Below are 53809 nucleotides of genomic sequence, written 5' to 3'. Positions count from 1 at the left end.
CCAGCGGCCCCTTGCGGAACTCAAGCCAGGTCATGCCGCCGTCCTGAATGAGAACGCGCGCCTCCGGCCCACCGGCCGAGACCTTCACATCATCCAACCCATAGCGCAGCGCACGCCACACTTCGGCATCTGATGCCCCGCCCAAGGTGCCTAACTGGCCCGCCATACCGGCCGCGTCATCCGCGTTGCCCGTGGCGTTGCGGCGGAAACTGTCGTCAATCTGCTCGCCGCGCTGCCGGGCCAGAATATCGTCTAGCGTCTGTGCCCCGCCCGTGGCGGACCGGTCAGGCCCAGTGGCCGTTGGCGTGTCCTGCGCCATGGCAGGCAGTGCGAGCAGAAAACACAAAGCCAAGCTGAGAATTGCGCGCATGATGTCCTCGATCCAAGTCTTGATGTTACGATTTCTTCAAAAGAAATCGAACCGGAAACCTTTAAGGTTTCCGATTGCTTTCGCACCAATGCCGGAGGTCTCGGTGACCTCCGGCATTGGCATCAGCGCCTTCAGCCGCCGCTTTGCTGGCCGTAGGCAGAACCCCAGCCCCAAGCGCCCGAGCCGAAACCACGGGCCACAACGCGTTCGCGGTAAATGGCCGACACGACGTCGCCATCCCCCGCCAACAGCGCCTTGGTCGAGCACATCTCGGCGCAGATGGGCAATTTGCCCTCGGCGATCCGGTTGCGCCCATACTTCTGGAACTCAGCCTCGGAGTGGTTCTCTTCCGGGCCACCGGCGCAGAAGGTGCACTTGTCCATCTTGCCCCGGCTGCCGAAATTGCCCGCCTGCGGGAATTGCGGCGCACCGAACGGGCACGCATAGAAGCAATAGCCGCAGCCGATGCACAGATCCTTGGAGTGCAACACGATGCCCTCCTCGTTCTGATAGAAGCAATCCACCGGGCAGACCGCCATACAGGGCGCATCCGAACAGTGCATACAAGCCACCGAGATCGAGCGTTCGCCGGGGCTGCCGTCGTTGATCGTCACCACCTTGCGGCGGTTGATCCCCCACGGCACCTCGTGCTCGTTCTTACAGGCCGTGACACAGGCGTTGCATTCGATGCAGCGCTCGGCGTCGCAGAGAAACTTTGCTCTTGCCATTCTCTTTCCTCCTTACGCTGGCATGATTTTGCAGAGAGTCGCCTTGGTCTCCTGCATCTGCGTGACCGAGTCATAGCCATAGGTCTGAGCCGTGTTCGTGCTCTCGCCCAAGACATAGGGATCGGCACCGGCGGGGTAATTCCCCCTCAGGTCCTTGCCCTCGAAATGGCCTCCAAAGTGGAACGGCATAAAGACAACGCCTTCCGCCACCCGCTCTGTCACCATTGCCATGACCTTGACCTTGGCGCCTTCAGCCCCTTCAACCCAGACCTGTGCGCCGTCCCGCACGCCGATGTTATTGGCATCGCGCGGGTTGATCTCGACGAACATATCCTGCTGAAGCTCGGCCAGCCACGGGTTTGACCGTGTCTCGTCGCCGCCGCCCTCATATTCGACCAGACGGCCAGAGGTGAGGATGATCGGATACTCTTGCGAGAAATCCTTTTGCTGGATCGAGGCATACATGGTCGGCAAACGCCAAGCCTTGCGGTCCTCATAGGTCGGATAATCCGCCACCAGATCACGACGGTTGGTGTAGAGCGGTTCACGATGCAACGGCACTGGGTCGGGGAAGGTCCACACGACCGCCCGCGCCTTGGCATTACCGAAGGGCGCGCATTCGTGCTTGATCGCCACCCGCTGGATACCGCCCGACAGGTCGGTCTTCCAGTTGGCCGTAGGTCCGCCCACTGCGTCGATTGCGGCGCGCTCGTCTGCGGTCAGATCGCCGTCCCAGCCCAGATCCATCAGCATCTGCATGGTGAATTCCGGATACCCATCCTGAATCTCAGACCCTGCCGAATAGACACCCTCGGCCAAGAGGTTGTCGCCATCCCGTTCTACGCCAAACCGGGCACGGAAGGTCAAGCCACCTTTGGAAACCGGTATCGACATATCATAGAGATTGGCTGTGCCGGGATGGTTCATCTCGGCCGTTCCCCAGCAGGGCCAGGGCAGGCCGTAGTAATCGCCATCGGCCGGGCCGCCCTTGGCGCGCAACGTGGTGCGGTCAAAGGTGTGCTGGTTGGCCATATGCAGCTTAAGCCGCTCTGGGCTCTGGCCGGTATAGCCGATCGTCCACATACCCTTGTTGAACTCGCGGGTGATGTCTTCGACGTTGGGCTCTCCGGCTTCGTCAATCGCGATGTTGCGGAACATCCGGTCATGGAAACCAAACTTTTGGGCGAACAGCGCGAGGATTTCGTGGTCAACCTTGGACTCAAACAGCGGGTCCATGATCTTGTCACGCCACTGCAACGACCGGTTCGAGGCGGTGACAGAGCCGCGCGTCTCGAATTGCGTGGTAGCCGGCAGCAGATACACGCCATCGGTACGGTCGTTCATGACAGCAGAGACTGTCGGGAACGGATCGACCACAACCAGCATGTCCAGCTTTTCCATCGCGGTTTTCATTTCCTTACCGCGTGTCTGGCTGTTGGGCGCATGACCCCAGAGAACCATGGCCCGGACATTGTTGGGCTGATCCATATTCTCCTTGTCTTCGAGAACACCGTCGATCCACCGCGACACGGTGATGCCGCTGAGGTTCATCATCTTGGTGTCCGCATAGGTGGCATCCGAGAACCGGCTCTTGAGCCAATCCATATCCTCGCCCCAGACACGCGCCCAATGCGCCCAAGATCCTTCCGCCAGACCGTAATAGCCGGGCAGCGTGTCGGCCAGAACACCAAGGTCCGTGGCCCCCTGCACGTTGTCATGTCCGCGGAAGATGTTGGTGCCGCCACCGGCCACACCCATGTTGCCCAGCGCCAGCTGCAGGATGCAGTACGCGCGGGTGTTGTTGTTGCCGTTGGTGTGCTGGGTGCCACCCATACACCAGATAACAGTACCGGGGCGGCTATTGGCCAGCGTCCGCGCCACGCGGCGCAGCTGCTCGCCCGGCACGCCGGTAACGCGCTCGGTTTCTTCTGGGGTCCACTTGTTCACCTCGTCCTTGATCTGGTCCATGCCCCAGACGCGGGTGCGGATGAATTCCTTGTCTTCCCAGCCATTCTCAAAGATGTGCCACAGGATACCCCAGACCAGCGCCACGTCCGAACCGGGACGGAAACGCACATATTCATCAGCATGCGCCGCTGTGCGGGTAAAGCGCGGGTCGCAGACGATGAGCGGCGCGTTGTTTTCTTCCTTGGCCTTCAGCACGTGCAACAGGCTGACAGGATGCGCCTCGGCAGGGTTGCCACCGATGATGAAAATGGCCTTGGAATTGTGGATGTCGTTGTAGCTGTTGGTCATGGCGCCGTAGCCCCATGTATTCGCAACGCCCGCAACGGTGGTCGAGTGACAGATCCGCGCCTGATGGTCGACGTTGTTCGTGCCCCAATAGGCGGCGAATTTGCGGAAGAGATAGGCCTGTTCGTTATTGTGCTTGGCAGAGCCCAGCCAATAGACGGAATCCGGCCCGCTTTCTTCGCGGATCTTCATCATGCCGTCGCCGATCTCGTTGATCGCCTGCTCCCAGCTGATGCGCTTCCACTCTCCACCCTCTTTCTTCATCGGGTATTTCAGGCGGCGCTCGCCATGGGCATGCTCGCGCACGGCGGCACCCTTGGCGCAATGCGCGCCCAGATTGAACGGGCTGTCCCAGCCGGGTTCCTGCCCCGTCCAGACACCATTTTGCACCTCGGCCACAACCGTGCAACCGACCGAGCAATGGGTGCAGACCGATTTGACCGTCTGAACCGCCGCCGTCGCAGCGCTCTGCGCATTGGCGCGGGTCACGGTGCCCCCCATGGCACCGATTGCGGCAAGGCCACCGATGGCCAAACCGCTGCCACGCAGGAATGCGCGGCGGTCCACCGATGTTCCGGCGACCTCGGACAGGATACTGGTCCGCTGGGGGCGGCGTGCAACCCCGTTGGTCTTTTTCCTCAACATGTTTCTCTCTCCTCCCTGGGCCTCTTGGGCTGGGTACTGCGATTGTCCCTGACGCTCTGGCCACTTGGCCGCGCACCAGCGTTGACGGGCGTCCGATCCTAGAAGCGGGCGCTCTCGAAATAGGCGCGGGTATGCGCGGTGTCCTGCATCCGATCCGATGTCAGGTCTGGCTCTGCGGCTTGGGCCTCGCCCGTCGTGACCATCGTTGCGACCGCGACAGCGGGCGCGCCGGTGGCGGCCAGTTTCAGGAAATCACGGCGGCTGCTGCCAGCCTCGGTCTTCCGGGTCATGAAGGTCTCCCTCCCCTCGTTGTGACGGATCGCTCCGCCGGTTGCGATACGGGCTTACGCCCCGCTCATTCGAAAGCCCTGCGCCTCGATCTCCATGAACACCCGACCGACCGCGCCGACCGAGGCATAGAGAACCGAACTCTGCGCAGCCTCCAAATCCGTGAAAAAATGCCCGGCCCAAGGGCCGATATGCTTGGCAAAGAACGCCTGTTGATCGGCCAGCGTCGCAGGCTTGCCAAAGCGCCCTCTGATAAGTCCCGCCATCATCTCCATGAGCGAGGCGATATTGTCCTCCGGCTCATAGACATTTTGCGCACGGGTCATGCCGCGCGCGGCCATGTCGCGGCGCAGCCCCGCCAGCGGCTTCTCATTGAGAAAGCCGGTTAGATAATAGCTGGCATAGGGCAGCAATTCGCCCCGTCCCAGCCCGATAAAGAGCGCGTTGAACTCGCGCTCGACCCCGGCAGGCTTGCTCACCCCAGCCACACGCGCCAACGCGCTCACGGCTTGGCCCATTGGCGTTGCATCCCCGTTCAGCGCGGCGGTCTGTGCCAACAGCGCCTCACCCGGCGGGCGGGCCAGAATGGCGGCCAGAAAATCATAAAGATCGGCACGCAGCGCATCCTCTGCGGCGATCTCCGGCTCTTGGGCTTTCAGCGCCTCGGCTTGGCTCATGCGGATACTCCAGCCTGTTCATCAAATTGAAATCGCATCCTGCGGCGCGGCGGCAGGGGGGTGTCATCCTGTGCCGTCACTGTCTCGGCCTCCGCAAATGCACCGCTTGTCTCAGAACCTGCATCCGGGTCGGGCGCGGCCTCGACCTCTGCGACTTCTACCAGTTCGGGCTCATCGGCTAGGGCCACAACCTCAGCCTCTGCTGGCCCTCGGGCCAATGCCTCGGCTTGGCGTGCCATTTCCTGAACATGCGCCAGCATGCCCTTACCCACCTGATAGGTGGTCTTCATACCCGGCACCACCATCGCGGCATCGGTGTAATCGTCGGCATAGTCGTTCAGACCGTCCAGGTTGGCCAGCACCGGATTGCTGACCCATAGCCGCCGCAGCGCCCGCCGCCGAAGCCGCTCTGGCACCGCCTTATCCATAAAGACGCGGAAATCGTCGCCCATTTTCAATGCGTCAGGATCGGGCAGACCCAATTCCTCGCACAGCTCTGCGTCGGTCTTCTCCTCAAGCTCTGCCTCGCGGGCGGCTGCCGCAAGCTGCTCTGCTGCACGCGCCTCGTCTTGCGCCTCAGCTTCAACCCGCGCCTTGCGCCGGGACCAGAAATCAGACGCGCGGCTCAATTCAGCCTCCCACGGCGCATCCGCTCTGGCGTGGCAAAGACATCGCGCGGCTGCACGATCCGTGCATCCCCGATGCCGTCCTGCGCGCGACCATCGGCCTGCTTGTCACGGCGACGCTTCTGAAACGCCTCTTCCTGATGATGTGCTTCGACAAAATCGCGGACCAACGCCACCAGCCCCTCGGGCATCGGCACCTTTTCCACAATATCATCGCCATTGTCGGCATAATCCTGCGCCTCAAAGGGCGAGGCTGTGACCAGCACAACCTCATAAGGCGCGCGCTCTAGATCAGCATTGGGCCGGTTTCGCATGATTACAAAGACCGACGGCACCCGTGCGGACAGCCCCTGCAAATAGGCCTCGGTCTGGGTGTGATGCAGATCAAGCAACACGGTCGCGGCGTGGAAGTCCACCGCCTCGCCCTCGCGCCGCAACTCGCGCCAATCCGCCTGCGGCGCCCCCGGCAGAACCGACACCGCCCGCCATGCCCACGCAGCCCACCGGGTAACACCCGGCGTACGTCGCATGACAATGCCCAAGGGCACCATCATCTGTTTCTCAAGCATCTGTGTTTCGTGGCGATAGGTCACGCGGTCGTGCATCCTTTGCTGCGTGGTTCCAGATTGGTTTGGTTTCCGGACCACGCAAAGCCCTTTTTGTGTGCAACCGTCCACATCGAGTCCGATCCGGACATTTTGAACCACCCATCGGCACGTCAGCGGCCTCAAAGGACAGAATGTCCAGTTGGCCCTTTTCAATGCTGCACTGCCGCATGACAAGATATTGAAAACAAACAGAATCAATCGGGTTTAAAACAGCGCCTGAACCGGCCCTCTCCCAAGGCCGAACGATTCGAAAAGCGGTTTACGAGGGCTTCGAATCATGCCTAATCTCTGCGCAAAGTGACCGATCCGGTCCGCTTCCCAGACGTGTCAAACACCGGGGTAAACATGCCTAAACACCTGATTTTATGCGATTGTTCCGCCAGCCAGACGCTCGACCCCGAGGGGCTCTCCAAGGCCACCGGCCTGAGCTGTTCACGCCTACACAGTGCGCTCTGCACCGATGAAATCGAGGCCGCGACCAAGGCCATCACCACCGGCGAGGCAATTATTTGTTGCGCCCAAGAGGCCCGCTTGTTCGAGGATCTGGCAGCCGATCTCGAGGTCGACAGCCCCCCCCTGATCGACCTGCGCGACCGGGCCGGTTGGTCGGATGATTCAGCCTCAAAACTACCCAAAATGGCCGCCCTTCTGGCCGAAGCCAGCCTGCCAACCCCACCACAAAAGACCGTAGACGTCATATCCGAGGGGCTGTGCCTTATCCTTGGTGCTTCGGATGTGGCCCTGCCCGCCGCTGAAAAACTCGCCCCCCTCCTTGGCGTCACCGTGCTCTTGACCGACGAGACGGACCCGCCCGAGAACCGCGATTTCGATGCCATTCGGGGCCGGATCACACAGGCCAGCGGTGCGCTTGGCCAGTTCGAGCTGCGCATCGACGCGCTGCAACAGATCAACCCCGCCGGACGCGGTGCCCTGCGCTGGACCGCACCGCGCGACGGCGGGCAGACGCACTGCGATGTGCTCTTGGACCTGCGCGGCGGCACGCCCCTCTTTCCCGCCCCCCAGAAACGCGAAGGCTATTTGCGCGCTGATCCCGGCAGCCTGCATGCCGTCTCGGATGCGGTCTTTCAGGCCGCCCAGATGATCGGCACCTTTGAAAAGCCGCTTTACGTGGCGCTTGAGCCGCTCATCTGCGCCCATTCCCGCGCCGAACAGACCGGATGCAGCAAATGCCTTGATATCTGCCCCACCGGCGCGATCAGCCCGGATGGCGACCACGTCAGCATTGATCCGATGATCTGCGCGGGCTGCGGGGCCTGCGCCGCGCGCTGCCCCTCGGGGGCCATTACCTATGATGCGCCCCCCCCTGATATGACCTTCCGCCGCATTCAGACGCTGGCGCAGGCCTATCGCAAGGCTGGCGGCACCGCCCCGCGCCTGCTTGTCCATGACACCCCCCATGGGGCCGAGATGATCCGCCTTGCCGCCCGCCACGGGCGCGGGCTGCCCGCCGATGTGATCCCGCTAGAGGTTTCGGCGCTTGCAGGCTTTGGCCATGCTGAGATCCTCGCTGCCCTCGCCTCGGGCTTTGCCGAGGTGGCGATCCTGCTCGCCCCCACAACCGAACGCGACGCGCTGGATCAAGAGGTGCCGCTGGCGCAGGCCATGGCCGGCGCAGGCACCGTCCACCTGCTTGACCTCACCGACCCGGGCGCGCTCTGCGACGCGCTCTATGGCGCGGCCCCGCCCGCGCCCCTTGCCAGCCCGGTCCTGCCGATGGGCAGCCGCCGTCAGGTCGCGCGCCTTGCCGCCAAATCCCTCAACCCATCGGGTGGCACCCTGCCTTTGCCCACCTCCGCCCCATACGGCGCGGTGCTGGTCAATACCGAGTCCTGTACGCTGTGTCTCTCCTGCGTCTCGCTGTGCCCCTCGGGCGCGCTGATGGACAATGAGGACAAGCCGCAATTGCGCTTTCAAGAGGATGCCTGCCTGCAATGCGGCATCTGCGCCACGATCTGCCCGGAAAAGGCCATCACGCTTGAACCGCGCATGAACCTTGACGACACCGCCCTAACCCAAGTGGTGCTGAACGAAGAAGAGCCATTTGCCTGCGTCGAATGCGGCACGCTTTTTGGCTCCAAGGCCACAATCAACCGCATCACCGAGAAACTCGCGGGCAAGCACGCGATGTTCGCCACCTCGGATGCCGCGCGCATGATCCAGATGTGCGAAGGCTGCCGCATCAACGCGCAGTTCAACTCTGCGAACAACCCCTTTGCCATGGGGGATCGTCCGCGCGTCCGCCGCACCGAAGATTACCTGACCAAACGCAAGGATCACTGAACTTGGATCGGCGCGCCCAGATCGGCGGGGGCCAGCCCCGCCACATAGGCGATGATCGCCTCCAACTCATCGAGCGTGACCTCGATGGGCGAAATCGGCGAGGGCAGATGGCTGGCAAAGGGCTGGGTGACACCGGCCACTTGGGTAAAGGCGGGATGCGGCTTCAACGCGAAAAAGCTCTGAAACCGGGCATCCCAATCGGCAAAGGTGCGCAGCACGGCAAACGACGGTGTCGAGCCGATCGCCCCCATCCGGTTCTCGGGCGCCACAACGTGACAGCGCCCGCATTGCAGCAAGGACACCTCTTTGCCAAGGGCGGGATCGCCGTCGAACACCGCCGCCGCCTCGGCCTCTTCCACAACCTGCGGCAGGCCAAAGGGGGCCACACCGGCCACCTCATAGCTTGTCACCGTGCGCTGACCTATCTCGGATGTCAGCCAATCGGCAAACAGGGCCGCCCCCGGATGCGTGCCCGAAACGCCCATGCGCCAGACCGCGCCCACGCCCTCGAACACCGCGCGGCCCTCTTCTTGACCCAAAATGATCTCGGCCTCGCTTGCCTCTGCCACCACCTCGACCCGCACCCCGGTCTTGAGCGCAAAGCGCGGCACGAGATAGCCCAGCAACCCGGACTCGACCAGAACCACCGGCGCGCTCAGCCGAAACCGCTTGTCATCGGCCCGCGCCAGATCAGGCATAAGCCACAGCAGCGCTGCGAGCCACAGCATCGCAATCCGGGACAGTCGCGTGTAAGGGGTCACCAACAGGCACATACCCAAGCCTAGAAAACCGCCTATATCGGCGTCAAGCATTCAGATCAGCAAAGGGAGAGACCAATGAGCGACGATTTCAACATGTCGATGCGCAAATTCCTCAAACAAGTGGGCGTCACCTCGCAACAGGCCATCGAAGACGGCCTGCGCAAAAAGGGCGCGACCGCCGGACAGGAATTCACCGCCAAGGTGGTGCTGACTGTCGATGGGCTCGATATCGAACACACCGTGACCGGCATTATCAAAGGGCAGGACTGACGTGGCATTGACCAGAGAGAGCGTCCTTGAGGCGCTCAAGAAGATCACCGATCCGGTCAGCGGCTCGGACATCGTCGCCGCAGGCGTGATGCGCGCCCTCACCATCGACGGCGGCACCGTGCGCTTCGTGCTGGAAATCGACCCGGCCAAGGCGCAGGCCTATACCCCGGTGCGCGACGCCGCCGAGGCGGCGGTCAAGGCTCTAGCGGGGGCCGAAAGCGTCTCGGTCGTGCTCACGGGTCATTCGACCAAGGCTCCGCCCGATCTCAAACCTTCCCGCAAGGCAGAGCCGAAAGGCCCCGAAAAAGTTCCCGGCGTCAATCACCTGATCGCCATCGCAAGCGGCAAGGGCGGCGTGGGCAAATCCACCGTTTCCGCCAACCTCGCCTGTGCGCTGGCCGCCGAAGGGCGGCGCGTCGGCCTCTTGGATGCCGATGTTTACGGCCCCAGCCAGCCGCGCATGCTGGGCGTCTCTGGTCGCCCCGCCAGCCCCGATGGCAAGACCATCCTGCCGATGCGCAATCACGGCGTGACGATGATGTCTATCGGCCTCATGACCAACGAAGGTCAGGCTGTGGTCTGGCGCGGCCCGATGCTGATGGGCGCGTTGCAACAGATGCTGATGCAGGTGCAATGGGGCGCTTTGGATGTGCTCTTGGTGGATCTGCCGCCCGGCACCGGCGATGTGCAAATGACACTGGCGCAAAAGGCGCAGGTGGATGGCGCGATCATCGTCTCAACGCCGCAGGATGTGGCGCTTCTGGATGCCCGCAAAGGGATCGACATGTTCAACCAGCTGCATGTGCCGGTGCTGGGCATGATCGAGAACATGAGCACGCATATCTGCACCAACTGCGGCCATGAAGAGCATGTGTTCGGCCATGGCGGCGTGCGGGCAGAGGCCGAGAAACTGGGCGTGCCGCTCTTGGCGGAAATTCCCCTGCATCTCGACATTCGCGTGGCCTCGGACGGCGGCGCGCCGATCGTTGTCTCGAAACCCGACAGCCCACAGGCGCAGGCCTTCCGCGAGGTGGCCCGCCACCTCATCAACGCAGGGCTGGCATGACCACGCCCAGCTTTCCACCTTTGATGTCAGGGCGCGCCGTCACCGGCGCGACCCACCCTTTTGATATGGCCTGCACCCTTGCCGCAGAGGGCTGCGATGCAGGCCTCATCGTGCATAACCTCACGGCCAATCACCTGATGGCCGCCATCGTCCTCGCCCCCGAGGTGCCTCTGGCCGACGCAATGCTGATGCTGCCCACCTGCGGCGTCGGCTTTCAGAATGCCTTTGGCGCGCTCGCCCCACCCGAGGTGGCCGTGCATCTCGAATGGTCGGGCGGCCTCCGCCTCAACGGGGCCTCTTGCGGGCGGCTGCGCGTGGCCGCAGGCGGCACCGACCCCGAGGTCGAACCCGACTGGCTGGTGATCGGCCTTGATCTGCCGCTGATGCAAATCGCAGAGCGCCCCGGCGACCAGCCCGACCAGACCTCGCTCTATGACGAAGGCTGCGCCGAACTCGACCCCGTGGAATTGTTAGAGGCTTGGGCGCGCCATAGCCTCGTGTGGATCAACACATGGGAAGACGCAGGCCCCCGCGCGCTCCATGCCGAATGGCGCGGCCTTGCCTGGCGCATGGGCGAAGAGATCACGCAAAACGGCCGCACCGGGACGTTTCAGGGCGTGGACGACCGCTTTGGCATGCTCTTGCGCGAGGGCGACACCACCCATCTCATCCCGCTCACCACCCTGTTGGAGACCCAATCATGAAACTCGCCCGCGCCATCCATTTCGACGAGAGCGATCAGCGCGTCTACCACAGCCCCGCGCGCACCGGCGAATGGTGCATTTCGGGCGGGTTCGAGTTTTCCAACTGGTCCGAAGCGGACCTGACCGGCAAATCCCGGCAGGCGTTTTCCAACGGCTGGCTCGGGGTCGAAACCTTTGGCCGCGTGACCTTTGTCGCCGTGACCCAAGTCGAAGAGGTCGAGATTGCCACCCTGACACAGGCGCTGGCCCAACATTTCGTCGACATCTACGGCGCGCCGGACCTCGCCGCAGCCCTCCCCGTCGCGCGCGAGGAAGTGGCACAAATGGCCGACCTCTGCGAAGATCACACCCCCAACACCCTCCTCACCGTGATCCGCGAACTGACCGAGGCGGGCGTGCGCGAAACCTTCAGCGTGATCGAAGCCCAAGACGCGGGGCTAGAGCAATTCGCGTTGCACGGTAGCCTGGATGACGACCACGGGCACGATCACGACCATGGGCACGGGCATGGGCATGGGCACAAGCACTGAGGCACGTTGAGAAAAGGCTGAGTGGCTTTTGGGTTTGAGGTCGCGCGGGAACACGGCCCGAGACGTTTCCCCCGACAACAGGCGTGCAAGGGCTCGGGCGGTCCGGCACTAGGGAGCGAGGTGAAGGACAAAGCGGACACGTGCCGCGATACACAGCAAGGTCTGCTATGCGGACCTTGCAGCCACTGGACCTCATGCTTTCGATGGCGGCTTTTTGCACGGATACTTGTTATGGTAGGAGGCGTAGATGGAACATTCAGTTATTCTTCGCGGCTATCGCTACAGTGTTTACAACCGCATTGCGCGCGTCGTGCTGCACGAAAAGGGCGTCGCGTACGAAACTGACGAGATTGATCCTTTCGCACCGGATGTCTCGGAAGACTATCTCAAGCGCCATCCTTTTGGTCGGGTGCCTGTTCTGAGCCATGGTGAGTTTGATGTATTCGAAACTTCCGCAATCTCTCGGTACGTAAATGCGGCCTTCGGGGGACCGGAGTTGATGCCAGCCAAAGCTAAGACATTGGCACGCGTCACGCAGGTGGTCTCAATTGTCGATAGTTACGGCTATCGCCCTATGGTCCGACAGGTTTTTGCCCATCGAGTTTTTCGGCCTGCTGCAGGTGAATGGGCAGATGAAGCTGAGATCCGGGCGGGAATCGATGCGTCTCACGTCGTACTAAGTGCACTGAATAGTATCGCAAAAGAGGGGGGCATCTTGGATGGTCAGAGTTTCACCCTTGCAGACTGCCACCTTGCACCGATGATCGCTTACTTTGTTCAAGCACGAGAAGGTGCTAATGCATTGAAGGCTTACTCAAAGCTTGCAGATTGGTGGGCAGCCGTGTCGCAACGGGAAAGTCTCCACGCCACTGAACCCGGCCTTCCAAGCAACTGACGCATTTCGCCCTTTCGGGAAGCGGTCACTCATGCAAGTCGCAGCATTCGGCGCAACGGGCTCGTACCTGCAGTTCGCTGTAGCAGGCACGAATGTCCGCTAAAGGCCACTCACATTACCGCGACCACCAGCGGCCTTGCCTTGCGACCGGATGGCTGAACATCTCCCTTCCCTCCACCGCCTTCCTCCCCTATCCCATCCCAAAACCCAGACCGCAGGAGACACCATGCAGAAAAGACCCTTGGGCCGGACCGGGATCGAGGTGAGCGCGCTCTGCCTTGGCTCGATGACATGGGGCTCTCAGAACACCCCGGCAGAGGGCCATGCGCAGATTGACCGCGCGCTGGAGCGCGGCGTGAACTTCATCGACACCGCCGAGATGTATCCCACCACCCCCATCAGCGCGGAAACCACCGGCCGCACCGAGGAAATCATCGGCGACTGGATCAAAGCCTCCGGTCGGCGCGCGGATGTGATCCTCGCCACCAAACATTCCGGCAAGGGCTTCCAACACGCCCGCGACGGCGCGCCGATCACGGCGGGGTCAATCCCGCAGGCCATTGAGGGATCGCTGCGCCGCCTCAAGACCGATCACATCGACCTCTACCAATTCCACTGGCCCAACCGGGGCAGCTATATGTTCCGCCAGAACTGGGCCTTTGACCCCTCGGCCCAGAACCGCGCCGAGACAATCGCCCATATGGAGGAGACGCTCGAGGCCCTGCAACGCGAGGTCGCGCGCGGCACCATCCGCGCCTTCGGCCTCTCGAACGAGAGCGCCTGGGGCATGGCGCAATGGCTCCGGCTGGCCGAGGCGGGCCACGGCCCCCGCGCCGCCACGCTCCAGAATGAATACTCCCTCCTATGCCGCCTCTATGATACCGACCTCGCGGAACTCAGCGTCAACGAGGATGTGGGCCTTCTGGCTTTTTCCCCCCTCGCGGCGGGGCTGCTCAGCGGCAAATATCAGCACGGCGCGCTGCCCACCGGCTCGCGCATGGCGATCAACGGCGATCTGGGCGGGCGCAAGACCCCGCGCGCGTTTGAGGCCGTCGCGGCCTATCACGACGTGGCGCAGAAACACGGGCTTGACCCCGTGCAACTGGCGCTTGCCTGGTGCCTCACGCGCCCCTTCCTTGCATCCGCCATCTTTGGGGCCACGGATATGAACCAACTTGATCTGGCGCTTGGCGCGGCGGACATCACGCTCGCCCCAGAGGTGCTGAGCGATCTCGACGCCACCCACAAGGCGCATCCGATGCCCTTCTGATCCCTACCGCTTGCGCCGCGCGCCGGGGGTCTTGGACTGAAACCCCGGCGGGCGCTGCGCCACCCAGGCGATGAATTTCGCCAAACGCGGATGCGCGCGCAAGGCCTCGACAGTGGCATAACTGCGCGCCAATTCACCTTCCGTCAACGTCGCGTGAATCTCGTTGTGGCAAATCTGATGCAGGCGCACCACCGGGCCCCCTTTGCCGCCCTTCAACTTGGGCACAAGGTGATGCAGGCTCTGGCGCGCCTCGGGCGGGATTGGACGCAAGCAAAGCGGGCAAATGGGCCATTCCGACAGTTTAACTTGATCCTTTCGCAGCCTGCGGGCAAGAGGATGGCGTGTGCGAGACAAAAGGCAAGGGGTGTGTGATGGACGGGCAGCCAGAGATCATCGGGCAGGCACTGGGCTACGCGATGCAGGGCTGGGATCTGGCCAAGGGCTGGCTTCTTAGCCCCGCCGCCTGGTCGCAGTTTGGCCTGCTGGTGGTGGCGTGGCTCTTGGCCGTGCTGATCACCCGCCGGATACGGCCCGCACTCGCCCGGTTTCTGACCCCCCCTGCAGAGCAAGAGAACATCATCGCCTCAGCGCGGCGGTTCATCCTTATGTTCCTGCCGCTCCTGATGCCGCTGCTCGCCTATGGCCTCACCGGCATTGGCGAAGGCGTCACCCGCTCGATCTTTGGCACGGGCGATGTCATCGCCTTTGGCAAGCGGCTGTTTCTCGTCCTCGCCGCCCGCCTCTTTGTGCGCGAAATCCTGACCGATCCGTTTCTGCGGGCGCTTGGCCGCTTCGTGCTGATGCCGGTGGCGCTGCTCTATCTCTTTGACCTGCTCGGTCTGGCCAATGAAAAACTCGCCGCGATATCGGTCGATCTGGGCAATATCAGCTTTTCGGCCCTCGCGCTCATTCGTGGTGCGGTCTCTGGCGCGCTGCTTTTCTGGCTTGGGCGCTGGTCCAACAGCCAATCCGAGGATTTTATCAAGCGCCAGCAGGAACTCCGCCCAGCCACCCGCGAACTGGCGATGAAGGCCAGCCAGATCGTGATCTTCGGCGCGGCCTTCCTGCTGCTGATGTCGATCATGGGCATCGACCTTACGGCGATTGCCGTCTTGGGCGGTGCGCTTGGCGTGGGCATCGGCCTTGGCCTGCAACAGATCGCGGCCAATTTCGTCTCGGGCGTGATCCTGCTGTTGGAGGGGCAGACGACCGTGGGCGATTACGTCGTGCTCGATGACGGATCAGAGGGCACTATCGTCAAAATGACCGCCCGCGCCGCCATTCTGGAAACCGTCGATGGGCGCTGGATCGTGGTGCCCAATGAGGATTTCATCACCTCCCGCGTGGTCAACTATTCCGACGCCGGCAAGCGGCACCGCTATGAGGCCGCCTTTTCCGTCAGCTACGACACCGATATCACGCGCATCCCCGCGCTCATCGAACCCGCTGTCGCCGCCGTGCCCGAGGTGCTGAAAGATGGCAAACACGCCCCCGAATGCGAACTCAAAGCCTTTGGCGAAAGCGGTGTGGATTTCTCGGTCGAATACTGGGTCGATGGGATCGAGGACGTGACCGGCAAATACCAATCCGACGTGCTTTTCGCGATCTGGAACGTCCTGCGCGCCGAAGGGGTCGAAATGCCCTATCCGCAGCGTGTGGTGCATCACCGGGGCCTGCCCACCCCCGCGATCCCCGCCGCATGACCGACGCGCTGGTCATCGGGGCTGGGCCTGCGGGCCTGATGGCGGCGCGCGAACTGGCGCGGGCCGGGCTGCGCGTGGTGGTGACCGAGGCGAAACCCTCGGTGGGTCGCAAATTCCTGATGGCGGGCAAATCCGGGCTGAACCTGACCAAGGTGGAACCGTTTGAGGAGTTTCTCGCCGCCTACGGCCCCGGTGCCGACGCGCTGCGCCCGATGCTTGCCGCCTTTGGCCCCGACGCGGTGCAGGATTGGTCACGCACCTTGGGGCAAGAGGTCTTCACCGGCTCTACGGGCCGGGTCTTTCCAACGGTGATGAAGGCCTCGCCGCTTCTGCGCAGTTTCCTTTCGGAATTAAAGGGGCTTGGGGTTGAAATCCGCACCCGCTGGCGCTGGTGCGGATGGGACAATGGCGCGATTTTCGACACGCCCGAGGGCACGCAACGCCTGCATCCCACCGTGACCGTGCTGGCCTGCGGCGGCGCAAGCTGGGCGCGGCTTGGCTCGGACGGGGCATGGGCGGCGCATTTCGACGCCGCCACATTGGCCCCGTTTCGCCCCGCCAATATGGGCTTTCTGGTCGCATGGTCGCCCCATATGGCGGCGCAATTCGGCCAGCCGGTCAAAGGCGTGGAATTGCGCGCCGGGGCGCTGCGCTCACGCGGGGAATTTATCATTTCCAACCAAGGGCTCGAGGGCGGCGGAATCTATGAGGTCAGCGCCGCCCTGCGCGATGGCGCGCCGCTCACGCTCGATCTTTTGCCCGATCTCACCCCATCAGAGGTCGCGCAGCGCTTGGCCCGCACCAAGACCAGCGACAGCCTCAAGAACCGCCTGCGCAAGGCGTTTCGCCTCGATCCGGTGAAGCTCGCGCTGGTGATGGAATTTGGCCGGGGGGCCAGCGATCTGCCTGCCTTGCTCAAAGGCCTGCCGGTGCCGCTCTCGGGGCCGCGTCCGATGGATCAGGCCATCTCAACCGCAGGTGGGGTGCAGCTGAGCGCGCTCGATGCGGGCCTCATGCTGCGGGATCACCCCGGCGTGTTCGCCGCCGGGGAAATGCTGGATTGGGAGGCCCCAACAGGTGGCTACCTGCTCACCGCCTGCCTTGCCACCGGCCTTTGGGCCGGGCAGCACGCCGCAGCTTTCGCTCAGGGCAGCGCTGCTGCCCGCTGACAGGCGGGGCGCTCGACCATCATCGCCATGTAATCCTTGAGTTTGTCGTCCGGATCGGCAAATCCGGCCTTGCCCGCCCACATCAGACAATGCACCAAGAGGATATCCGCAATGGTCATCGTCTCGCCTTGCAGAAACGGGCCGGTCAGCGCATCGGACAGGCGCGCAAGATTGCGCTCATATTCCCATTTGAGCGAGTCTTTCACCGCCGGCACCCGATGCTCTTCGGGCAGCACGAAACTATGCCGCGCCGCAGTCCAGAGCGTGCCGTCAATCTCGTCAAGAATCTGATGCGTCAGCGCATCCTGCCGCGCCCGCGCAACCGTGCCGGGGGCATGGGTGAATTGCCCATGCTTATCGGCCAGATAGGTCATGATCGCGGCGGAATCGGTCAGCACCGCATCACCATCCCGCAGCGCCGGGATCTTGCCCGAAGGGTTTGCGGCCAGCGCCTCGGGCGACCGGGGCGCAACAGCCATGTGATTATAGCCGACCCCCATTTCCTCCAGCAACCACAGCACGCGAAAGGCGCGACTGGCCCGAGAGCCGATAACATCATACATGGCGATTTCCCTATTGAGTGTTGGTGCGGCACCATTGCCCAAAGGCTGACCCAAGGCAACGGGGGCAGCTCAGGCAACAGGCTGGATATCACGCACTCGTGTTCGGGCTGTCCGATCCCGCGTCTAGGAGGCTTGCCCCAAACTCCAGCACTCAAACAGTGCAGACACGGCCCTAAGAACAAATCCCTTGATTTGGGAACAAAATCGTAAAACTTTTCGCTGACGTAGAAGGACTATTTGGCGAGGCCGGCTCGACATAACCGCGTTTGCATTTTGTACGGGATATTCAAAACATATGAGGAAACTAGGTGATAATCATATCTGGTGCCACGAAATCAGGCGAAGCCACCGTCTATAAATTGGTCTTGGGTTTACTTGATATTACCCACAATTCTGAATTGCGGGCGAGGCAAAAGACCCTGCTACGCTTACGAGATTTCGTTTCACCCGGGGGGCTGCTTCGAGCGGATACAGCCGCTTTCAATAAGGTCATCGACCAAAAGGATCCACAGAAGCTTGTTTTTCGGATGCAGGGCGAACTGTCGAAAGAGCTTACCGCCAAGTTCCTTGAGCATGGGGTTCGCGTGATCCGGGTTTCTCGGGATGCGGCAGGCATCGCAGATGCGATCATGCGGCATGCGACCCACTCGCGCCTCTTCGATGATCCAGAGTACATGCATTTTGCGACCACAGTCGAAAAAGAACATGCGATTGCGCAGGCTAGAGTAAGCCTTCGTAGCAATGGGTCATGGGCTCAACTCGGCAATGCACTAGACTTGAAGTTTGAGCATCTTGTGGCCGACCCTACAGAGGCCTTGTCCAGTCTCGCAAGGTTTCTGGGCCTGGACACGACCTCGGAAATTTTCTCCAGATCACTTGGCGCACTCACTGATATTCTTGACCAACCGTTGCGAGACGGAAATCTACCCGGAGAATTTCATGGGCTCATCTATGCACAAGGTCGGGTATTGGCAGCGGAGCAAGATAAGCAGGGACAGTGGTCAGCAAGTGTTGAAACTTACGCCCCCTCACCTGTGCAGGATGCACTTGGAGCCGCAGAGCTGATTGCGCATGATGGCGTTGCATTTCAACCTTTGAAAATTGCGCGCATGAACGGCGCTTTATCTTGGGAAATCAATTTATTGAATGGCTTTGGTCACGATGGTTCATGGCAGGTAGGAGACCTGATAAATCTCGAACCAATTTCAGTGTTTGGAGATGAACTCGGAGGGCAAACAGGCAAGGGAAGGCCCTCTGGAACTGCCATGCTGATGGAGCGGCGCGTTGTCGATAGTCGGCAGGTTATGCGATTTATGGTTCAGGACATTCCGATGGACAGTTTCTTTTACAATCAGTCAATCATGATAGACGGCATTTCGCTAACCATTGCAGATTTCATTGGTGACCAAGAAATTGAGGTCAACCTTAAGGAACATACCTTGTCCCGAACAACCGCAGCCAAGTGGGAGCCGGGTCGGAGGGTCAACCTCGAACCTGATCGCCTATCGACGATCTTTTTCCCACCCAAGGTAGCCTGATGCTGTTCCAGCTTTCCGGTGTGGGAATGCAAGGGCCCTCCCTTCAAAAGTACGACCTGTCGCGACATACCGCCCGCTGAATTAACCCTACACTTCCCCCAAACCCGCACCGACGCAATACAGCCCCGATACCGCTCCGTAATTTTCTTAAATTTCCGTCTGTTAACCCAGATTCGCCCGGATCACCGCGCCGTGGCCAGCATCGCCAGCCGGATCAGTGCCCGCTCGACCAGTGCCATGTCGGGCGCGCGCTGTCCGGCGGAGCGCAGGGTTAGGTCGGTATCTGTCAGGATCGTCAGTGCCTGTTGCAAGCGCTCCGCGCCCCAGCCTTGCGCCTGCCGCAGCATCCGGTCGCGACGGGGCCCGAAAATGGGCGGGCGCATCCGGGCAATGCCCTGCGCCGCCCCTCCGGGGTCCGACGCAGCGGTATAGAGCGCCCGAAAATGCCGCGTGGCCCCGATGCAGAGGCCAACAGGCTGGGTGCCCTGCGCCTTCAACCGCCGCATCACCGGGCCAATCTCTGCTGACCGCCCCTCTGCCACGATATTGAGGATGTCGTCCAAATCCGCCTCGGTCGAGGCAGGGGCGCAGGCGGCGATATCCGCCGCATTCAGCGGCGTGGCGTCCCCCAACTTATAAAGCGCCAGCTTCTCAATGGTCTGACGAAAATCGCCCGGATCAAGATCGCGCGCCAGCGCTGTCAGATCGGCCATGACCGGCCCCGGCACATCGCGCAAACCGGCGCGGGCCAATGTGGCCTCAATCTCCTCTCGGCTGGGGGGATCGTCATAGATTCCAACCGCATAGGCATCGGGATGGCTCTCAAACGCCTTGCGAATTTTCGATGTCGCCTTGAGCGCGCCTGCGGTCACGATGATCTGGGCATCCCCCGCCTGCCAGTCGCTGAGCGCCGCCAGAATGGCATCGGCGGCGGTGTCATTGGCATCCTCGACAAAGGCCGCGCGCGGGCCGGGAAAGAACCCCTGCGCCTTGACCGCATCCAAAAGCGCGGCCGGGTCTTTGCGCAAGTCGCCCGCAGGCAGACGTGTCAGGCGCATTTCAGCATCCGCCGTGGGGCCGAGCAACGCCGCGAGCATCTCTTGCCGCCTGAGCGCCACACGCATCGCATCCGCGCCATAGATCAGGATGCCGGTGCGCTGCGCCTCCGGCTTGGCGAAATAGCGGACAGCATCGCGCGGCGAGAGCTTCATTCCGGCTGAGGCAGGTCTGCGGCCAAGAGGCGGGTCAGCACTTGATCCGCCAGAATCGCCATCAACCGCGCCTCGGCGTCGCGCTCCGCCGCCTGCACCGCCACGGTCGTGCCGGTCGCGGAGTAGCCGGTAAAGCTGGTGACTTCGCTCGAGGTGACAATCAGCCCCGTCTCAAGATCACGCAAGCTATAAGCCACTGTTCCTAATAGGTTAAAGCGGGATGCCACGTTATTGCGGTTGATCGCCATGGCCTGCGTGTTCAGCGTGACGACCGGGATCAGCGCATAGCGCGGATTGGCGCGCCTGCCCAGCCGCGTCTCAATCTCTTGCGTCAAGAGATAAGACGCGCGGGTATCGGGGGCCTCCACGACCACCCGCCCCATCAGCGCCGTACCCGCCCCGCCCGGCCCATAGGCGGGCGCAAAACCGCACCCCGCCAGCAGGGCGAGGCCGGACATCAGGAAAAAGCGGCGGCTATACCACGACATTGACGATCCGTCCGGGGACGACGATGATCTTCTTGGGCTGGGCCCCGTCCAGCGCCTTGACCACAGCATTGTGGGCCAGCGCCAGTTTTTCAACCTCGGATTTCGGCATATCGGCAGGCACGGTGATTTCGCCCCGCCGTTTGCCGTTAATCTGAATGGGCAAAATGACCGTCTCGTCGATCAGCATGGCCGGATCGGCGACCGGCCAAAGTGCTGTGGCAATCAGACCCTCACCGCCCAGCATCGCCCAGATATCCTCGGCCAGATGCGGGGTCATGGGCGACATAAGCTGCGCCAGCGTGCGGGCGGCGGTGGTCTTCGCCCCCGTCCCTGCCTGCGATTTCGCCAGCGTGTTGGTAAAGGCATAAAGCCGCGCAATCGCCGCGTTAAAGCCGAAACTGTCGATGCCCTTGGTCACTTCGTCGATGCATTTGTGCATCTCACGCAAGAGCGTGTCATCCTCTGGGGTGGCGGGCGCGTCGCTCGCCGCGATCTCGGCGGCAAGGCGCCAAACGCGGCTCAGATGCCGATGCGCGGCCTCAGCGCCCGAGGCGGTCCATTCCACATCGCGCTCGGGCGGGCTGTCAGACAGGACAAACCAGCGCGCCGTATCGGCCCCGTATTGCGCGATAATGGTCGAGGGATCGACCACATTCTTCTTGGATTTCGACATCTTGATTGGCGGAACGATAGTTACAGGGGCAACTCCAATTTCAACAGCGCCCTCTGATGTCCGTTCTACCTGTTCTGGGGAAAACCAAACACGCCGGATAACTTCTCTTGTTTCACCCGTCTCGTAGTTTTGCACCGTGGCTTGTTCGTCCCGATAGTATGCTTCGTGCGTCACCATCCCCTGCGTGAAGAGCGCATCGAAGGGCTCGATCGCCTTCTGCGGCAAATGGCCGGTGATCTGCATCGCGCGGGCAAAGAACCGCGAATACAAGAGGTGCAGGATCGCATGCTCGATGCCGCCGATATACTGGTCCACATTCATCCAATACTCAGCCTCGGCCATATCCGTGGGCGTCGCGGCATGGGGCGCGGTAAAGCGGGCGTAATACCAGCTTGAATCCACGAATGTATCCATCGTGTCAGTCTCGCGCCGCGCGGGCGCGCCACAGCGGGGGCAAGCACAGTCGCGCCATGTCGGATGCCGATCCAGCGGATTGCCGGGGGCGTCAAAGGTGACATCATCGGGCAGGCGGATGGGCAGGTTTTCCTTGGCTTCCGGCACCACACCGCAGGTGTCGCAATGCACCACCGGAATGGGGCATCCCCAATAGCGTTGGCGGCTCAGACCCCAATCGCGCAGGCGGAATTTCGTGACACCTTGGCCCACGCCATTGGCCTCACAGAAATCAATCGCGGCGTTGACACCCGTCTCGCCGGTCTGAATTTCGTCCCCCGCCACCAGGCGCGTATACCGCACAGCTTCCGATTTGAGCGGCACATAGGGCGCCGCCTGAATGTCATGGTCGCCCTCGACCGGCAGAAAGGTATCGACAATGGGCAAATCATATTTGCGCGCAAAATCATGGTCGCGCAGATCATGCCCCGGACAGCCGAAAATAGCGCCCGTGCCATAGTCCATCAGGATGAAATTGGCGATATAGACCGGCAATTCCCATGCGGTATCAAAGGGATGGCGCACACGCAGCCCGGTGTCGAACCCCAGCTTCTCGGCCTTCTCGATCGCCTCGGCGGTGGTGCCGCCCTTGCGCGCCTCGGCGCAGAACGCCGCCACATCTTCGCGCTCAGCCTCAAGCCGCTTGGCCAGTGGGTGATCCGGCGAAATCCCCACAAAGGATGCCCCCATCAGCGTATCGGGCCGGGTGGTGTACACCTCGACCCGGTCATGCCCCTCTGGCCCGTCAATCAGACCAAAAGCAAATTGCAGCCCCCGCGATTTGCCGATCCAGTTCTCCTGCATCAGCCGCACCTTGGCGGGCCAATTGTCGAGGGTATCGAGCGCCTCAAGCAGATCCTCGGCGTGGTCCGAAATGCGGAAGAACCATTGCGTCAGTTCGCGCCGCTCCACATCCGCGCCCGAGCGCCAGCCCTTGCCGTCAATCACCTGCTCATTGGCCAGAACGGTCATATCGACCGGGTCCCAGTTCACCACCGCATTCTTGCGATAGACCAGCCCATGTTCGAGAAAATCCAGAAACAGCGCCTGTTGCTGGCCATAGTATTCCGGATCGCAGGTGGCGAATTCGCGGGACCAGTCGATGCTCAGGCCCAAGGGCTTCATCTGGGCGCGCATGTCGGCGATATTGGCGTAGGTCCAGTCCTTGGGATGGCCACCGCTCGCCATGGCCGCATTCTCTGCGGGCATGCCAAAGGCATCCCAGCCCATCGGATGCAAGACGTTATGCCCGGTGGCAATCTTATAGCGCGCCACCACATCGCCCATGGTGTAATTGCGCACATGGCCCATGTGGATACGCCCCGACGGATAGGGGAACATTTCCAGCACGTAATATTTCGGCCGTGTCTCATCGCGGCGCGCACGAAACACATCGCCCGCCTCCCAGGCGGATTGCCATTTCGCTTCGACGTCACTGGCGGCATAGCGCGACATGGGGCGCACCTCTTACTGATAGGGTTGTTGCAGGGGGTGATAGGCGGTTGGCGCGCGCGGGTCCAGTGGGGGCGCGTAAAAATGCAAGGGGTTTGCGCGGGCCGATCGCCTGATTATAACCACGAACAACCTTTGAAATACGGACACCTATGAAAATCCTTTTTATCCATCAGAATTTTCCCGGCCAATACAAACATCTGGCCCCACTTCTGGCCCAGCAGGGGCATAACTGCGTGGCGCTGACCCTGCGGGTCAAAGAAGCCATGAAATGGCAGGGCGTGCAGGTGATCCCCTATGCCCTGCCCAAGCGTAACGGGCAAAGCCTGCATCCCTGGCTGGTCGATCTCGATACCAAGGTCACGCGCGCCGAGGCGTGCTGGCAGGCGGCGGTAGACCTACGCGCAAAGGGCTATACGCCCGATCTCATTCTGGCCCATCCCGGCTGGGGAGAGTCGCTTTTCCTGCGCGATGTCTGGCCCACGGCCAAGCTGGGCCTGTATTGCGAGCTCTATCACCTCGCGGGCTATCCGCATCTCAACTTCGATCCCGAATTCGCCTCAAAAAACATCGAGGCCGAAGCCCTGCGCATCCGGATGAAGAACATCAACAATCACCTGCATTTCGAGACCGGGCACGCCGGAATCAGCCCGACCCGGTTTCAGGCCGATACCTTTCCCAGCCCCTTCCGCGAGCGGATCACGGTCAGCCATGATGGCATCGACACGGTTCAGGCCGCCCCCCTGCCCGATGTCCGCCTGACCATCGAAGGGCAGTGCGACGTGACCCGCGCAGATGAGGTGATCACCTTTGTAAACCGCAATCTAGAGCCCTATCGCGGCTATCATGTCTTTATGCGCGCCCTGCCCCGCCTCTTGCGCGAGCGGCCCAATGCAACGGTGCTGATTGTCGGCGGGGACGAGGTGAGCTATGGGGCCCGCCCCCCCAAGGGGCAGACATGGAAGCAGATTTTCATTGATGAGGTGCGCGCGCAGATTTCAGATGAAGATTGGGCGCGGGTGCGGTTTCTTGGGCGCATCCCTTATGATCAGTTCCTGCGGCTTTTGCAGGTCAGCCGGGTGCATGTCTACCTTACCTATCCCTTTGTCCTCAGTTGGTCCCTGATGGAAGCGATGTCTTGTTCCGCCGCGATAGTCGCAGGCGATACCGCCCCGGTGCGCGAGGTCATCACCCATGGCGAGACCGGGCGACTCGTGGATTTCTTTGACCGCGAGGCGCTGGTGGATGAGATTTGCGCCTTGTTGGAGGATGCCGGAGCACGGGCGCAGTTGGGCAAGACCGCGCGCGAGCTGATCCGCGCGCGCTATGATCTGCGCGGCATCTGCCTGCCGCGTCAGCTTCGCTGGGTCGAGGATCTGGCCTCCGCCGGGTGATCCCGGCGGCACAGGTCGTGGTCGGCTAAAGACGCCAGCACATAACAATCGCGTGCGGCCCCCTCGCCCGTGCATCCCTCTGCAATGCGCGCCAACTCGGTCTCAAGTGCGCGCAATCGCCGGATTTTCTCCCGCACTGCCCCAAGCTGACCTTGCGCGATTCGGGTGGCCGACTCGCACCCGCGGTCGGGGTGATCCTGCAACTCGATCAGCGCCGCAATCGCCTCGAGCGAGAACCCCAGATCGCGGGCATGGCGGATGAACCCCAACCGCTCCAGCTCTGCCCGCCCGTAGCGGCGTTGATTGCCCGCACTGCGCAGTGGCACAGCAATCAGGCCACGGGATTCGTAATAGCGGATGGTGGGCACCTTGACGCCCGTGCGCGCCGACAGCTCGCCAATCGACAAAAACATCCCGAAACCCCCTTGAAGCTCTAGTCACTAGAGAGATTACATTGCCCCTGACGCAAATGCAAAGGAGGTGCAGCATGGCGGGATGTTGTGGCCATGAGGCCCAGTTCGATGGGCTCTCAGCCGCCTACAAGCAACGGCTCTGGATCGTGATCGCCCTCAATGCCGCGATGTTCGGGGTGGAAATGGCCGCAGGCCAAGCCGCACAATCGCAGGCGCTCAAGGCCGATGCGCTGGATTTTCTGGGCGATGCCCTGACCTATGGGCTGTCTTTGGCCGTGATCGGTGCCAGCCTCCGGGTGCGGGCTACGGCGGCGCTGTTCAAGGGTCTCAGCCTCATGGCGATGGGGCTATGGGTGCTGGGCAGCACCGTCTATCGCGTGATCTATCTGGGCGTGCCACAAGCCGAGATTATGGGCAGCATCGGGTTTCTTGCCCTCATAGCGAATGTTGCAAGCGTGCTCTTGCTCAGGGCCTACAAAGATGGCGATGCCAATGTCCGCTCAGTCTGGCTCTGTTCGCGCAACGATGCCATCGGCAATGTGGCGGTGATGGTCGCAGCGCTTGCGGTTTGGGGCACCGAGACCGGATGGCCCGACCTGATCGTGGCCGGGCTCATGGCGGGCCTTTTTGTCAACTCGTCGCAACAGATCATCCGGCAGGCGCTAACAGAGCGCCGCCATGCCAAGGGGGTGCTCAGAACCGCGCCGCATTGATCCGCAATTGCCGAGCGCGGTTGAGAATCGCATCCTCGACCGCGCGCTCGGTTGCGGCATCCACCGAACCGCCCCGCGTTTGCAGCGCAACGTTGAGGGACCGCGCGTCAAGGGCCGGGTCGCTGATCAGGATGGTGGCGCGATAGGCCTGCCCGCCCCCCGGTGGGGTGCCATAGCCCGTTGAAATCACGCCGGTAAAGGGATCGGCGGCCTCAATCGGCAGGAAATCCAGAACTTGCAGCGACGCCGTCCAGAGAAAGCGGTTGACCTTGACGGTGTCCCTCGCCCCACGAAACGAATCCAGCAGAGAGCCTTCATTCGCGGCCGCCTGTCTTTCTCTGCCGCCTTTAACGCGCATGGCCTCCGGGTCCAAGGTCGCATTCTGGAACGCGCCGCAGCCGCTCAGAAGCACGAGACTGGCCAGCGTTAGGCCGAAGATCTTGAAACGCGAATGGGTCATGGCACCGTCCGGGATTGTTTCCATCCCTACTATCCAAGCCGGGGCTAAGGGGCAAGCCGTTTGACGGTCTGTCGCGCACTTGTGCGGGGGGTGGCCCCTGTGGCATGCAAGAACAACGCAATGAATGAGGACGATTATGGGTCTGAGCGAAATCAGGGCACGGATGGACAAGGCCTGCACCGCAGCAGGGCGTGCGCCGCAGGATGTGGAATTGATCGCCGTCTCCAAGGTGCAGCCCGCAGAGCGCGTCGCCGCTGTGCTGGATCAAGGACACCGCGTGTTCGGCGAAAACCGGGTGCAAGAGGCAGCCGGGCGATGGCCAGCCTTTCAGGACCGCTACACCGACATAGTCTTGCATCTCATCGGCCCCTTGCAGAGCAACAAGGCACGGCAAGCGATGGAGATGTTTCAGGCCATCCATTCCGTCGACCGCCCCAAAATCGCACAGGGCATCGCGCGGCTGGCGCAGGAAATGGGGCGCTGCCCGGACCTTTTCCTTCAGGTCAACACCGGCGAAGAGCCGCAAAAGGCGGGCGTTCTGCCACAAGAGATTGATGGGTTTGTGGCCGAGTGCCGCGCGCTCGATCTGCCGGTCAAGGGGCTGATGTGCATCCCCCCGGTCGAAGAAGAACCCAGCCTGCATTTCGCCCTGCTGGCGAAAATGGCGGCGCGCAACGGGCTTTCGGGCCTCTCGATGGGCATGAGCGGCGATTTCGAGAGCGCGATTGCGCAGGGGGCCACGCATGTCCGCGTTGGCTCTGCGATCTTCGGAGAACGCGACTACGGCTAGGCCGACACGCGCATTTGTTGTCAGGTCGGGCGCGCTGGTGTAGTGTTTTCCAGGTAGAAACGGATTGCATCGGAGACACCAATGCGCCTTTTATCTCTATCGCTTGCCGCTCTTGCCTTGTCTGCCACCACGGCTGCGGCCGAATTCACGATATCCTTTGACTGGGGCAATATCCCTGCCTGCCGCACCGGCAAGCCCAATACGGTCGGCAGCCCCGCCTTTGTGCTGCGCGGGGTTCCGGCTGGCACCACATCCATCGAATTCTCCCTCAAGGATCGCGATGCGCCCAACTACAACCACGGCGGCGGGCGCTTGAAGGTAGGAAGCGACGGGCAATTGCCCTTCGGAGCCTTCAAATACAAAAGCCCCTGTCCGCCGGGCGGTGTGCATACCTATGTCTGGACCGCCACAGCGCGCGCCGACAAAAAGGTTCTGGCCCGCGCCACGGCAAGCCGAAAATATCCCGAATAGGTATCAGCGCGGCGGCACGATCAATCGCGCGCCAAAGGTAATCTGCTGCGCGATATGGAGCAGGTGATCGGGGCGCAGCCCGATACAGCCCGCGGTGGGATAGCCCGGTCGCCGCCAACGATGAACAAAGATGCACGATCCCCGCCCCCGCACCGCCTGTGGCCAATTCCAATCGGTGATCAACACGAGATCATAAAGCGGGTCGGCGCGGCGTAGCACCTCATGGCTATGCGGATAGGGCGCGCGCACCATAAGGTTGTAATCCACGTCGCCCGGATCGTCCGACCACAGATCACCGGGCCGGATCGGCACCGCCCAATCGGTGGGCCGCGCCATGCGGTCAGGGCGATAGAGCAGCCCCACGATGCGATGCGCGCCCACCGGCGTCGCCCCATCCCCTTCGCGCTTGCGCGCCGATACCCCGCCACGCCCGATGGTGCAGGGATAGCGCCGCCCACGAAACCGCAGGCCAAGTGGGGTCAGAACCAGATCATCAGGCGTCATGGCCCCTTTCTGCCTGATCCCTCAGGGCGGGCCAAGCGCGAAGTGCAGGCCCTGCTTTCTTCTTGGTGCAAATACTCAAAATTCCCCCTCTCCCCCAGGCCACCGCAGATGGTGGCAAGACGCGCGCGCCGCCTCTATATTGGGGCAAAGACAGGGGGAACCGGACCATGCGACATCTGATAGGCCTCATCGGGGCGCTTCTCATGCTGGGCACCATCCCGGCGCAGGCCGAGCGTGGAGCGCTCAGCGCGCATGTGTTTGGCAATTCTCTGGTGCATCACCTCAGCGACGATCCGGCCACCAATGTGCCCTACTGGCTGGCGCGGCTGGCGCAGGCAGGAGGGCGCGATCTGACCCTGTCGGGGCAATGGGGATTTCTGCGCGACTTTGCCACGCAGGGCATCGCCCCCAACTGGTCCTTTGACGGTGTGACAACCCGGCGCGCTGCCGCTGATACCGTGCTCATTACGCCGGCTAATTTCATTCAATATCAATCGCCTGATGCCGCGTTTGAGGGGGACAACCCTGACAATGCCAGCCCGGTTTCGGTAACCCTTGAGGTCATCGACCGCGCCACCGCCGACTGGCCCGGCGCGCGCATCGTGATCTACGAAGGCTGGCCCGACATGGGCGGCTTTACCCGTGGCTTTCCGCCTTCGGATCGCAATCTGCGGCGCTGGCACGGCTACGCGCTCAGCGATTATCACGACTGGTTTCGTGATTATGTGGCCGCTTTGCAAGCGGCACGCCCCGGCATCGAGATCACGCTTTTGCCGGTCTCATCCGTGCTCTCCGGCCTGCAAACCGGCCTGTTAGAGGACATGCCTGTCGAAGCGCTCTATTCCGATGACGCCCCGCACGGCACCGCCACGCAATATTTTCTGGCCGCGCTCGTGGCGTATAGCGCGCTCTATGAAACGCCGGCACCGACCGGGTTTGCGCTCCCCGACATCTTGCATCCGCTGGTGCGCGACACCTATCCCCGCCTGACCGAAGAAGTGGACCAAGCGCTCGGCCTGCGCGACACCACCCAAGCGAGCCCCCCGGCGCAAGCGGTGGCCACAGCAGGCATCTCATCCGGCGCAGGCCTCGCCAACCCGAGCCTGGGCATGGGCCTCAACGGAATCGCGGATTGGTCGAGCCAGCATCCTTTCGTCGATGTGATGAAAACCGCGCGCCCTTGGGTCGGCCATAGCGCCGACCAATGGGGCGCCTTCACCACCGAGGCGTTATTGGCGGGGGGCTATCTCGACGCCTTCGGCTGGCCCTTGGCCCTGCCCGACGGGGCCAAAGCGCTCGAGGCCTTCATCCTGACCGATCAGCCCACGGCCGCCACACATCTGAACGGGCGCTATGTGCTGCGCTATACGGGCACCGGGGTGATCCGGGTCGTGGGCCGCGCCGATAATGTCCGGTATGACTATGGCAAACGTGAGGTGCGCTTCGATGTGACACCCGGCGATGGCCCGGTGGCACTCAGCCTACTTGAGACAGATCCGGCCGACCCCCTGCGCGACATCACCGTTGTGCGCGAGGATCAATTGGCACTGCATGACTTGGGCGTGATCTTCAACCCGCTCTGGATCGAGAAAGTGGCCGATCTGCGCGTGATCCGCTTCATGGACTGGATGTTCACCAATGGCGCGCCGCAGGTCACATGGGAAGATCGCCCCCTGCCCCAAGACGCCACCTATGTCTGGCGCGGCGCGCCGCTCGAGGTGATGGTCGCGCTCGCCAATCAGATCGGTGCTGACCCTTGGGTGAACATGCCGCATATGGCTGATGACGGCTATATCCGGGGCTCTGCCTCCTATCTGCGCGACCATCTCGCCCCCGACCTCAAGGCGCATGTGGAATATTCCAACGAGGTCTGGAATTTCATGTTTCCTCAAACGGTCTGGGCCCGTGATCAAGCGCTGGCGCTCTGGGGCGACGCGGCGGGGGACGATGCCTGGATGCAATTCGCGGGCCTGCGCGCGGCGCAGATGGCCGATATCTGGCGCGCGGAGTTCACCGGCCAAGAAAACCGACTAGCGATCGTCGTGGGCACCCATACCGGCTGGCCGGGGCTGGAAGAGCCGCTCTTGATGGCCCCTCTGGCCCTTGCGCAAGGACAGTTGACAGCGCCGCCTGTCACCCGCTTTGACGCCTATGCCGTCACCGGCTATTTCGGCTTTGACTTGGGCGGCGAGGATCAGCTTGGCACCATTCAGGGCTGGATCGCCACCAGCGCGGCCATCGCCCGCGCCAAGGCGGTCGAACTCGGCGCGGACCCCGAGGCGTATCTGGCCGCACATCGCTATGATCTCGCCTATGATCTGGCCGCCGAGGCGCTGCGCCAGGGCTCCTTGGGGGAATTGCTGCGCGATATCCTGCCCTATCACGCCGGGATCGCCGCCCAGCACGGCCTGCGACTGGTGATGTATGAGGGCGGCACGCATGTGGTGGGGCACGGGGCCGTGGTCGAAAATGACGCGCTCACCGAGTTCTTCATCGGATTCAATTACAGCCCACAGATGGGTGCGCTCTACGACGAGTTGCTCACCGGATGGACAGCGGCAGGCGGCACGCTTTTCAACGCGTTCGTCGATGTCGCCGCCCCTTCGAAATGGGGCAGTTGGGGCGCGCTCCGGCATCTCGACGATACGACCCCTCGCTGGGACGCGTTGATGCGGGCTAATGCGCAGGCACCGGAATGGGATGCGGACCGCGCGACGGGCACATTCCTGCACGGCCGAACCGAGACCGCCGGGCCAGAGGGCGCACGGCTTGAGGGCACGGCCAAGGCCGATATCCTGCTCGGCGCGGCCGGGGATGATGTGTTTGTGGGCAATGGCGGCCATGACCGCATCCACGGCGGCGCGGGCCGCGATCTGGCGATCCTGCCCGGAAACCGCGAAACCTATGGCATCGGGCGCGACGGCGCGCGGGTGATCCTTGAAGGACCGCAAGGGGCGGTCGTGCTGGTCGATGTCGAAACGGTGGAATTCGCCGACACACCCGGTCAAGCGGTGGCGCTCAGTGATTTGATGTAGGGCCGCGCGCGGGCGCTGGCCTGGGTCGCAGCAAAAAACCGGCACTTCAGTAGGTATCCGACATCGGTCCCGATCACCAAAGCGCGGAATCAAGGTGCCGCAGGCACCGCCGCGCAGCGCCCGACCGCCCCCTCGGGCGGGCGCTTTTGCAACGTATCACCTCATTTGGAACGCGGAAGACTTGGCAGGCATAAACTGCCCATCACGTCTGTTGCAGCGCCCACCCGGCGGTCAGGCACAGCGCAGTTCATTGCGGAGGACACGCTCAACCCAAATACCCCTGCACCCCCCCAAGAAACCCCCTGATCTCTTCCGCTACACCCCTCGCATGGCTGATCGGGCCCATATGCCCCGCGCCCTGCACCACCACGCGCAGCGCCTCTGGTATGCGCGCCACCAGCCCCGCATTGATCGCGGCAATGATCGCCGGCGAGGCGCTGCCCTCCATCAACAAAACCGGCACGCTGATCCGCGTCAACGCGCCGCTCGACAGCATCCCGCCCGCATCGCCATATAGCGCATCGGTCGCGGCCTCGATCAGCGGCATCTGCGCCGCCATCGCCGCGCGCGCGCCCTCAGGCAGTGCGGTCCAGCCGCGCCGGTCGCCCCAAACGCGGGTAAACCCTTCGGCGGCGCGCAGAAAATCCCCCGCCGCCATGCCCGCCGCATACTCGGCCATTTCGGCCTCGTGGCCTGCGCGCAAACCGGGCTGATCGTGCAGACCCACGGCAAAAAACACCGGCTCATAAAGGATCAGCGTGCGCACCAAATCCGGACGCTCGACCGCCAGCCGCAACGCCACCGTCGCGCCGAACGAATGCCCGATGATATCCGTGGGCGCCTCCAGAAAGCCCGCCGCCATCGCGGTGCTGACCGCCTGAATCTCACCGTCGCCGGTCCAGGCCGCGCTTTGCCCATGCCCAGGTAGATCGAACGCGGTAAGGCGCAGCGCGCCGCCCAACTCACGCGCCAGCGGCCCCCAACTGCCGCTATGCGACAGCGAGCAGTGGATCGCCAAGGCATGCCGAGGCCCATGGCCCAGCGCTGTCCAATGGGTCGGAAACCCGCCCCTTACCCCCTGCGGCATGGGATCAGAGCTTGCCCGCCAGATGCAGATCAAGATCCTCAAGCCGGTCCTGACCCCAGAAACTCTGACCGCTATCCACCACATAGAAGGGCGCACCAAACACGCCAGCCGCCACCGCCTCTTCGAGGTTGGCGGCATAGGTTTCCGCCCCGCTGAGCAATCCCTTGTCCGCCAAGGCCGGATCGAAACCGGCGCGTTCAAGGCAATCGCGGATCACCTCATCCTCGGCGATGTTGCGCTCTTCCGCCCAGCAGGCCCGCAGAATGGACTGCACCAGCCCCCCCAGATCACCACCCCCCGCCGCCTGCGCGGCGATAATGGCATAGGAGGACGGCGCAGGATTGGTGGGCCAGAACGCAGGCTTGAGCGTCAGCGCCATACCGCGTTTCTTGGCCTGACGCGGCAATTCCTGATTGCGATAGGCGGTGCGGATGGGATGCCGGTCCGCAGGTGCGGCACCGCCCGTGCGCGCAAACAGCGCCATGATATCGAGCGGTTTATAGCTGAGGCTGGCCCCATGCCGCGCCGCAATCTCTTCTAGCCCCGCGCCCGCCAGATAGGCATAGGGCGAGAGGGTTGAAAAATAATAGTCGATATGGGCCATTTCGGCACGTTCCTTTGCTGCATCGCTTTGCCTGAGCATGACCACATGCTAAGCGGTGTCAACATCACGAATCTGTCATATTGCACAGCCGGGGACCCCATCATGCCAGCCACATCGCAACCGAAGCTCATTTCGGGCAATGCCAACCTGCCGCTTGCCACGGCGATTGCCCGGCGGATGTCGATGCATCGCGGGGTCAATGTGGGCTTGGTCGACGCCCGTGTCGAACGCTTCAACGATCAGGAAATCTTTGTCGAGGTCTACGAGAATGTGCGCGGCGAGGATATGTTCATCATCCAGCCCACCTCGAACCCGGCCAATGACAACCTGATGGAGCTTCTGATCATGGCCGACGCGCTGCGCCGGTCGTCGGCGGCGCGGATCACCGCCGTGATCCCCTATTTCGGCTACGCCCGTCAGGATCGCCGCTCCAAGGCGCGCACGCCGATTTCGGCGAAACTTGTCGCCAATATGATCGTCGAGGCCGGGGTAGAACGCGTGCTGACCATGGACCTGCACGCCGCGCAGATTCAGGGCTTTTTCGATATTCCGGTGGATAACCTCTACGCTTCCCCGATCTTTGCGCTCGACATCATGACCCAGTTCAAGGGCCGGATGCAGGATGTGATGGTGGTCTCGCCCGACGTGGGCGGTGTGGCGCGCGCGCGCGAGCTGGCCAAGCGGATCACCGCCCCTCTCTCGATCGTGGACAAGCGCCGCGAAAAGGCGGGCGAAGTGGCGGAAATGACCGTGATCGGCGATGTGACAGACAAAATCTGCATCATTGTTGACGACATGTGCGACACCGCTGGCACGATGTGCAAAGCGGCCGAAGTGCTGATGGAAAACGGCGCATCCGAGGTGCATGCCTATACCACCCATGGCGTCATGTCTGGCCCGGCGGTCGAGCGGATCACCAAATCCGTTCTGAAATCCATGGTCATCACCGACACGATCCTGCCCACCGAGGCGGTGCGTGCCACGCCCAACATCCGCATCATCCCGACAGCCCCCGTCTTTGCCCAAGCCATCCTGAACATCTGGAATGGCACGAGCGTGTCGTCGCTCTTTGACACGCCGACGCTCGAGCCGGTCTATGAGGGACAGTTTGGCGGCTAAGCCAGGCGCGCCCGAACGCGGCGCGTGACGGGCATGGAGCCGTGGATCTTTCTCTCGATTGCAGCGGCAGCGTTCCAGACGCTGCGTTTCATGCTGCAAAAACACCTGAGCATGGGCGCGCTCAGCGCAGGCGGCGCAACGCTGGCGCGGTTTTTCTACTCCGCACCTTTCGTGGTGGCCTTGTCCCTGACCTATCTGGCCGCGACGGGTGCCACTTGGCCGGGCTACACCCCGCTGTTCTGGGCCTATGCGATTTCGGGCGGGCTGGCGCAGATTCTCGCGACATGGTGCGTGGTGGCGCTCTTCGCAGAGCGCAATTTCGCCGTGGGCATCACCTTCAAGAAAACCGAAGTGGTGCAGACCGCCCTTGTCGGCCTTGTGATTCTGGGGGATCGAATCACGTGGCTGGGCCTTGGCGCGATCCTCTTGGGGCTGATTGGTGTGCTGATCCTGTCGGAAACGCCGGGATTTGAAGGGCGTTGGTGGCGGCGCTTTGGCAATCGTGCCGCAGCGCTTGGGCTGGCCTCAGGCGCGTTCTTTGCGGTCTCTGCCGTGGGCTATCGCGGTGCCACGCTAGAGATTGCCAGCGCAGACCCGCTATTGCGGGCCGGTCTGTCGCTGATGATGGTGACGGTGATGCAGGCCGTGGCCCTCACGCTTTGGCTGATGTGGCGCGAACCGGGCCAGGTGGGGCGCGTCATCGCAGCGCGGCGCACGGCAGTCTGGATGGGGCTGACCGGCATGGCGGGCAGCCTCTGCTGGTTCACCGCCTTCACGCTCCAAAACGCGGCGATGGTCTTTGCGGTCGGACAGGTCGAGGTGATCTTTTCGCTCTTCGCCTCGGTGCTTTTCTTTGGCGAGCGCATCACCCGGCGCGAGGGCTGGGGCATTGCGCTGATCACGCTCTCGGTGATCGCGGTGGTGGCGCTTAGGTAAGGCAGGTGTGGACGCGCACGCTAAGCCGCGCGGTCGCTGGGCTGGGGACTAGCGAAGCAACATCCGTGGATGCCACTTTATGCCCGCCAAGTCCGTATGACCTCTCAGTGAGGCGCTCCCTCTCAAAATCGCTAGGCCGCGGGACGGCCCAGCGATCGCGCGGCGGCGCTCCGCGCCTTGATTCCGCGCGGCGGACGCGCGGCATACCCCGTCACCCAGACGCCGCACCCTTCAGCCGCAAGAACAGGCTCTCTTCGTCATCATTGCGAAAGAACGGCACCGATGCAGGCGGATTGCGGTCATGGGCTCGCGCCGTGACCTCTGCCAGCACCACCTCGGTGATGAACGGCAGATCAAACCGACGCGCCTCTTCCAGCGGAATCCACTGCAGATGGCTCAATTCTTCGCAGGCGGCAGAAAAATCATCCGGGTCCCCCGCCAACGCCTCGGCATGCACCAGAAAGAACCGCGCATCGAACCGGCGCGGACGCCCCGGCGGAGTAATCGCGCGAAACACGAATTGCAGCGGATCGGCCACCGGCACCAGACCGCGCGCGGCAAAGCCTTGCCAATCACCGGGCACATCACCCGGCCATGCGCCGGGCATACCAAGCGCCAAACCAGTTTCTTCCCACAACTCGCGGATGGCGGCGGCGGCAATCGCATGGCTCAGATCGCGCTCACAATCCTCGGTCAGGCGCGCAGCGCAAAGCGGCGGCAGGGGGCGCACAAGCGGAACCTCGGCATCGCCCGCATCCACGGCCCCTCCGGGAAAGACGAATTTGTTGGGCATAAACGCCGCTTCGGCCCCGCGCTGCCCCATCAGAACATGCGGCCGCTCTGGATCACGCAGCACAATGACGGTTGCGGCGTCGCGAATAGCGGTCTTGTCGATTGCGGTCATGCCTGCCCCTTTGCGGCGGGGCTAGTGGCTCTCTTTGAACCCATGCATCAGCCGCGCCCATTGAAAGGCCACAATGGCCCCCTTCAATCGGGGCAAAAGGTAGAGCGACAGCGCGATGGTGCCAATAGCGAATATCGTGAACAGCACCAAAGGCTCGGGCCGGAACTGGACAAAGGCAATATGCAGCAGCGGTGCCATCAGATGCCCCACGATCAGAATCGTCAGATAGGCCGGGCCATCATCAGCGCGCGCATGGCTCAGATCCTCGCGGCACACAGGGCAGGTATCGCGCAGCTTGAGATAGCTGCTCAGAAGCGGGCCACTGCCACAGTTCGGGCATTTCCGGGAAAACCCCCGGCGCACCGCAGGCCAAAGGGCGCGGTCAGTCTGTGTCATCGTCGTATCGCCCATGAGAAGCCTCGCTTTGCGTTTGCGCAAACATGGCGCACGCGGGACATAGAGGAAAGATGACAGACCGTCCTTGCGGCGCGATGTCGCAAAGCCTGCACCGCATCTGCAAAAAATTTCATCCCTTGCGACGGAGCGGCCCGCGCCCCGCGTAAGAGACCTTAGAAACGCCCCAACGATCCGGGCGCTTCACGACAAGGCATCAAATCCCTGAGGGAGAGACGATAATGCAAAAGACAGTTCTGATGGTGGGCCTGACAGCGGCGATTCTGGCCGGTGGGCTCAGCGTGGCACAGGCCGACAGCCACAAGGGCAAGATGGGCAAAGGCATGGGCATGCAGCACAGCTTTGAAGAGCTGGACGCCGATGCCGATGGCAAGATCACGCCAGAAGAGATGGCCAACCACATGCAGGCGCGGTTCGAAGGTGCCGATAGCGATGGCGACGGGGCCCTGTCCAAAGACGAGCTGGTCGCCCGCATGACTGAACGTCAGGCCGAGCGCATGGCGGCCTATGCCGATCACATGATTGAGCGGCACGATGCCAACAGCGATGGCATGCTCAGCCCCGACGAGATGCAGGCCCGCAACAAGGGCAAAATGTTCGAAAAGATGGACGCCGATGGCGATGGCGCGATTTCCGAGGAAGAGTTTTCCCAGATGCGCGCCCAGCACGGCAAGCATCACGGCATGATGAAAGACAAGAAGGCCAGCGAGTAACATCTTGCGGCGCGGGGATACCCCCGCGCCGGGCCTCTGGTCAGGGGCCGATCCGAAGGATACGCTAAAGGGTGATGCGCATGCCATTCGACGCCATGGAGGATCTGCCCGATGACGCGCTCTTGGCGCGGTTCGCGGACGGTGACGGCATGGCCGCGCGTCTCCTCACGCTGCGCCTGACACCGCGCGTCATGGCGCATGCCTACCGGCTTTTGGGCAACCGCACCGAGGCCGAGGATGTAGCGCAAGAGGCGCTCTTGCGGCTCTGGCGTCAGGCCCCCGATTGGCGACCCGGCGAGGCCAAGGTCAGCACTTGGCTTTACCGCGTGGTGGCCAATCTTTGCATCGACCGGCGCAGGCGGGCGCGCGGCGGCAATCTGCCGCTTGATGCGATACCAGAGCCCGAGGATGAACAGGCCAGCGCCGCCGAACGGATGCAGGACCGCGCCCGCGCCGACGCGCTGCAATCCGCGCTCGATCAGTTGCCCGAACGGCAACGCCAAGCGGTGGTGCTGCGCCATATCGACGGGTTGGCGAACCCCGAGATTGCCGAAATCATGGACGTGACCGTCGAGGCGGTCGAAAGTCTGACCTCACGCGGCAAGCGCGCACTCAGCGCGCTTCTGGCGGGGCGACAAGAGGAGTTGGGATATGTCGATGAGCGATAAGGATCAGGATATTGGCGGGCTTGGCGCGTTTTTTGACGCCGCCCGCGCCCATCCGCCCGCACCGTCGGCAGAGTTGCTGGCGCGCGTGCTCAGCGATGCCGAGGCCGAACAGGTCTGGATCACCCGCCGGACTGAGGCCGCCCGCGCCGCGCCGCGCTCTGGTCTTTTGGAACAGCTCTATCGCCTCTTGGGCGGTTGGCCCGCTATGGCCGGGCTGACAACGGCCGTTGTGGCGGGCGTCTGGATCGGCACCACCCTGCCCGAGGGGCTATCTGGCAGCAACGAGGCGGCCTATCTGGTCGATATCACACCCGAAGCGGTGTTTGAACTGGCAGGAGATTTCTGATGACAGAGCAGCAGGGCACTGGCCGGACCAAGCCTTGGGTGCGGGCGCTTTTGGTGGCCTCTCTGGCGCTGAACCTTGCGGTGGCGGGGTTGGCAGCGGGCTGGGCGCTGCGCCATGGCGGCGATCACGCCGGTCATCACCCCTCGCGGCTCGATATGGCCGGTGGGCCGCTCACGCGCGCGCTTTCGGATGCCGACCGCCGCGCCATAGGCCGCGCGATGCGGGACGCATGGCGCAACCGCACGAACAACGGCCCAAACATCGGCGAGAGTTTCGACGCGCTTGTGATCGACCTGCGCGCCGTGCCGTTTAACGCTGACCGGGTCGCGGCCCAGATGCGCACCCAGCGCGATGGGTTCGCCGCACGCTTTGAGATGGGTCAGGAGGTGCTTTTGACACATCTCACCGCCATGTCCGACGCCGACCGCGCCGCCTATGCCGACCGGCTCGAGGCGCAGATCGCCGAATACCGCGCCAAACGCGAAAAACATCGAAAGGACTGACAGCGCTCAGCCGTGCCGCAAAGCACGCGGCGTGGTGCCATATTGCCGCCGCAGCGCGCGGGTCAGCGCCGCAGGCGATTCGTAGCCCGAGCGCAGCGCAATCTCCGCCATACCCAGCCGCGTGTTCTCGACCAGCTTGCGCGCCGCAGCCAAGCGCAGATGCCGGTACACCGCCCCCGGCGGTGCCCCAAGGCCCGCCCGAAACCGTCGATCCAGCGTGCGCGGCTGGCACGATAACCGCCGCGCCAGATCGCTCAGCGACAAGGGCCGCTCGACATGATCGCGCATCAATCCCAGCGCCCGGCGCACCAGCGGATCGCCCACGGCCACATCCTCGCGTGTCGGGGTCACTGGCGGATCGCCATGCAGAAACAGCGCCTCGACATCCAGCCTCACCGCCATGCCCAAGTGATCGCTGATCAGCCTCAGCGTCAGATCAAGCGCCGACATCGCCCCCGCACAGGTCATCCGCGTGCCATCGCGCAGCACCCGCGCGCGCTCTGGCGTGACCGTCAGAAACCGCTCGGTAAAGGCATCCAGCAAATCCCAATGCACCGTCGCCCGCCGCCCATCCAATAGCCCCGCCGAGGCCAAAAGCCACGGCCCGCTATCCAGCCCCACCGTCACCCCCGCCCGCCGCGCCGCCGCTTGCAACGCGCGCCGCGCGGCGGCAGTGTCGTGCCGCTCGTGATCATAACTTGCCAGCACAAAAAGGTAATCGCAGGCCGTCAGCGCCCCCAACCCGCCATGCGCCAGCACCTCGATCCCACTGGACGAGCGCGCAGGCGCGCCGTCCAACGTCAGGATCTGCCAGTCAAAGCCACGGCGCGGCCCCAGCGTATTTGCGGCGCGCAGCGGCTCCAGACAATTGGCAAGGCACAGGTTTGAAAACCTGTCAAAGAGCAACAGCGCGATACGCACCGGGGCGTTTGGTGATTTTGTCCATTCCAGCATGATTATTGTCTGATACCGCAAAATCAAAAGCCATACCAGCACGCTAGGCTGGCCCCAACACACAAACCGGAGGATGCCATGCCGCTCACCATGAACCGCGAGGTTTTCATTACCTGTGCCGTCACCGGATCGGGCGCCACCCAAGACAAAAGCCCGCATCTCCCCCGCTCGCCCAAAGACATCGCCGAAAGCGCGATTGCCGCCGCCAAGGCGGGGGCCGCCGTGGTACATTGCCATGTGCGCGACCCCGAAACCGGCGCTCCCTCGCGCGATCTCAAACTCTTTCGCGAGTTGACCGACCGCATCCGCGACAGCGACACCGATGTTGTGCTGAACCTCACGGCGGGCATGGGCGGCGACATGATCTTTGGCGGGGTGGAATCCCCCCTGCCCCTCTCACCCAAGGGCACCGATATGGCAGGGGCAACCGAACGTGTCGCCCATGTCGCCGAATGCCTGCCCGAGATTTGCACGCTCGACTGCGGCACGATGAATTTCGCCGAGGCCGATTATGTGATGACCAACACCCCCGGCATGTTGCAGGCCATGGGCCGGATGATGACCGAATTGGGCGTAAAACCCGAGATTGAGGCGTTCGACACCGGCCACCTCTGGTATGCCAAGCAATTGGTCAAGGATGGCATTCTGGAACCCGATGCGCTGGTGCAGCTTTGCATGGGCGTGCCATGGGGCGCACCGGATGATCTCAACACCTTCATGGCGATGGTCAACAACGTGCCAGACACTTGGACTTTTTCCGCCTTTTCGCTGGGCCGCCACCAGATGCCCTATGTCGCGGCTTCTGTGCTGGCAGGCGGGCATGTGCGCGTCGGGCTCGAGGATAACCTCATGCTCGACCGTGGCGTGCTGGCCACCAACGCACAACTCGTGGAAAAGGCAAAGGGCATCATCGAGGGCTTGGGCGCGCGCCTCATGACCCCCGCCGAGGTGCGCCAGAAACTGCGCCTCACCAAACGGGCCCCGCGCGGATGAGCCAGCGCGTCGTGATCACCGGCGGCGCGTCGGGGATCGGGCGGCGCTTGACCGAACGCTTTGCCGCGCGTGGCGACCGGGTGGCGATTTGCGATGCCGACGGCGATGCAGTGGCCCTTATGCAGGCTGGCCACCCTTTGATGATCGCCCGTCAGGCGGATGTGACCAACGAGGCGCAGATGTCCGCCTTTCTGGGGCATGTCGAGGCCACATGGGGCGGGGCCGATGTGCTCTGCGCCAATGCTGGCACCGGCGGCCCCGCAGGCCGGATCGAGGATCTCGATTATGCCGCATGGCAGGCCTGTGTTGGCGTCAATCTCTTTGGCACCTTTCTCGTCTGTCGCTGGGCGGCGCGGGTGATGCGGGCGCAAGGGGCGGGGCTGATCCTGATCACCACCTCCACCTCTGGCCTGCACGGCGTGCCCTACCGCACCCCCTATGTGGCCGCCAAATGGGGGCTGGTGGGGCTGACCAAGACACTGGCGATGGAGCTTGGCCCCGCCGGTGTGCGCGTCAACGCCATCGCCCCCGGCGCGGTCGAAGGCCCCCGGATGGAGCGTGTGGTGGAAATGGAGGCCCGCGCCTCGGGCCGGACCGAGGATGAGGTCCGCACGCTCTATGCGCGGGGCACCAGCCTGCGCACATGGGTCACGGCGGATGATCTGGCGGATATGGCGCTGTTCCTCGCCTCCCCCGCCGCAAGCAAGGTAACGGGCCAGATCATGGCCGTGGACGGACATACGGAGAGCATGGTGTGATGAAGGATGGTGTGATGACGAAAACAGCAGCAATCATCGGCGGCGGTGTGATCGGCGGCGGCTGGGCCGCGCGTTTCCTTCTCAATGGCTGGGATGTGCGGGTGTTCGACCCAGATCCCGAGGCCGCGCGCAAGATCGACGCCGTGCTGGCCAATGCCCGCCACGCCCTGCCCATGCTTTATGACGTGGCCCTGCCCGCCGAGGGGCACCTGACCTTTCATACAACCCTATCCGAAACCGTCATGGGCGCGGACTGGATACAAGAAAGCGTGCCCGAACGGCTGGACCTGAAACACAAGGTCTTCCAAGCGCTGCAAGAGCATTGCGACGCAGGGGCGATCATCGGCTCCTCCACCTCAGGCTTCAAACCCTCGGAATTGCAAGACGGTGCCGCGCGCCCCGAACAGATCGTCGTCACACATCCGTTCAACCCGGTCTATCTCTTGCCCCTCATCGAACTGGTCACGACCGAGAAAAATCCCCCCGCCCTCATCACCCGTGCCAAGGATATCCTCACCTCGCTCGGTCATTTCCCGCTGCATGTGCGCCGGGAAATCGACGCCCATATCGCCGACCGCTTCCTCGAGGCGGTGTGGCGCGAGGCGCTCTGGCTCGTCAAGGACGGCATCGCCACCACCGAGGAAATCGACAACGCCATCCGCTACGGCTTTGGCCTGCGCTGGGGGCAAATGGGCCTCTTTGAAACCTACCGCATCGCGGGCGGCGAGGCGGGCATGAAACATTTCATCGACCAGTTCGGCCCTTGCCTGTCGTGGCCCTGGACCAAACTCATGGATGTGCCGGAACTGACGGATGAACTGGCCCAGATGATCGCCGATCAGTCCGACGCGCAATCCGGCCACCTCAGCATTCGCGAACTCGAACGCAAACGCGACAATAACCTTGTCGCCATGCTGCGTGCGCTGCGCCAACAGGGCAATGCAGCGGGGCGGCTGATCAACCAACACCAGCAGACGATCAAGACCACCCTCACCGACGGCCCCCCCATCACCAGCGCCCGCCGCGTCATTCCCGCCGACTGGACCGATTACAACGGCCATATGAACGAAGGGCGTTTTGGCCAGCTTTTCAGCGATGCCGCCGATGCGGTCATGACCCTTGTCGGGGCCGATACAGCCTATATCGCTGGCGGGCTGAGCTATTTCACCGTCGAGAACACCATCAGCTTTCTGGCCGAGGCGCATGCCGGCGAGCATATCCGCGTCGAGACGCGCGTCACCCAAGGCGAGGGCAAGAAACTCCGCTGTTTTCACGAAATGAAACGCGAGAGCGATGGCGCGCTCTTGGCCACCTCGGACCAGTTCATGCTGCATGTGGATCTCAAGTCCCGCAAATCCTGCGATCCGCGCGCCGATGTGCTGGCGCGGGTCGTGGCATTGGCCAAAAAGCACAAGGAGGCCTGAGATGCATTTCGGACTGACCGACGAGCAAGAGATGATCGTCGGAGCGGTGCGCCGCTTTGTCGAGAATGAGATATACCCCCATGAGCCCCTTGTTGAGCGCACCGGCGAAGTGCCCCCCGAAGTGGCCCAAGCCATCAAGCAAAAAACCATCGACCTTGGGTTCTACGCCTGCAATTTCCCCGAGGCCGTCGGCGGCGCAGGGCTGAGCCATCTCGAGTTTGCCCTTGTCGAGCGCGAACTCGGGCGCGGCTCCATGGCGCTCACGCATTTTTTTGGGCGACCGCAGAATATCCTGATGGCCTGCACGGGCGAACAGATCGAGCGTTACCTCTTGCCAGCGGTGCGCGGCGAGCGGATGGATGCCCTCGCGATGACCGAACCGGGCGCAGGATCAGACGTGCGCGGCATGAAATGCGCCGCCCGACGCGACGGGGGTGACTGGGTGCTCAACGGCACCAAACATTTCATCTCGGGCGCGGATCACGCCGATTTCGTCATCGTCTTTGTCGCCACCGGCGAGGATCAGACCGACAAGGGGCCCAAGAAACGCATCACCACCTTCCTCGTCGATCGCGGCACTCCGGGCTTCACCATCCGCGACGGCTATAAATCCGTCAGCCATCGCGGCTACAAGAACATGGTGCTCGAATTCGACGATTGCCGCCTGCCCGATGCCCAGGTTCTGGGCGAGGTGGATGGCGGCTTTGCCGTGATGAACGAATGGCTCTACGCCACCCGGATCACCGTGGCCACGATGGCGGTCGGGCGCGCACGCCGCTGCTTTGACCACGCGCTGCGCTACGCGGCAGAGCGGGAACAATTCGGGCAGGCCATTGGCAAATTCCAAGGCGTCAGCTTTCAGCTGGCCGATATGATCACCGAAATCGACGCGGCCGACCTTTTGACCCTCAACGCCGCGTGGCGTCTGGATCAGGGCCTGCCCGCCAACCGCGAGATCGCCAGCGCCAAGCTCTACGCCTCCGAAATGCTGGCCCGCGTCACCGATGCCACGCTGCAAATCCACGGCGGGATGGGGCTGATGGATGACCTGCCCATCGAACGCTTCTGGCGCGACGCACGGGTGGAACGCATCTGGGACGGCACATCCGAGATTCAGCGCCACATCATCAGCCGCGAAATGCTGCGGCCCCTCGGCGCATGAGACGGATCGCCGCCTGCGGCGCCGACACGCCGGGGGGCGCCGCCCCCCGGACCCCCCGAGGTATTTTGGGCCAGATGAAACAGGCGCACCCCCTGCCCGTTACGGACAGGGGGCTTCACCTGGCGCGGTCATCGGCTCCTCAGCCTGTACCGCCCTGTCAAACTGCCGCAAAATGGTTAACCAACCCTTTCATCTGGCCCAAAATACCTCGGGGTGAATGGCCCGCAGGGCCAGAGGGGCAGCGCCCCTGCTCTTCTCTTGTCCAAAGTGCCACACGATGACCCGTGATCTTTCCCGCCTGCTGCGCCCCGCCTCCATCGCCGTGATCGGCGGCGGCACATGGTGCGCCAATCTTATCCGGCAATCTGTGGCCATGGGCTTTGCCGGGCCGGTCTGGCCGGTGCATCCGACCAAGGCAGAGATCGGCGGCGCGCGCGCCTATCCCGCGCTATCCGCCCTGCCCGGCGTGCCCGATGCGGTCTTTGTCGGCGTCAACCGCGACGCCACCATTGCCACCATCGCGCAGCTTCGGGAGATGGGCGCGGGCGGCGCTGTCTGCTTTGCCGCAGGTTTTCTCGAGGCCGAGGCCGAGCTGGGCGACGGCGCTGAGATGCAGGCGCGCCTGTTGCACGCCGCGGGCGACATGCCGATCATCGGCCCGAATTGCTATGGCTTCGTCAACTATCTCGACGGTGCGCTCCTCTGGCCCGATCAGCATGGTGGGCAACGCTGCAAGAGCGGCGTGGCAATCCTCACGCAAAGCTCCAACATCGCGATCAATCTCAGCATGCAGGCGCGCGGCCTGCCCATTGCCTATCTGATGACCGTGGGCAATCAGGCACAGCTGGGCCTGTCGGCGCTTGGCCGCGCGCTGTTAGAGGATCCCCGCGTCACCGCCCTTGGCCTGCATATCGAGGGGGTGGGCGATCTGCGCGCCTTCGAGGCGCTGGCAGAGGCGGCGCGCCGGGCAGGCAAGCCCATCGTCGCGCTGAAATCCGGGCGCTCGGATCAGGCGCGCGCCGCCACGCAATCGCACACCGCCTCTTTGGCCGGGAGCGGGGCCGGCGCGGCGGCCCTCTTGGCGCGATTGGGAATTGCGCAGGTCACGTCCCTGCCGCAGATGCTGGAGACCCTGAAGCTCTTGCATTTTGCTGGCCCGCTGCCCGGCAATGCCGTGCTCTCGATCTCTTGCTCGGGCGGCGAGGCAAGCCTGATGGCCGACACCGCCCTTGATCACGCCCTCACCCTGCCACCGCTCACGCCAACACAATCCCGCGCGCTGCGCGCCGCACTTGGGCCACGGGTGGCGCTGGCCAACCCCTTGGATTACCACACATTCATTTGGGGCGACGTGGCCGCCATGGCCGCCACCTTTGCCGCCGCTCTTGATGGCCCTGTCGATATCGGCGTGATGATCGCTGATTTTCCACGCCCCGACCGCTGTGATCCCTCCGCTTGGGACTGTATATTCGAGGCAGGCGCAGAGGCGCAGCGCCGGGTGGGCAAACCGCTGGCGCTCATCGCGACCCTGCCCGATTGCCTGTCAGAGAGTGTGGCCGAGCGCGCCATTGCAAGCGGATTGATCCCGCTTGCCGGGCTGGATGATGGGCTCGCCGCCATCGCCCGCGCCGCGTGGCTGGGACAGGGGCGCAGCACGCCTTTGCCGCTCCTCTTGCCCGGCACGCCGACGCAGCCCCGCACCCTGACCGAGGCCGAGGCCAAGGCGGCGCTCGCCGCCCACGGGCTGCGCATCCCACAGGCGCGCCGTGCCGCAACACCCGCCGAGCTTACCGCAACCCTCACCGCCATGCCCTTGCCGCTGGTCATCAAAGCCGAGGGTCTGGCGCATAAGACCGAGGCAGGCGGCGTGATCTTTGTCCACCACGCGGACGACCTTGCCGAGACTCAGGCCAAGGCCCGCGCCATGCCCTGCCAAAGCTGGCTCATCGAAGAGATGATCGCGGCCCCTATCGCGGAACTGCTGATCGGAGTGCTGCGCGACCCGGCGCATGGGTTTGTGCTGACCTTGGGCGCAGGTGGCATCCTCACCGAGATCCTGCGCGATACAACCTGCCTGCTCTTGCCGGTGACAGAGGCCGACATCACCCAAGCCCTCAGCCACCTGCGCGCGGCCCCCCTGCTGGGCGGCTATCGTGGCCAGCCCGCCGCCAACCACGCCGCCATTCTGCGGGCGGTCATGGCCGTTCAGGACTATGTGATCGCCCATTCCGCGACCCTCGAAGAGGTGGAAATCAACCCGCTCCTCTGCACCGCATCGGATGCGGTTGCCGTGGATGCGCTCATCACCAAGGGAGAGAGACCATGACCGACACGCCCATTCGCACCGAACGTACCGGGGCCGTGCTTGAGGTGACATTGGATCGCCCCAAGGCCAATGCCATAGACGCCGCCACCAGCCGGATCATGGGCGAGGTGTTCCGCGACTTCCGCGACGATCCCGAGCTGCGCGTTGCCATCCTGACCGGCGCGGGCGGAAAATTCTTTTGCCCCGGCTGGGATCTCAAATCCGCCGCCGAGGGCGAGGCCCCCGACAGTGATTATGGCGTTGGCGGCTTTGGCGGATTGCAGGAATTGCGCGGGCTGAACAAGCCTGTGATCGCCGCGATCAATGGCATCGCCTGTGGCGGCGGGCTGGAACTGGCGCTCTCAGCAGATATCATTCTGGCCGCAGATCACGCCACCTTCGCCCTGCCCGAAATCCGCTCGGGCACCGTGGCCGATGCGGCCAGTGTCAAACTGCCCAAGCGTATCCCCTATCACATCGCCATGGAGCTTTTGATCACGGGCCGCTGGTTCGATGCAAAAGAGGCCGCGCACTGGGGGCTGGTCAACCACATCCACCCCGCCGACCGGCTGATGGACGAGGCGCGCGCCATGGCCCAGACCATCGCCGCCGGACCACCGCTGGTCTATGCCGCGATCAAGGACATCGTGCGCGAGGCCGAGGCCATGCGCTTTCAGGATGCGATGAACCGCATCACCCGGCGACAGTTCGAGACTGTGGATACCCTCTACGCCTCGGACGATCAGAAAGAGGGCGCGCGCGCCTTTGCCGAAAAACGCGATCCTGTGTGGAAAGGGCGCTGACGAGGTTTCGATTGGCCAGAGCGGGGAATGGCCTGAAGGCGACATTGGCCCCAAGCGCTTACGCGCGGAATCAAGCCCGAAGGGCGCCGCGCGATCGCTGGGCCGTCCCGCGGCCTAGCGATTTTGAGATGTAGCGCATCTCTTTGAAGTCATACGGACTTTGCTTGCATTAAGTGGCAGTCACTGCCGTTGCATCGCTAGTCCCCGGCCCAGCGACCGCGCGGCTCATCGCACAGGTCCAATGTCCGCTTCAGGCCAAAACCCGTCCTGCCTCCTCACAGCCGCTTCAAATCCGTCCGAACACAGCCGCCAGAATCTCGCTCAGCCGCGCCGCATCCTCTTCTGTAAAGGCCGCCGGTTGATCGCTGTCGATGTCTAACACCGCAATCAACCGCCCCGCCCCGTCCCGCACCGGCAGCACAATCTCTGAGCGGGTGGAACTCGCACAGGCGATATGATCTGGAAACGCCTCGACATCCGGCACCAATTGCACCGTGCCCGTGCGCGCCGCCGCACCGCAGACACCGCGCGAAAACGGGATGCTCAGGCAGCCATGCCCGCCCTGATAAGGCCCGATCTTGAGCATCTCAGGCGCGGTGACACGGTAAAACCCGGTCCAGTCGAACCGATCATCCGCATGGTGCACCTCGCACACCACCGTAGCCATGAGCGCAACGGCGTCGCTCTCCCCTTCGGTAAGCGCGGCGATGGTGCGGGCGATATGGTCATAATCAATACGCATGACAGCCCTATGCCACGGCCCAAGCGCCAAGGCCAGAGCCTGCATGCAGCCTTTGGGTTGCATCCTGTGTCCACCCATGGCAGAGACGCGCCCGCGATAAAATTACGACATGGACTATAAGGAATACGACAGATGTCCCGGCTGACCCTGCACCGCAACCAGACCCGTGATCTTGAACCTCTGGCACGCCTTTTGACCGACAAGGATGATCTTGCGCTGGTCAATCCACAGGCCAGCCATCCGTTTGACGCACGCGAATGGGCGCTGAAATGGGTGGGCGACCTTGAGGACGAAACCTTTTATCTCTGTGATGAGAACGGGCAAGAAGTGGGCTTTTTCGCCCTGCGCGTGGGCGTCGGCCCCGAGGTGCGCCACCTCACCTATGTGTTTGTCGAAGAACGCATGCGCGGCGGCACCGGCGAGGTGCTCTTGTCCCTCGCCGAAGAGGCCGCCCGCCAACTCAAGGCGCTGACCATCACCCTCAAGGTCGAACTCGACAACGCGCCCGCGCTTAACCTCTACCGCAAGGCTGGGTACGAAGAACTGTCGCGCCGCCGGGGCATGGCCACCATGCGGCGCGATCTCGAGGCGGCCTGAGGGGCGTCAGACCCGCTCAATCGCAATCGCCGTGCCTTCGCCGCCACCAATGCAGATGGCGGCCACACCACGGCGCAGCCCGCGTGTTTCCAACGCATTGAGCAGCGTCACCATGATCCGCGCGCCGGACGCCCCAATCGGATGACCCAGCGCACAGGCCCCACCATTGACGTTAAGCCGCTCTCGCGCCACGCCCATCTCGTGCATGAACGCCATGGGCACCACCGCAAAGGCCTCATTCACCTCCCAGAGATCGACATCCGCCACGCTCCAGCCCAGCCGGTCCAAGAGCTTGCGCGCCGCAGGCACCGGGGCGGTGGTAAAAAGGCCAGGGGCCTGCGCATGGCTCGCGTGCCCCATGATCCGCGCGCGCACCTGTAGGCCCCGCGCCTCGGCCGCCGCGCGCGAGGCCAGCACCAGTGCCGCAGCACCATCGCTGATCGAGCTGGAATTGGCCGCCGTCACCGTGCCCTCCGCGCGAAACGCGGGTTTCAGCGTCGGGATTTTTTCGGGCCGCGCCTTGGCGGGTTGCTCATCCGCAGAGATCACCACCTCGCCCTTGCGCCCCCGCACCGTCACCGGCGCAATCTCACGCGCGAACGCCCCCGAGGCTTGCGCGTCCAGCGCGCCTTGCAACGAGGCCAGCGCATAGGCATCCTGCGCCTCGCGGGTAAATTGAAACGCCTCGGCGCAATCCTCGGCAAAGGTGCCCATCAGGCGTCCCTTGTCATAGGCATCCTCTAGCCCATCAAGGAACATGTGATCGACCACCTGCGCATGACCCAGCCGCGCGCCGCCCCGCATCTTGGGCAAAAGATAGGGCGCGCCCGACATCGATTCCATGCCGCCCGCGATCATCACCTCGGCATGACCCAAGGCAATCTGGTCAAAGGCCATCATCGCCGCCTTCATCCCCGACCCGCACATCTTGTTGAGCGTCGTGGCAGGCACCTCTTCGCCAAGCCCCCCCAGAAAACCGGCCTGCCGCGCCGGGGCCTGCCCCTGCCCCGCAGGCAGCACACAGCCCATCAAGACCTCGTCCACGGTCTCAGCCCCGGCGTCCAGCAGTGCCGCGCGAATCGCAGCGCCGCCCAGTTCTGCCGCCGGCACACCATCGAAATCGCCCTGAAATCCACCCATGGGCGTGCGCGACGCCCCGGCAATCACCACCTCTTGCATCTTTGCCTCCTCGCAAATCCTGATCCTGCATACCGAATGGTAAGGAATTGGGTCTAGCGTGCCCTGTATTACTACGTATCCTGCCGGAGGCACCATGGATCTCAACACCACGCATCATCCTGACATGACCATCATCACCGTCGGCGAGGCACGTATCGACGCCGCCGCCGCCATCCGCTTCAAGGACGCCATGCGCGCCGCTACGGCCAACGGGGCGGGGCCCGTCGTGCTCGATCTGGGCAATGTCACTTTTGTGGATTCCAGCGGGCTGGGCGCCATCGTCGCCGCGATGAAACAGATGGGCGGCGAGCGGCGGCTCGACCTCGCCTGTCTTACCCCCGATGTGGCCAAGGTGTTTCGCCTCACACGGATGGATACGGTGTTCACCATCCATGACGATCTGCGCAGCCTCCAATCCCGCGCAACAGGGTGATCGGGCAGGATGGGCGGCCCCATGATGACCCTTGCCAGAGGTCGCGCGCCGTGATCCCCGATCCTGCGGGTCAGCACCTCACGCTTCACACCCGTGCCTCAAACCTCGCCGTGCGCGAGGTGCTGGCGCGCACCCGCGACTGGCTGCACGCCTGCGCCATGCCCGATGAGGCATGTGGCACCGTCGAACTCGTGCTGGCCGAGGCGCTGAACAATATCGTGGAACATGCCTACCCGCCCGAGACCCCCGGCGACATCCAGATCGCGCTTGCGCTTCATCCGGCCCGGCTTGTCGCCATACTCAGCGATCAGGGCGCGGCCCTGCCCGGCCTTTGCCCCCCCGACGGCCTCTTGCCCGAGCATGACGTCGCGCGCGGTGCCTTGCCCGAGGGCGGGTTTGGCTGGTTTTTGATTCGCGATCTTACCGACCGGATCGACTATCGCCGCGCCGCCGGATGCAACCATTTGACCCTCGAATTCCACCGCGCCCCGCTCTGACACAACCCTAGGGTTAGACCGCCGCAATCTTACCTTAATCCCGGCCAACTCGCGCCGCAGAACCCCGTCATACCGAAACCCGTAGCTGCATATGGCTTCCCTCGGCGTCGCGTGTAATTGCCCCCACCCAGCGCGCGGCGTCGAGGCTTACTCTTCTCCCCCGATTGGCAAAGCCGCAAACTGCGCCTAGTGTCCCCCCATCACGGACACAAGGACAAGACATGCGCGACTTTCACAAGCCCGGCCGCTCGGCCACCTTTTCCACCAACGGAATGTGCGCGACCTCGCACCCGCTTGCGGCCAAAACCGCCATCGACATTCTCGAACGCGGCGGCAACGCCATGGACGCCGCGATTGCAGGCGCGGTCCTCTTGGGCATTTGCGAACCGCAAATGACCGGCATCGGCGGCGATTGCTTCGTCCTCTTCACCAAACCGGGCGATCCCACCATCCACGCGCTCAATGGCTCTGGCCGCGCGCCCGCCGGGGCCTCTGCCGCCGCCCTGCGCGCCGCAGGCCATGACACCGTACCACTTCAAAGCGCACATGCCGTCACCGTCCCCGGTGCAATTGACGCCTTTTGCCGCCTCAGCGCCGATCACGGCCGGCTTGGCCTCGATACCCTCCTCGCCCCCACGATCCGCTATGCCGAAGAGGGCGTGCCAGTGGCCCCCCGTGTGGCCTTTGACTGGCCCACGGCGGGTGCCGCGCTTCAGGGTCATGGCCTCACCCATTACATGCCCTCAGGCACGCCGCCCACAGCAGGCCAGATGTTCCGCGCCCCCGGTCAGGCCGAGGTGCTGCGCCGCATCGCCCGCGACGGGCGTGCCGCCTATTACGAAGGCGAAGTGGCCGAAGACATCATCACCACGCTCAACGCCTTGGGCGGCACCCACACGGCGGCCGATTTCGCCAACCAACACAGTGATTATACCACCCCGGTCAGCGGCGAATACAAAGGTGCCAATCTGGTCGAGCATCCACCAAACGGCCAAGGCGCCACCGCAATCCTGCTGCTCAACATCCTGAAACATTTCGACATTGCCGGAATGGACCCGTTTGGCGTCGAACGCACCCATATCGAGGCCGAAGCAACCAAACTGGCCTATGACGCGCGCAACCGCTTTATCGCCGACCCCGATCACATGCGCAAACTCGACTATATGCTCTCAGACGAGACCGCCGCAAAACTCGCCGCGCTGATTGATCCCAAACGCGCCATGGCCGCCGCCAAACCCCTGACCGAGGCCGTGCATCGCGACACGATCTATATCACCGTGGTGGACCGTGACCGCATGGCGGTGTCGCTGATCTATTCCATCTTCCACGGATTCGGCTCTGGCATCGCGTCTGAAAAATTCGGCGTTCTGCTGCAAAACCGTGGCGCAGGCTTTACGCTGGAAGAGGGGCATCCCAACGAACTCGGCGGGGGCAAACGCCCGATGCACACGATCATTCCCGGTATGTTGGTGGAAAATGGCCGCGTGACCATGCCCTTCGGCGTGATGGGCGGCTCGTATCAATCAACGGGGCATGCACGTCTGGTGTCGAACCTGCGCGATTTCGGGATGGACCCGCAATCCGCCATCGACGCGCCGCGCGCCTTTGCCGATCCTCTGGGTCTCAACCTTGAGCGGGGCTATGGCGACGCTGTGGCGCAGACCCTCGCCGATATGGGGCACGAGATCCTGCGTATGCCCGGCCCCATTGGCGGCGCGCAGGCGATCTATATCCATGACGATGGCGTGCTTGAAGGTGGCAGCGACCCGCGCAAGGACGGCTGCGCCTTGGGCTATTGATCAGGCAACACAGGGAGGGTGGGTGCAAACCCACCCTCGCCCACTCAATTCAACTGAAAATGCAGCGGATAATGCCCATCCTCGAACGGACCAAACAGGTCCGGAATATCGGGATGCCCCACCGGCTCGCCGGAATAATCGGCGACAAGATTCTGTTCACTCACATAGGCCACATAGTAGCTTTGCTCGTTTTCCGCGAGCAGGTGATAGAACGGCTGTTCCTTGGATGGGCGGCTATCCTCGGGAATCGAGGCATACCATTCCTCGGTATTCGAGAATTGCGGATCGACATCAAAGATCACCCCGCGGAACGGGTGTTTCTTGTGACGGACCACTTGGCCCAGATGGTATTTTGCACGTGTTTTAATCATATCGCGTTTGCCCCTAATGCCAGAGTGTAAACCTTTCAAGGGTGGTTTGTCCAACAGTCGGCTGAATCATGCGAGAAACAGTCTGTGAACGTAGGCGTTACAGCGCTGCAGCGCGCAACCGCGGCGAATTCGTGATTTCCCCCGGCCAGAATTTCCAGTAAACTGCATAAAAAAAGAGAGCGAGAGGCATATGAGCAGAACTCTTCGCGCGTTGATGGTGTTGTTTGTGCTGGCTTCCTGCGGCGGTGGCGGCACTGGCTATGGCACCGCCCCGCGCAATCTAGACCACGCATGCGCCATTCTGGACGAGCGCCCCGAATACGCCCGCGCCTTCCGCGCGACAGAGCGGAAATGGGGCGTGCCCGCCCATGTGCAGATGGCCACGATCTATCAGGAAAGCAAATTCATCAGCGATGCGCGCACCCCGTTTCGCTGGACCCTTGGGGTGATTCCCACGGGCCGGGTCAGTTCGGCCTATGGCTATAGCCAGGCGCTGGACGGCACATGGGAGGAATACCAGCGCGAAACAGGCCGTTTCGCCGCTCAGCGCACCAATATTGCCGATGCCACCGATTTCATGGGCTGGTATATGGCCAAATCCAACCAGAGCCTTGGCATCCCGCTCACGGACGCGCGCAACCAGTATCTCGCCTATCACGACGGGCGCACCGGCTATGCCCGTGGCAGTTTCAACAGCAAGCCGTGGCTGCTGCGTGTCGCCGACAGTGTCGAAACCCGGTCACAAAATTACCGCGCGCAGCTTGGCACCTGTGCTCTTGGGCGCGGTCTGATCTGATCCTTGCTGGGCCTGCGGCGCGGGCTCAGCGATCCACCCGCATCCGCTCCTTGCCCGGAATGACGAAACTCTCGTCATTCAGCCGCACATCGCGCTGCATATCGCCCAGAACCACCGTGGTCTGGCTACCGCTGCCGTCATGGATCACCCATTGACGCAATTCCACGGGGCTGCCGGTAAAGACCAGATCAATGCTGCCATACTCAGGATTCGCCGGGTCCTGCGCGCGCACCGTGGTCGAGGTGCCGTCGCTCGCATGTCCCACCACCATCCGCTCGCGCGTCAGGTCCACATTGCGCGCCAGGATGATTTTCAGCGGCGTGCGGTGAAGAGGATATCCCACCGGCCCATCATTCGAGCGCGGGTCGATGATCCCCACCGTATCGCCATCAGCCACCACTAGCGCCTGTTCGGGCGGATCGTATTCAAACCGCACCCGACCGGGGCGCTTGATCAAAATCCGGCCCGTGCTGATCGTGCCATCCTCGTTGATCTGGGTAAACGCACCTTGGGCGGTCCGCAAACCATTCAGATAGTTTGAGATTTCCGGCAAAGACAGCTTTTCCGCCGCCGCCGGGAGGGCCATCGCCGCCCAGAGGACGGGAACCATAAGAAAACGCATCTTGTTCATACCCCACAGATAAGACACCCCGCGCGGGATTGCACCAGCGCGGGGCGTA

At 63.1% G+C, this 53809-nt stretch carries 57 protein-coding genes (1 of these 57 running past the window's edge); 32 read left to right on the top strand and 25 right to left on the bottom strand.

What is annotated here, in order from left to right:
* From ROSMUCSMR3_RS15490 to ROSMUCSMR3_RS15460, 7 genes are all read right to left on the bottom strand, one after another.
* On the bottom strand, positions 1-370 hold the 5' end (the start) of the coding sequence (locus tag ROSMUCSMR3_RS15490; RefSeq protein ID WP_008279845.1) for a formate dehydrogenase subunit gamma. The gene continues 842 nt to the left of window position 1, outside the view; 370 of the gene's 1212 nt are visible here — the first part of the coding sequence; it begins with the start codon at positions 368-370; its stop codon lies off the left edge, out of view.
* Positions 371-501: 131 nt separating this feature from the next.
* Positions 502-1098 (bottom strand): formate dehydrogenase FDH3 subunit beta, encoded by a 597-nt coding sequence (gene fdh3B, locus ROSMUCSMR3_RS15485; protein WP_008279844.1) that lies wholly within the window; start codon positions 1096-1098, stop codon positions 502-504.
* A gap of 12 nt (positions 1099-1110) precedes the next feature.
* Positions 1111-3996, bottom strand: coding sequence for a formate dehydrogenase subunit alpha (locus ROSMUCSMR3_RS15480; RefSeq protein WP_008279843.1), 2886 nt, complete (start codon positions 3994-3996; stop codon positions 1111-1113).
* 98 nt (positions 3997-4094) lie between these two features.
* Positions 4095-4286, bottom strand: a complete 192-nt coding sequence (locus tag ROSMUCSMR3_RS15475) for a ubiquinol-cytochrome c reductase iron-sulfur subunit N-terminal domain-containing protein (protein WP_008279842.1) — start codon at positions 4284-4286, stop codon at positions 4095-4097.
* 54 nt (positions 4287-4340) lie between these two features.
* A complete protein-coding gene (locus ROSMUCSMR3_RS15470; protein ID WP_008279841.1) occupies positions 4341-4961 on the bottom strand; it encodes a TorD/DmsD family molecular chaperone in 621 nt (206 codons plus the stop codon).
* Positions 4958-5590 (bottom strand): DUF3306 domain-containing protein, encoded by a 633-nt coding sequence (locus ROSMUCSMR3_RS15465; protein ID WP_081507885.1) that lies wholly within the window; start codon positions 5588-5590, stop codon positions 4958-4960. The genes ROSMUCSMR3_RS15470 and ROSMUCSMR3_RS15465 overlap by 4 nt, the downstream gene beginning before the upstream one ends.
* Complete coding sequence (locus tag ROSMUCSMR3_RS15460) at positions 5587-6192, bottom strand: DUF3305 domain-containing protein (protein WP_008279839.1); 606 nt, start codon at positions 6190-6192, stop codon at positions 5587-5589. Before ROSMUCSMR3_RS15460 ends, ROSMUCSMR3_RS15465 begins: the two co-directional genes overlap by 4 nt.
* 348 nt (positions 6193-6540) lie before the next feature.
* On the opposite strand from ROSMUCSMR3_RS15460, the gene ROSMUCSMR3_RS15455 reads away from it, so the two are divergent.
* The gene (locus ROSMUCSMR3_RS15455) at positions 6541-8496 is read left to right on the top strand and encodes a 4Fe-4S binding protein (protein ID WP_081507884.1); all 1956 of its coding nucleotides are present in this window, start codon (positions 6541-6543) and stop codon (positions 8494-8496) included.
* On the opposite strand, the gene ROSMUCSMR3_RS15450 is transcribed toward ROSMUCSMR3_RS15455, so the two are convergent.
* On the bottom strand, positions 8490-9308 hold the full coding sequence (locus ROSMUCSMR3_RS15450) for a hypothetical protein (protein WP_081507883.1): 819 nt from the start codon (positions 9306-9308) through the stop codon (positions 8490-8492). The two genes, ROSMUCSMR3_RS15455 and ROSMUCSMR3_RS15450, sit on opposite strands and share 7 nt — an antisense overlap.
* Positions 9309-9332: 24 nt before the next feature.
* Between ROSMUCSMR3_RS15450 and ROSMUCSMR3_RS15445 the strand changes: the two genes are divergently transcribed.
* From ROSMUCSMR3_RS15445 to ROSMUCSMR3_RS15420, 6 genes are all read left to right on the top strand, one after another.
* Entirely contained in the window at positions 9333-9527 is a 195-nt protein-coding gene (locus ROSMUCSMR3_RS15445) for a DUF6494 family protein (RefSeq protein ID WP_008279836.1), read from the top strand.
* A 1-nt stretch (position 9528) separates the two neighbouring features.
* Entirely contained in the window at positions 9529-10593 is a 1065-nt protein-coding gene (gene apbC, locus ROSMUCSMR3_RS15440; protein ID WP_081507882.1) for an iron-sulfur cluster carrier protein ApbC, read from the top strand.
* Complete coding sequence (locus tag ROSMUCSMR3_RS15435) at positions 10590-11297, top strand: biotin/lipoate--protein ligase family protein (protein WP_081507881.1); 708 nt, start codon at positions 10590-10592, stop codon at positions 11295-11297. Before apbC ends, ROSMUCSMR3_RS15435 begins: the two co-directional genes overlap by 4 nt.
* Complete coding sequence (locus ROSMUCSMR3_RS15430; protein WP_081507880.1) at positions 11294-11827, top strand: DUF6505 family protein; 534 nt, start codon at positions 11294-11296, stop codon at positions 11825-11827. Before ROSMUCSMR3_RS15435 ends, ROSMUCSMR3_RS15430 begins: the two co-directional genes overlap by 4 nt.
* Positions 11828-12074: 247 nt before the next feature.
* Positions 12075-12722, top strand: coding sequence for a glutathione S-transferase family protein (locus ROSMUCSMR3_RS15425; protein ID WP_008279832.1), 648 nt, complete (start codon positions 12075-12077; stop codon positions 12720-12722).
* A 226-nt stretch (positions 12723-12948) separates the two neighbouring features.
* A complete protein-coding gene (locus tag ROSMUCSMR3_RS15420; protein ID WP_081507879.1) occupies positions 12949-13992 on the top strand; it encodes an aldo/keto reductase in 1044 nt (347 codons plus the stop codon).
* Positions 13993-13995: 3 nt separating this feature from the next.
* Here ROSMUCSMR3_RS15420 and ROSMUCSMR3_RS15415 read toward each other — a convergent pair whose 3' ends face one another.
* Positions 13996-14262, bottom strand: coding sequence for a hypothetical protein (locus ROSMUCSMR3_RS15415; protein ID WP_008279830.1), 267 nt, complete (start codon positions 14260-14262; stop codon positions 13996-13998).
* 101 nt (positions 14263-14363) lie between these two features.
* Here ROSMUCSMR3_RS15415 and ROSMUCSMR3_RS15410 point away from each other — a divergent pair, with 101 nt between their 5' ends.
* Positions 14364-15695 (top strand): mechanosensitive ion channel family protein, encoded by a 1332-nt coding sequence (locus tag ROSMUCSMR3_RS15410; RefSeq protein WP_081507878.1) that lies wholly within the window; start codon positions 14364-14366, stop codon positions 15693-15695.
* Positions 15692-16864, top strand: a complete 1173-nt coding sequence (locus ROSMUCSMR3_RS15405) for a TIGR03862 family flavoprotein (protein WP_081507877.1) — start codon at positions 15692-15694, stop codon at positions 16862-16864. The genes ROSMUCSMR3_RS15410 and ROSMUCSMR3_RS15405 overlap by 4 nt, the downstream gene beginning before the upstream one ends.
* Here ROSMUCSMR3_RS15405 and ROSMUCSMR3_RS15400 read toward each other — a convergent pair.
* Positions 16840-17427 carry a glutathione S-transferase family protein gene (locus tag ROSMUCSMR3_RS15400; protein WP_081507876.1) on the bottom strand — a complete coding sequence of 196 codons (588 nt, stop codon included), beginning with the start codon at positions 17425-17427 and terminating at the stop codon, positions 16840-16842. The genes ROSMUCSMR3_RS15405 and ROSMUCSMR3_RS15400 overlap by 25 nt on opposite strands.
* A gap of 308 nt (positions 17428-17735) precedes the next feature.
* On the opposite strand from ROSMUCSMR3_RS15400, the gene ROSMUCSMR3_RS15395 reads away from it, so the two are divergent.
* Positions 17736-18965, top strand: coding sequence for a sulfotransferase domain-containing protein (locus ROSMUCSMR3_RS15395; protein ID WP_081507875.1), 1230 nt, complete (start codon positions 17736-17738; stop codon positions 18963-18965).
* Between the two features lie 182 nt (positions 18966-19147).
* Here the strand turns inward: ROSMUCSMR3_RS15395 and holA are convergent, their stop codons facing one another.
* Genes holA through leuS form a run of 3 tightly spaced genes read right to left on the bottom strand, consistent with a single transcriptional unit; the run spans position 19148 to position 23245 of the window.
* A complete protein-coding gene (gene holA, locus ROSMUCSMR3_RS15390; RefSeq protein ID WP_081507874.1) occupies positions 19148-20176 on the bottom strand; it encodes a DNA polymerase III subunit delta in 1029 nt (342 codons plus the stop codon).
* A complete protein-coding gene (gene lptE / locus ROSMUCSMR3_RS15385) occupies positions 20173-20664 on the bottom strand; it encodes an LPS assembly lipoprotein LptE (RefSeq protein ID WP_081507873.1) in 492 nt (163 codons plus the stop codon). Before lptE ends, holA begins: the two co-directional genes overlap by 4 nt.
* Positions 20651-23245: a leucine--tRNA ligase gene (gene leuS, locus ROSMUCSMR3_RS15380; protein ID WP_081507872.1), complete on the bottom strand. Its 2595-nt coding sequence runs from the start codon at positions 23243-23245 to the stop codon at positions 20651-20653. The genes lptE and leuS overlap by 14 nt, the downstream gene beginning before the upstream one ends.
* A 149-nt stretch (positions 23246-23394) precedes the next feature.
* Here leuS and ROSMUCSMR3_RS15375 point away from each other — a divergent pair, with 149 nt between their 5' ends.
* A complete protein-coding gene (locus ROSMUCSMR3_RS15375; RefSeq protein ID WP_081507871.1) occupies positions 23395-24636 on the top strand; it encodes a glycosyltransferase in 1242 nt (413 codons plus the stop codon).
* On the opposite strand, the gene ROSMUCSMR3_RS15370 is transcribed toward ROSMUCSMR3_RS15375, so the two are convergent.
* On the bottom strand, positions 24597-25049 hold the full coding sequence (locus ROSMUCSMR3_RS15370; protein WP_081507870.1) for a MerR family transcriptional regulator: 453 nt from the start codon (positions 25047-25049) through the stop codon (positions 24597-24599). The two genes, ROSMUCSMR3_RS15375 and ROSMUCSMR3_RS15370, sit on opposite strands and share 40 nt — an antisense overlap.
* A 74-nt stretch (positions 25050-25123) precedes the next feature.
* On the opposite strand from ROSMUCSMR3_RS15370, the gene ROSMUCSMR3_RS15365 reads away from it, so the two are divergent.
* Positions 25124-25762 (top strand): cation transporter, encoded by a 639-nt coding sequence (locus ROSMUCSMR3_RS15365; protein ID WP_081507869.1) that lies wholly within the window; start codon positions 25124-25126, stop codon positions 25760-25762.
* Here ROSMUCSMR3_RS15365 and ROSMUCSMR3_RS15360 read toward each other — a convergent pair.
* Complete coding sequence (locus ROSMUCSMR3_RS15360) at positions 25743-26246, bottom strand: DUF3576 domain-containing protein (RefSeq protein WP_008279819.1); 504 nt, start codon at positions 26244-26246, stop codon at positions 25743-25745. The genes ROSMUCSMR3_RS15365 and ROSMUCSMR3_RS15360 overlap by 20 nt on opposite strands.
* Positions 26247-26358: 112 nt before the next feature.
* Here ROSMUCSMR3_RS15360 and ROSMUCSMR3_RS15355 point away from each other — a divergent pair, with 112 nt between their 5' ends.
* Both ROSMUCSMR3_RS15355 and ROSMUCSMR3_RS21260 read left to right on the top strand, forming a co-directional pair.
* On the top strand, positions 26359-27012 hold the full coding sequence (locus ROSMUCSMR3_RS15355) for a YggS family pyridoxal phosphate-dependent enzyme (protein ID WP_008279818.1): 654 nt from the start codon (positions 26359-26361) through the stop codon (positions 27010-27012).
* 81 nt (positions 27013-27093) lie between these two features.
* Complete coding sequence (locus tag ROSMUCSMR3_RS21260) at positions 27094-27483, top strand: YbhB/YbcL family Raf kinase inhibitor-like protein (RefSeq protein WP_151978468.1); 390 nt, start codon at positions 27094-27096, stop codon at positions 27481-27483.
* A 3-nt stretch (positions 27484-27486) separates the two neighbouring features.
* On the opposite strand, the gene ROSMUCSMR3_RS15345 is transcribed toward ROSMUCSMR3_RS21260, so the two are convergent.
* Complete coding sequence (locus ROSMUCSMR3_RS15345; protein ID WP_081507868.1) at positions 27487-27987, bottom strand: L,D-transpeptidase family protein; 501 nt, start codon at positions 27985-27987, stop codon at positions 27487-27489.
* 167 nt (positions 27988-28154) lie between these two features.
* Between ROSMUCSMR3_RS15345 and ROSMUCSMR3_RS15340 the strand changes: the two genes are divergently transcribed.
* Positions 28155-31022, top strand: a complete 2868-nt coding sequence (locus tag ROSMUCSMR3_RS15340) for a type I secretion protein (RefSeq protein WP_081507867.1) — start codon at positions 28155-28157, stop codon at positions 31020-31022.
* A gap of 265 nt (positions 31023-31287) precedes the next feature.
* Here ROSMUCSMR3_RS15340 and ROSMUCSMR3_RS15335 read toward each other — a convergent pair whose 3' ends face one another.
* Complete coding sequence (locus tag ROSMUCSMR3_RS15335; RefSeq protein ID WP_335743530.1) at positions 31288-32151, bottom strand: alpha/beta hydrolase; 864 nt, start codon at positions 32149-32151, stop codon at positions 31288-31290.
* A complete protein-coding gene (locus ROSMUCSMR3_RS15330) occupies positions 32114-32713 on the bottom strand; it encodes a 2-hydroxychromene-2-carboxylate isomerase (protein WP_037297095.1) in 600 nt (199 codons plus the stop codon). Before ROSMUCSMR3_RS15330 ends, ROSMUCSMR3_RS15335 begins: the two co-directional genes overlap by 38 nt.
* 102 nt (positions 32714-32815) lie before the next feature.
* On the opposite strand from ROSMUCSMR3_RS15330, the gene ROSMUCSMR3_RS15325 reads away from it, so the two are divergent.
* Both ROSMUCSMR3_RS15325 and ROSMUCSMR3_RS15320 read left to right on the top strand, forming a co-directional pair.
* Positions 32816-33832 carry a ribose-phosphate pyrophosphokinase gene (locus tag ROSMUCSMR3_RS15325; RefSeq protein ID WP_037297258.1) on the top strand — a complete coding sequence of 339 codons (1017 nt, stop codon included), beginning with the start codon at positions 32816-32818 and terminating at the stop codon, positions 33830-33832.
* Between the two features lie 33 nt (positions 33833-33865).
* The gene (locus tag ROSMUCSMR3_RS15320; protein WP_081507866.1) at positions 33866-34768 is read left to right on the top strand and encodes an EamA family transporter; all 903 of its coding nucleotides are present in this window, start codon (positions 33866-33868) and stop codon (positions 34766-34768) included.
* A gap of 211 nt (positions 34769-34979) precedes the next feature.
* On the opposite strand, the gene ROSMUCSMR3_RS15315 is transcribed toward ROSMUCSMR3_RS15320, so the two are convergent.
* The gene (locus ROSMUCSMR3_RS15315; protein WP_081507865.1) at positions 34980-35672 is read right to left on the bottom strand and encodes an NUDIX hydrolase; all 693 of its coding nucleotides are present in this window, start codon (positions 35670-35672) and stop codon (positions 34980-34982) included.
* A 21-nt stretch (positions 35673-35693) separates the two neighbouring features.
* Entirely contained in the window at positions 35694-36083 is a 390-nt protein-coding gene (locus ROSMUCSMR3_RS15310) for a DUF983 domain-containing protein (protein ID WP_008279809.1), read from the bottom strand.
* Positions 36084-36307: 224 nt separating this feature from the next.
* On the opposite strand from ROSMUCSMR3_RS15310, the gene ROSMUCSMR3_RS15305 reads away from it, so the two are divergent.
* The 4 genes from ROSMUCSMR3_RS15305 (at position 36308) to ROSMUCSMR3_RS15290 (ending at position 38316) form a co-directional block, all read left to right on the top strand.
* A complete protein-coding gene (locus ROSMUCSMR3_RS15305; protein WP_081507864.1) occupies positions 36308-36799 on the top strand; it encodes an EF-hand domain-containing protein in 492 nt (163 codons plus the stop codon).
* Between the two features lie 74 nt (positions 36800-36873).
* A complete protein-coding gene (locus tag ROSMUCSMR3_RS15300; RefSeq protein ID WP_008279807.1) occupies positions 36874-37467 on the top strand; it encodes an RNA polymerase sigma factor in 594 nt (197 codons plus the stop codon).
* Complete coding sequence (locus ROSMUCSMR3_RS15295; RefSeq protein ID WP_232279157.1) at positions 37451-37813, top strand: hypothetical protein; 363 nt, start codon at positions 37451-37453, stop codon at positions 37811-37813. The genes ROSMUCSMR3_RS15300 and ROSMUCSMR3_RS15295 overlap by 17 nt, the downstream gene beginning before the upstream one ends.
* Positions 37813-38316 carry a periplasmic heavy metal sensor gene (locus tag ROSMUCSMR3_RS15290; protein ID WP_081507863.1) on the top strand — a complete coding sequence of 168 codons (504 nt, stop codon included), beginning with the start codon at positions 37813-37815 and terminating at the stop codon, positions 38314-38316. The genes ROSMUCSMR3_RS15295 and ROSMUCSMR3_RS15290 overlap by 1 nt, the downstream gene beginning before the upstream one ends.
* Positions 38317-38322: 6 nt before the next feature.
* Here the strand turns inward: ROSMUCSMR3_RS15290 and ROSMUCSMR3_RS15285 are convergent, their stop codons facing one another.
* On the bottom strand, positions 38323-39270 hold the full coding sequence (locus tag ROSMUCSMR3_RS15285; RefSeq protein ID WP_081507862.1) for a GlxA family transcriptional regulator: 948 nt from the start codon (positions 39268-39270) through the stop codon (positions 38323-38325).
* 78 nt (positions 39271-39348) lie between these two features.
* On the opposite strand from ROSMUCSMR3_RS15285, the gene ROSMUCSMR3_RS15280 reads away from it, so the two are divergent.
* From ROSMUCSMR3_RS15280 to ROSMUCSMR3_RS15255, 6 genes are all read left to right on the top strand, one after another.
* Positions 39349-40263, top strand: coding sequence for a 3-keto-5-aminohexanoate cleavage protein (locus ROSMUCSMR3_RS15280; RefSeq protein ID WP_081507861.1), 915 nt, complete (start codon positions 39349-39351; stop codon positions 40261-40263).
* The gene (locus ROSMUCSMR3_RS15275; RefSeq protein ID WP_081507860.1) at positions 40260-41021 is read left to right on the top strand and encodes an SDR family oxidoreductase; all 762 of its coding nucleotides are present in this window, start codon (positions 40260-40262) and stop codon (positions 41019-41021) included. The genes ROSMUCSMR3_RS15280 and ROSMUCSMR3_RS15275 overlap by 4 nt, the downstream gene beginning before the upstream one ends.
* Positions 41022-41035: 14 nt before the next feature.
* Positions 41036-42445 (top strand): carnitine 3-dehydrogenase, encoded by a 1410-nt coding sequence (locus ROSMUCSMR3_RS15270; protein WP_081508643.1) that lies wholly within the window; start codon positions 41036-41038, stop codon positions 42443-42445.
* A 1-nt stretch (position 42446) separates the two neighbouring features.
* Positions 42447-43607 carry an acyl-CoA dehydrogenase family protein gene (locus ROSMUCSMR3_RS15265; RefSeq protein ID WP_081507859.1) on the top strand — a complete coding sequence of 387 codons (1161 nt, stop codon included), beginning with the start codon at positions 42447-42449 and terminating at the stop codon, positions 43605-43607.
* Positions 43608-43884: 277 nt separating this feature from the next.
* A complete protein-coding gene (locus ROSMUCSMR3_RS15260; protein ID WP_081507858.1) occupies positions 43885-45933 on the top strand; it encodes an acetate--CoA ligase family protein in 2049 nt (682 codons plus the stop codon).
* On the top strand, positions 45930-46715 hold the full coding sequence (locus ROSMUCSMR3_RS15255; RefSeq protein WP_081507857.1) for a carnitinyl-CoA dehydratase: 786 nt from the start codon (positions 45930-45932) through the stop codon (positions 46713-46715). The genes ROSMUCSMR3_RS15260 and ROSMUCSMR3_RS15255 overlap by 4 nt, the downstream gene beginning before the upstream one ends.
* 286 nt (positions 46716-47001) lie before the next feature.
* Here ROSMUCSMR3_RS15255 and ROSMUCSMR3_RS15250 read toward each other — a convergent pair whose 3' ends face one another.
* Complete coding sequence (locus tag ROSMUCSMR3_RS15250; protein ID WP_081508642.1) at positions 47002-47457, bottom strand: GAF domain-containing protein; 456 nt, start codon at positions 47455-47457, stop codon at positions 47002-47004.
* Between the two features lie 132 nt (positions 47458-47589).
* Here ROSMUCSMR3_RS15250 and ROSMUCSMR3_RS15245 point away from each other — a divergent pair, with 132 nt between their 5' ends.
* Positions 47590-48054 carry a GNAT family N-acetyltransferase gene (locus tag ROSMUCSMR3_RS15245; RefSeq protein ID WP_008279795.1) on the top strand — a complete coding sequence of 155 codons (465 nt, stop codon included), beginning with the start codon at positions 47590-47592 and terminating at the stop codon, positions 48052-48054.
* A gap of 6 nt (positions 48055-48060) precedes the next feature.
* Here the strand turns inward: ROSMUCSMR3_RS15245 and ROSMUCSMR3_RS15240 are convergent, their stop codons facing one another.
* On the bottom strand, positions 48061-49233 hold the full coding sequence (locus ROSMUCSMR3_RS15240) for a thiolase family protein (RefSeq protein ID WP_081507856.1): 1173 nt from the start codon (positions 49231-49233) through the stop codon (positions 48061-48063).
* A 94-nt stretch (positions 49234-49327) separates the two neighbouring features.
* Between ROSMUCSMR3_RS15240 and ROSMUCSMR3_RS15235 the strand changes: the two genes are divergently transcribed.
* The 3 genes from ROSMUCSMR3_RS15235 (at position 49328) to ROSMUCSMR3_RS15225 (ending at position 51962) form a co-directional block, all read left to right on the top strand.
* Positions 49328-49666 carry an STAS domain-containing protein gene (locus ROSMUCSMR3_RS15235; protein ID WP_081507855.1) on the top strand — a complete coding sequence of 113 codons (339 nt, stop codon included), beginning with the start codon at positions 49328-49330 and terminating at the stop codon, positions 49664-49666.
* A gap of 50 nt (positions 49667-49716) precedes the next feature.
* Positions 49717-50163: an ATP-binding protein gene (locus ROSMUCSMR3_RS15230; RefSeq protein WP_237183461.1), complete on the top strand. Its 447-nt coding sequence runs from the start codon at positions 49717-49719 to the stop codon at positions 50161-50163.
* 221 nt (positions 50164-50384) lie between these two features.
* Positions 50385-51962, top strand: coding sequence for a gamma-glutamyltransferase family protein (locus tag ROSMUCSMR3_RS15225; RefSeq protein ID WP_081507853.1), 1578 nt, complete (start codon positions 50385-50387; stop codon positions 51960-51962).
* A gap of 44 nt (positions 51963-52006) precedes the next feature.
* On the opposite strand, the gene hspQ is transcribed toward ROSMUCSMR3_RS15225, so the two are convergent.
* Positions 52007-52333, bottom strand: coding sequence for a heat shock protein HspQ (hspQ, locus tag ROSMUCSMR3_RS15220; protein ID WP_008283234.1), 327 nt, complete (start codon positions 52331-52333; stop codon positions 52007-52009).
* A gap of 190 nt (positions 52334-52523) precedes the next feature.
* Between hspQ and ROSMUCSMR3_RS15215 the strand changes: the two genes are divergently transcribed.
* Positions 52524-53129, top strand: coding sequence for a lytic transglycosylase (locus tag ROSMUCSMR3_RS15215; protein ID WP_008283233.1), 606 nt, complete (start codon positions 52524-52526; stop codon positions 53127-53129).
* Positions 53130-53154: 25 nt separating this feature from the next.
* Here ROSMUCSMR3_RS15215 and ROSMUCSMR3_RS15210 read toward each other — a convergent pair whose 3' ends face one another.
* Positions 53155-53760 (bottom strand): LolA family protein, encoded by a 606-nt coding sequence (locus ROSMUCSMR3_RS15210; protein WP_008283232.1) that lies wholly within the window; start codon positions 53758-53760, stop codon positions 53155-53157.
* Between the last annotated feature and the right edge of the window lie 49 nt (positions 53761-53809).

The sequence above is a fragment of the Roseovarius mucosus genome (genome assembly GCF_002080415.1).
In the GTDB taxonomy this organism is placed as follows: Bacteria; Pseudomonadota; Alphaproteobacteria; order Rhodobacterales; family Rhodobacteraceae; genus Roseovarius; species Roseovarius mucosus_A.
Note: the sequence above shows the minus strand (reverse complement) of the source record. Positions and strands in the feature narration are given on the sequence as shown.

What these genes read in the sequence shown, in the direction of transcription:
- fdh3B (WP_008279844.1), bottom strand. Translation starts at nt 1,098, where the DNA reads ATGGCAAGAGCAAAGTTTCTCTGCGACGCCGAGCGCTGCATCGAATGC.
- ROSMUCSMR3_RS15480 (WP_008279843.1), bottom strand. Translation starts at nt 3,996, where the DNA reads ATGTTGAGGAAAAAGACCAACGGGGTTGCACGCCGCCCCCAGCGGACC.
- ROSMUCSMR3_RS15475 (WP_008279842.1), bottom strand. Translation starts at nt 4,286, where the DNA reads ATGACCCGGAAGACCGAGGCTGGCAGCAGCCGCCGTGATTTCCTGAAA.
- ROSMUCSMR3_RS15470 (WP_008279841.1), bottom strand. Translation starts at nt 4,961, where the DNA reads ATGAGCCAAGCCGAGGCGCTGAAAGCCCAAGAGCCGGAGATCGCCGCA.
- ROSMUCSMR3_RS15460 (WP_008279839.1), bottom strand. Translation starts at nt 6,192, where the DNA reads ATGCACGACCGCGTGACCTATCGCCACGAAACACAGATGCTTGAGAAA.
- ROSMUCSMR3_RS15455 (WP_081507884.1), top strand. Translation starts at nt 6,541, where the DNA reads ATGCCTAAACACCTGATTTTATGCGATTGTTCCGCCAGCCAGACGCTC.
- ROSMUCSMR3_RS15450 (WP_081507883.1), bottom strand. Translation starts at nt 9,308, where the DNA reads ATGCTTGACGCCGATATAGGCGGTTTTCTAGGCTTGGGTATGTGCCTG.
- ROSMUCSMR3_RS15445 (WP_008279836.1), top strand. Translation starts at nt 9,333, where the DNA reads ATGAGCGACGATTTCAACATGTCGATGCGCAAATTCCTCAAACAAGTG.
- ROSMUCSMR3_RS15435 (WP_081507881.1), top strand. Translation starts at nt 10,590, where the DNA reads ATGACCACGCCCAGCTTTCCACCTTTGATGTCAGGGCGCGCCGTCACC.
- ROSMUCSMR3_RS15430 (WP_081507880.1), top strand. Translation starts at nt 11,294, where the DNA reads ATGAAACTCGCCCGCGCCATCCATTTCGACGAGAGCGATCAGCGCGTC.
- ROSMUCSMR3_RS15425 (WP_008279832.1), top strand. Translation starts at nt 12,075, where the DNA reads ATGGAACATTCAGTTATTCTTCGCGGCTATCGCTACAGTGTTTACAAC.
- ROSMUCSMR3_RS15420 (WP_081507879.1), top strand. Translation starts at nt 12,949, where the DNA reads ATGCAGAAAAGACCCTTGGGCCGGACCGGGATCGAGGTGAGCGCGCTC.
- ROSMUCSMR3_RS15410 (WP_081507878.1), top strand. Translation starts at nt 14,364, where the DNA reads ATGGACGGGCAGCCAGAGATCATCGGGCAGGCACTGGGCTACGCGATG.
- ROSMUCSMR3_RS15405 (WP_081507877.1), top strand. Translation starts at nt 15,692, where the DNA reads ATGACCGACGCGCTGGTCATCGGGGCTGGGCCTGCGGGCCTGATGGCG.
- ROSMUCSMR3_RS15400 (WP_081507876.1), bottom strand. Translation starts at nt 17,427, where the DNA reads ATGTATGATGTTATCGGCTCTCGGGCCAGTCGCGCCTTTCGCGTGCTG.
- holA (WP_081507874.1), bottom strand. Translation starts at nt 20,176, where the DNA reads ATGAAGCTCTCGCCGCGCGATGCTGTCCGCTATTTCGCCAAGCCGGAG.
- lptE (WP_081507873.1), bottom strand. Translation starts at nt 20,664, where the DNA reads ATGTCGTGGTATAGCCGCCGCTTTTTCCTGATGTCCGGCCTCGCCCTG.
- leuS (WP_081507872.1), bottom strand. Translation starts at nt 23,245, where the DNA reads ATGTCGCGCTATGCCGCCAGTGACGTCGAAGCGAAATGGCAATCCGCC.
- ROSMUCSMR3_RS15375 (WP_081507871.1), top strand. Translation starts at nt 23,395, where the DNA reads ATGAAAATCCTTTTTATCCATCAGAATTTTCCCGGCCAATACAAACAT.
- ROSMUCSMR3_RS15370 (WP_081507870.1), bottom strand. Translation starts at nt 25,049, where the DNA reads ATGTTTTTGTCGATTGGCGAGCTGTCGGCGCGCACGGGCGTCAAGGTG.
- ROSMUCSMR3_RS15365 (WP_081507869.1), top strand. Translation starts at nt 25,124, where the DNA reads ATGGCGGGATGTTGTGGCCATGAGGCCCAGTTCGATGGGCTCTCAGCC.
- ROSMUCSMR3_RS15360 (WP_008279819.1), bottom strand. Translation starts at nt 26,246, where the DNA reads ATGGAAACAATCCCGGACGGTGCCATGACCCATTCGCGTTTCAAGATC.
- ROSMUCSMR3_RS15355 (WP_008279818.1), top strand. Translation starts at nt 26,359, where the DNA reads ATGGGTCTGAGCGAAATCAGGGCACGGATGGACAAGGCCTGCACCGCA.
- ROSMUCSMR3_RS21260 (WP_151978468.1), top strand. Translation starts at nt 27,094, where the DNA reads ATGCGCCTTTTATCTCTATCGCTTGCCGCTCTTGCCTTGTCTGCCACC.
- ROSMUCSMR3_RS15345 (WP_081507868.1), bottom strand. Translation starts at nt 27,987, where the DNA reads ATGACGCCTGATGATCTGGTTCTGACCCCACTTGGCCTGCGGTTTCGT.
- ROSMUCSMR3_RS15340 (WP_081507867.1), top strand. Translation starts at nt 28,155, where the DNA reads ATGCGACATCTGATAGGCCTCATCGGGGCGCTTCTCATGCTGGGCACC.
- ROSMUCSMR3_RS15330 (WP_037297095.1), bottom strand. Translation starts at nt 32,713, where the DNA reads ATGGCCCATATCGACTATTATTTTTCAACCCTCTCGCCCTATGCCTAT.
- ROSMUCSMR3_RS15325 (WP_037297258.1), top strand. Translation starts at nt 32,816, where the DNA reads ATGCCAGCCACATCGCAACCGAAGCTCATTTCGGGCAATGCCAACCTG.
- ROSMUCSMR3_RS15320 (WP_081507866.1), top strand. Translation starts at nt 33,866, where the DNA reads ATGGAGCCGTGGATCTTTCTCTCGATTGCAGCGGCAGCGTTCCAGACG.
- ROSMUCSMR3_RS15315 (WP_081507865.1), bottom strand. Translation starts at nt 35,672, where the DNA reads ATGACCGCAATCGACAAGACCGCTATTCGCGACGCCGCAACCGTCATT.
- ROSMUCSMR3_RS15310 (WP_008279809.1), bottom strand. Translation starts at nt 36,083, where the DNA reads ATGGGCGATACGACGATGACACAGACTGACCGCGCCCTTTGGCCTGCG.
- ROSMUCSMR3_RS15305 (WP_081507864.1), top strand. Translation starts at nt 36,308, where the DNA reads ATGCAAAAGACAGTTCTGATGGTGGGCCTGACAGCGGCGATTCTGGCC.
- ROSMUCSMR3_RS15300 (WP_008279807.1), top strand. Translation starts at nt 36,874, where the DNA reads ATGCGCATGCCATTCGACGCCATGGAGGATCTGCCCGATGACGCGCTC.
- ROSMUCSMR3_RS15295 (WP_232279157.1), top strand. Translation starts at nt 37,451, where the DNA reads ATGTCGATGAGCGATAAGGATCAGGATATTGGCGGGCTTGGCGCGTTT.
- ROSMUCSMR3_RS15290 (WP_081507863.1), top strand. Translation starts at nt 37,813, where the DNA reads ATGACAGAGCAGCAGGGCACTGGCCGGACCAAGCCTTGGGTGCGGGCG.
- ROSMUCSMR3_RS15285 (WP_081507862.1), bottom strand. Translation starts at nt 39,270, where the DNA reads ATGCTGGAATGGACAAAATCACCAAACGCCCCGGTGCGTATCGCGCTG.
- ROSMUCSMR3_RS15280 (WP_081507861.1), top strand. Translation starts at nt 39,349, where the DNA reads ATGCCGCTCACCATGAACCGCGAGGTTTTCATTACCTGTGCCGTCACC.
- ROSMUCSMR3_RS15275 (WP_081507860.1), top strand. Translation starts at nt 40,260, where the DNA reads ATGAGCCAGCGCGTCGTGATCACCGGCGGCGCGTCGGGGATCGGGCGG.
- ROSMUCSMR3_RS15270 (WP_081508643.1), top strand. Translation starts at nt 41,036, where the DNA reads ATGACGAAAACAGCAGCAATCATCGGCGGCGGTGTGATCGGCGGCGGC.
- ROSMUCSMR3_RS15265 (WP_081507859.1), top strand. Translation starts at nt 42,447, where the DNA reads ATGCATTTCGGACTGACCGACGAGCAAGAGATGATCGTCGGAGCGGTG.
- ROSMUCSMR3_RS15260 (WP_081507858.1), top strand. Translation starts at nt 43,885, where the DNA reads ATGACCCGTGATCTTTCCCGCCTGCTGCGCCCCGCCTCCATCGCCGTG.
- ROSMUCSMR3_RS15255 (WP_081507857.1), top strand. Translation starts at nt 45,930, where the DNA reads ATGACCGACACGCCCATTCGCACCGAACGTACCGGGGCCGTGCTTGAG.
- ROSMUCSMR3_RS15250 (WP_081508642.1), bottom strand. Translation starts at nt 47,457, where the DNA reads ATGCGTATTGATTATGACCATATCGCCCGCACCATCGCCGCGCTTACC.
- ROSMUCSMR3_RS15245 (WP_008279795.1), top strand. Translation starts at nt 47,590, where the DNA reads ATGTCCCGGCTGACCCTGCACCGCAACCAGACCCGTGATCTTGAACCT.
- ROSMUCSMR3_RS15240 (WP_081507856.1), bottom strand. Translation starts at nt 49,233, where the DNA reads ATGCAAGAGGTGGTGATTGCCGGGGCGTCGCGCACGCCCATGGGTGGA.
- ROSMUCSMR3_RS15235 (WP_081507855.1), top strand. Translation starts at nt 49,328, where the DNA reads ATGGATCTCAACACCACGCATCATCCTGACATGACCATCATCACCGTC.
- ROSMUCSMR3_RS15225 (WP_081507853.1), top strand. Translation starts at nt 50,385, where the DNA reads ATGCGCGACTTTCACAAGCCCGGCCGCTCGGCCACCTTTTCCACCAAC.
- hspQ (WP_008283234.1), bottom strand. Translation starts at nt 52,333, where the DNA reads ATGATTAAAACACGTGCAAAATACCATCTGGGCCAAGTGGTCCGTCAC.
- ROSMUCSMR3_RS15215 (WP_008283233.1), top strand. Translation starts at nt 52,524, where the DNA reads ATGAGCAGAACTCTTCGCGCGTTGATGGTGTTGTTTGTGCTGGCTTCC.
- ROSMUCSMR3_RS15210 (WP_008283232.1), bottom strand. Translation starts at nt 53,760, where the DNA reads ATGAACAAGATGCGTTTTCTTATGGTTCCCGTCCTCTGGGCGGCGATG.